Raw genomic sequence first — 56,843 nt, 5'->3', positions numbered from 1 at the left:
GCAGGAGCCGCCGCCGGAACCTGCCGCGGTGTCGCTGCCGCGCCACCCACCCGCGCACGAGGAACCGGCCCAGCAGGAGCAGGAGCACGCCCAGCGGCAGGGCCAGGCCCACGTAGCCGCGCGCCACTTCGAGACCTGCCGCATAGGCGAGGATCGCGACGGTGCCGAAGAGGTAGAGGGTGCCCTGCAGGACCCGCTTGTACTCCTCGCTGCCCACCCCCAGGATCCGGATGTCCCGGGAGCCTTGGATGGTCAGCGCGAGCACCCAGGCCGCGCTCAGCGCGAGGCTGATGATGCCGTAGTCGATGGCTTCGTTACCGGGGAGGGTGATGCGCCGCGATCCGCCGAAGCGGAGTTGGGCCGAGACGAAGGTGGCGAGCAGGACCGCGACCACGTCCACGATGAGGACGAGCAGCGGAAGGCCCTGCTCCCAGGGCCGACCCAGGACACGACCGTGGGCGGTCGAGCCCATGCGGTGCGTGGTCGACTCATCACCGGGACTCGCGATCACGCTCTGCTCCTCCGTCCTGACGCAGGGGATGGTCCACGTCATGTGGGTCGGGCATGGTGCTGTGCCCCGGCCCCCGATTATAGGGCGGAAACAGCATTCAGCTGTGTCACCTGCCACATTCTCCTGTGAGCGCCCGCCGGTCAGTCTCCTTCGGCGAGTTCAGCGGCCTGCAGCCACTCCTCCTCCAGGACGTCCAGCCGCGCGTCGAGGTCCTTCAGGTCGGCGGAGGCCGCGGTGAGGGCGTCGAAGTCCTGCGCCTGCCCCAGCTCGGCCATCCGCGCCTCGAGGCCGGACCTGCGGTCCCGGAGCCGGGTCATCTGCTTCTCGAGCCGGGCCATCTCCTTGCGGGCCAGCCGTCGCTCCGCCTCGGTGGGCCCGGTGTCCTCCTCCGGCCCGCCCATGCCCGCGCACGTCCCGACGACGTCGTTGCGGCCTCGGGCCGCGCCGGCTCCCCGGGCCGGGCCGCCGGCGTCGTCCATCGCGGCGCGCAGCGCGAGGTACTGGTCCACCCCGCCCGGCAGGCCGCGGACCTTGCCGTCCCCGAGCAGGGCGACCTGGTGGTCGGTGACGCGCTCGAGCAGGTAACGGTCGTGGGAGACCACCACCAGGGTCCCCGGCCACCCGTCCAGCACGTCCTCGACGGCGGCCAGGGTGTCCGTGTCCAGGTCGTTGGTCGGCTCGTCGAGCATGAGGACGTTGGGCTCGCCCACGAGCAGACGCAGCAGCTGCAGGCGCCGGCGCTCGCCGCCCGAGAGCTCGGAGACCTGAGTCCACTGCCGGGAGGTGCCGAAGCCGAGCATCTCGAGCAGCTGGCCGGAGGACATCTCGCGGTCACCGACCTGGAAGGACGAGCCCTCGCGGGCCATGACTTCGGCGACGCGCAGGTGGGCGACGTCGTCGAGCTCCTTCACGTCCTGGGTGAGGGTGGCCGAGACCACCGTCTTGCCGCGCTTCACCCGCCCCGAGTCCGGGGCGATGCGGCCGTCGAGCAGGCGCAGCAGGGTCGACTTGCCCGCACCGTTGACGCCGACCACGCCGAGCCGCTCGCCGGGCGCCAGGCGCAGGGTGACGTCGTCGAGGATCGGCTTCTCCCCCAGCGTCAGGCTCACGTGCTCGAGGTCGAGGACGTCCTTGCCGAGCCGGGCCGTGGCCATCTTCGCCAGGGACACCGAGTCGCGCGGGGCGGGGACGTCCTCGATGATGGCGTTGGCCGCCTCGATGCGGAACTTCGGCTTGGACGTGCGCGCCGGGGCGCCACGGCGCAGCCAGGCGAGCTCCTTCTTCACCAGCTGCTGACGCTTCTGCCCCGTCACCGCCGCCTGCCGAGAGCGCTCCGCGCGCGCGAGCATCCACGCGGCGTAGCCGCCGTCGAACGGGTCCACCGTGGCGTCGTGCACCTCCCACGTGCGCGTGCAGACCTCGTCGAGGAACCACCGGTCGTGGGTGACCACCACGAGGCCGCCGTCGGTGGGGCGCCAGCGCTGCTTCAGGTGGCGGGCGAGCCACGCGACGCCCTCCACGTCCAGGTGGTTGGTGGGCTCGTCGAGGAAGAGGACGTCGTCGTCCCCGGCGAGCAGACGGGCCAGGGCCACGCGACGGCGCTGGCCGCCGGAGAGGCCCCGCACGGACTGCTCGAGGTCGAAGCCGTCGAGGAGACCGCCCAGGACGTCCCGGACCTTGGGGTCCGAGGCCCACACGTGGTCGTCCACGTCCCCGACCACGGCCTGACGCACGGTGTGCTCCGGGTCGAGCCGGTCCTGCTGGTCCAGCACGCCCACGCGGACGCCGCCGCGGCGGGTGACGCGGCCCGTGTCGGGTTCCTGGAGGCCGGCGAGGATGCGCATGAGGGTGGACTTGCCGTCGCCGTTGCGGCCCACGAGTCCGATCCGGTCCCCCTCATCCACGCCGAGGGAGAGGCCCTCGAGGACGGTGCGAGTGCCGAAGGCGATGCCGATGTTCTCGGCGCCGAGCAGGTGGGCCATGGAGGAGGGAGTCCTTTCCGGACGGAGGAGGGGTGGTCGGGTGCGGCGGGGTGCGCCGCCGGGTGTCAGAGCACGTGGGCGCCGGGCACGGGGCCGTGGACGGGGAGGGCGCGCACGCCCGTGCGCTCCTCGATGGCCGAGGCCAGCCGCAGCGCGGAGTCTTCGTCCTGCGCCACGAAGAGCAGGGTGGGGCCGGAGCCGGAGACCATGCCGCGCAGCGCGCCCTCGTCCATACCGAGGTCGAGGACGTCCGAGAGCTCGGGGAAGAGGACGACGGCCGGGGTCTGCAGGTCATTGTCCATGGCGGTGGCGAGTTCGAGCGGATCGGCCGCGGTGAGGGCCCGCAACACGGCCTCGTTCATCTCCGGGCGCGTCGGCCCGTCGGACAGGTGGCCCTCCCGGCGCAGCTCGTCCAGGGTCTGGAACACCACGGGGGTGGACAGCCCGGCGTCCGCCGGGACGAGGACGAGGTGCACCGGGGTGCGGGCCGCGACGGGGGTCAGCTCCGCCCCGGTCCCGAGCCCGACGGCGGCGCCGCCCAGCACGCTGAAGGGCACGTCCGCGCCCAGCGGGGCGGCCAGCTCGGCGAGCTCGGCGCGGGTGTGCCCGGTCTCCCACAGGGCGCTGCACGCGAGCAGCGCGGCGGCCGCGTCGGCGGAGCCGCCGCCCATGCCACCCGCGACCGGGACCTGCTTGGCGACCTCGAGGTGGACGCCGTGGGTGTCAGGATCCAACGCGAGGGTCCGCCGTAGGTGTGCGGCGGCGCGGTGCGCGAGGTTGCGCTCGTCCCAGGGCACGTCCTGGGTGTCCACCAGACTGATGTGGCGGCCCGACGGGCCGACGGTGATCCTCCCGTCCGCGCGCGCGATCGCCGTGACGGTCTCCCGCAGGCTGACGGCCAGGTACACGGTGGCCACGGGGTGGTAGCCGTCCGCGCCGGGGGGTCCCACCCGCAGGGACAGGTTCACCTTACCGGGGGCGCTGACCGTGACGTGCCGGGCTGTGGGGTCGAGGCCGAGGTCCTCCGTCGTCATGCGCCCACCTCCTCCGCCGCACGCCGCGGGCCGTGCTCGGCGATCCGCGCGAAGGCCGCGATGTCCAGGGCCTCGCCGCGGGCGCGCGGGTCCACGCCGGCGGCCACCAGGGCGTCCTCCGCCGCCTGCGGCGACCCCGCCCAGGAGGCGAGCGCGGCGCGCAGGGTCTTGCGGCGCTGGGCGAAGGCGGCGTCCACCACGGCGAAGACCTCCCGGCGGGGCGCGCCGCCCGCCGGCGGCTCACGCCGGGTGAAGGCGACCAGCCCGGAGTGGATGCGCGGAGCCGGCCAGAACACCTGGGTGCCGATGGTGCCCGCCTTGCGCACGTCCGCGTACCACGCCGCCTTGGCGGACGGCACACCGTAGACCTTGGAGCCGGGCCCGGCCGCGAGACGGTCCGCGACCTCCTCCTGCACCATCACCAGGCCGTGCCGGAGCCCCGGCAGGACCGCGAGCGCGTGCAGCAGCACGGGCACGGCCACGTTGTAGGGCAGGTTCGCCACGAGCGCGGTGGGGCCGCTGGCGGCGGCAGCGGGCCGGACCTCGGCCAGGGCCTGCTCGCTCAGCGTCATGGCGTCCGCGTGCAGCACGGCGAGGGCGTCCTCGGCCCCGGGGCGGAACTCGGCGGCGGTGCGCGGCAGGCGGGCGGCGGTGACCGGGTCGATCTCGACGGCGGTGACGGCGGCGGCCGCGTCCAGCAGGCCGAGGGTGAGCGAGCCCAGACCGGGGCCGATCTCGAGCACGTGCTCGTCCGCGGTCACGTCCGCGGCCTGCACGATGCGCCGGATCGTGTTCGGGTCGATCACGAAGTTCTGGCCCCACTGCTTGGTGGGACGCAGGTCCAGCTCGGCGGCGATGCGCCGCACGTCCGCGGCGCTCAGCAGCGGGGCGGGGGCGGGGTGCGGGGAGGGCTGGACCATGCCCGCGAGTCTATCGGGGCGCCGGACAGGGTAACCGGGGCGCAGGGGCGCGGGCTCCGCTCAGGTGGAGAGGTCACCGAGCCGGACGAGTTCGCGGAACTCGGGGCTCGTCTCCTGCAGCCCGGCGAACGTGCCCTGGCCGATGATCCGCCCCTGGTCCATCAGCACGATCTGATCGCAGCGCTTGACCGTGGAGAGACGGTGGGCGACCACGATGACCGTGATCCGGCCACGCAGCGACTCGATCACCTCGGTGACCCGGCGTTCCGTGAGGTTGTCGAGGGCCGACGTCGCCTCATCGAGCACGAGGAGGCGGGGGCGCCGGAAGAGCGCGCGCGCGATGCCCAAGCGCTGGCGCTGGCCGCCGGAGACGCCCACGGCCCCTTCGCCGATCACGGTGTCCAGGCCGTCGGGGAGCTCGTCCAGCCACTGGCCCAGCTGGGCTTCGCGCAGCACGCGCTCCACCTCGGCCCGGTCCGCCGTCTGGGCGGCCTCGACGTCCAGGAGCACGTTGTGCAGCACCGTCCCGTTGACCACGGTGACGGACTGCGGGACGAACGCCACATTGTCCCACCAGCCGCGCGGGTTGGCCTCGAGCTCCACCCCGTCCACGTAGACCCCACCGCGCTGGGCGTGGTGGAAGCCGATGACCAGGTCCACCAGGGTGGTCTTGCCGGCACCGCTGCCGCCCACGAAGGCGTACGAGGATCCGAAGGGGATGCGCAGGTCGATGTCGCGCAGGACCGGCTCGGTCGTGCCGGGGTAGGTGAAGGACGCGTCCCGCACCTCGATGGACTCCTCGAACGTGACGCGCTCGTAGGGCCGGTCCGCCGCGTGCAGGACCGGCTGTGCGGCGGCGAGCTCCGCCGTCGTGCGCTCGAAGGCGGGCCAGGACGTGCGGATCTCGTTGGTGGTGGCCATGAGCGCGGCCATGGACGGCAGCACGCGGAAGCCGGCCATCGCGAGCAGGGCGAGCGAGCCGAACGCCTCCCCGCCGCGGCCCTGGATGAAGGCCACGGCCACGAGCGCTGCGATGGCCGCCACGAAGGCGACCTCGAGCACGTAGCGCGGCATCATCGTGAGGATCATCTTGAGCCGCGTGGCTTCGGCGCTCTCCATGCGGGCCGCGCGGTACTCCTCCATGAACGCCGAGTCGTTGCCGCGGATCTTCACGTCCTTGTAGTTCTCCAGGCCCTGCAGCGCCGCCGTGTTGGCCCGCTCCCCCGTGGTCACCAGGGTCCAGCCCAGGCGGGAGGCCGGGCGGCGGATCACGGTCTTGATCACCCAGGCGACGGCGAGGAAGTACAGGGCCATCCCGAGCCCCGTCAGCGGCATGGCGACGCCCACCACGACCGCCACCGCGACGAGCGTCACGGCCTCCGTGAGGAACGTGACGGACGCGTTCACCACGCCCGTGTAGGCCATGCTGGAGGTGCCGGTGACGTTGTTGACCAGGGTGCCGACCGTGCGCGTCAGGTGCAGGCCGTAGTCGGCCCGCAGGTAGTAGCGCAGCAGCGTGGCGGACGTGCGGATGAGGTTCTGGTTGGTGAACCCCATGGTCCACCAGCGGAACGCGAGCACCAGGATCGCCTTGAGCAGGAAGGCCAGCACGATCACGACGGCGAAGGCCACCGTCTGCTCCGGCACCGTCACGGCCCCGAACCGGGCCAACAGCCCTTCGAGCACCGGGGAGCCCAGCTCACCCGAGGTCAGCAGGCTGACCAGCGGGAGGATCGAGGCGAGCGCCACCATCTCGAGGCCGGCCACGAGGACGGACCCGAGGACCACGAACACGAGGCGGATCCGCATGGGGCGGTCCACCAGGTACTGCGTTCCCTCGGGCAGCCGGGCTTTGAGGAGTCGGGTCAGCACGTCGCCCATCCTAGGGGCCGCGTCTGGATCGGCTTAGAACGCCCCGTACACCCGGGCGGTGTTCTCACTCACCGCGCGGGCGAGGGCCGCCACGTCGTCTCCGCGCGTCTCCGCCATGCCCCGCAGGGTCAGCGGGACCAGGTAGGGCGCGTTGGGGCGGCCTCGATGCGGATGCGGCGTGAGGAAGGGCGCGTCCGTCTCCACGAGCAGCAGCTCGGCCGGGGCGATCCGCAGCGCCTCGCGCAGCCCGTCGTTGGCCTTGAAGGTCACGGGGCCGGCGAAGGACATGTGCCAGCCGTGCTCGGCGCACGTGCGGGCCAGATCGGGCCCGCCGGAGAAGCAGTGGAACACCACGTGCGGGGGCAGCCCGCCGTCGGCCGCCTCCTCGAGCAGGATCCGGACGACGTCGTCGTGCGCGTCCCGATCGTGGATCTGCAGGGCCGTGCCGAGTTCGCGGGCGAGTCGGATGTGCCGGCGGAAGGACTCCTGCTGCGCGGCGTGGCCGGCCTCGTCCTGCGTCCGGAAGTAGTCGAGGCCCGTCTCGCCGACGGCGCGCACGCGGGGGTGGCGGGCGAGCTCCGCGATCTGCGCGAACGCCTCCTCGAACTCGCCACGCTCGGCCAGGCGGGCCGCGTCGTTGGGGTGCAGCGCCACGGCCCCGAGCAGGCGGGGCTCGGCCTCGATCGCCGCGATCGTGAACTGGGCCGAGGCGACGTCGCAGCCCACCTGGACCGCCCCGGTCACGCCCACGGCCTCCGCCGCGTCCATCGCCTGGTGGACGTCCACGCGGACCAGGCCGTCGCGGAAGTCGAGGTGCGTGTGGTTGTCCACGACGGGCGCCGGCAGCGGCTCGGGTGCGGGCGGGTACTCGAGGCGCCGCCGACGTCCCGACTTCTCCTCGTGGGCGTCCCGGCGCGGGCCGCCGTCGTCGTCCGGCTGCGGGGCGGGGGCACGGTAGGCGAGGGGGGTCTCGGATGCGTGGGCCATGCACCCCACTCTAGGGAGCCGAGCCCGGCCCCCCCGACACGCCTCGGGGGCGGTATCGGGTGGTATCCACGTCGGATACCACCCGATACCGCCCCCGGAGGACACGGCTCGGCGCGAGGGTCAGGCCTTCGTGGCCGCCCACGGGTCGGCGATGCCGATGTACTGCACCGAGGTGTACTCCTCGATGCCCTCGGCGCCGCCCTCGCGGCCCAGGCCCGACTGCTTCACGCCGCCGAACGGCGCGGCCGGGTTGGAGATGACGCCCACGTTGTAGCCCATGAGGCCGAACTCGATGCTCTCGGCCACGCGGTACATCCGGGCCTGATCCTTGGTGAACACGTAGGAGGCGAGGCCGTACTCGGTGTCGTTGGCCATCTCGATGGCCTCCTCCTCGGAGGAGAAGGTCACGATCGGGGCCACCGGGCCGAAGATCTCCTGCTGGAGGATCGGGTTGCCCTTCTCCACCTTGATCGCGGTCGGCGCGTAGAAGTAGCCGTCGCCCTCGATCTTGTGGCCGCCGGTGAGCACCTCGCCGCCGGCCGCCACGGCGTCCTGGACGAGCTGGTCGATGTCGTCGCGCGCGCCCTCGTCCACGATGGGGCCGAGGGTGGACTCCGGGTCGGTGCCGCGCAGGGGCTTGAGCGCCTCGAGCTTGGCCACGAACTTCTGCGTGAACTCCTCGGCCACCTCCTCGTGCACGAGGAAGCGGTTGGCGGCGGTGCAGGCCTCGCCCATGTTGCGCATCTTCGCGGCGAAGGCGCCCTCGACGGCGGCGTCCAGGTCCGCGTCCTCGAAGACGATGAGCGGGGCGTTGCCGCCGAGCTCCATCGAGGTGCGCAGCACGTTGTCCGCGGCGTCCTTCATGAGGCGCACACCGACCGGCGTGGAGCCGGTGAAGGACACCTTGCGCAGGCGCCGGTCCTGCAGGATCGGACCGGAGATCGACGAGGCGGAGGAGCCCGCGACGACGTTGAGCACGCCCTTGGGCAGGCCGGCCTCCTGCATCACCTGCGCGAACAGCTGGGTGGTCAGCGGGGTCAGCTTGGCGGCCTTGAGGACCATGGTGCAGCCGGCGGCGACGGCGGGGCCCACCTTGCGGGTGGCCATGGCCAGCGGGAAGTTCCACGGGGTGATCAGCAGGCACGGGCCCACCGGGCGGTGGTGCACCTGCATGCGCAGCGTGCCCTCGGGCACGGTCAGGGTGCGGCCGTAGTGGCGGCCGGCCTCCTCCGAGAACCAGCGCAGGAAGCCGTTGCCGTACGTGACCTCGCCGCGGGCCTCGGCGAGCGGCTTGCCCATCTCGAGGGTCATCAGCAGCGCGAAGTCCTCGGCGCGCTCGTTGATCAGATCGTAGGCGCGGCGCAGGATGTCGGCGCGCTCCTTGGCCGGGGTGCGGGCCCAGTCGGCCTGCGCGGCGCAGGCGGCGTCGAAGGCGGCCATGGCGTCGTCGGAGTTCGCGTCCTGCAGGCTCGCGATGACCTTGCCGGTGGCCGGGTCCTTCACGTCGAAGGTCTTGCCGGAGGAGGCATCGCGCCACTCGCCGTCGATCAGCAGGCCGGTGGGGACGGACTCCAGCAGCGCCTTCTCGCGCTCAGCGGTCACGGTCATGATGCACCTCTTTCGGGGTCGGTGGTCGGAGGCGGCACGCCCCGCCTCCTGAAAGGAAACGGGTGGACGGCCACGGCTATTCCGACGCCGTCCGGCGGCGGTCGGCAGCGGCTCCACGGCCGATCCTAGCTGTACCCCGCCAGGACGCTGGTGAGCGTCGCGCGGTGACGATCGGGAGAACCTCCGTGGGGTGAAGCGCTCTGGGTTTCGTCCCGAGTCTCAGCAAGAAGAATCGAAAGGCCCGAGAAGTTCGGTCCCGGGGTGCGTGAGCGTGCTGTGCGCATGGTTCACGACCGTCGGGCACTCGACGGCGGTCCGAGATCGGAGTCGAGCCGTGCCGTCGCACCCCAAGTCGGCGTCGGCGTGCAGACACTGAGGGTCTGGTGCAACCGGTACGGGCCACCAGGGCCCTCCGCGATCGCCATCGAGGTCGCGATCCTGGACTGGGTCACCGGGTGGAACACCCGACGACTCCATCGAGCCCTCGGCTCGTGGCGGCTCCAGCAGGTGGGAGCAACGCCCATGAATGCAGCGAGGGGTGGCTGCAGAGGGCTGCAGCCACCCCTCGCTGACACGTGGGTTGAGAGAGACTCGAGTCAGTTCGTCGTCTTGGGGCCGATGATCTCGAGGCGATCGGCAGACCAGGTAACGTTCGACGCGGCCCCCGTGTCGAACGCGACGCGCTGCGTGCCGATATACGCGGTGAGGTGGACCTGGTTGACCATGGACGCCACGTCCTTGGCCCAGAAGTAGGGATTGAATGACGGCTGTGCGTAGTAATAGCAGCCGGTAATGGGTGCTGAATACGTCAGGGTGATGGAGGACCCGTCCGAGGCCAGCTTGGTGACTTCCCAGTATGCGGGGTTGGTGCCGGTCACGAAGCGGTCCCCGACCTTCAACGTGTAGAAGGTCTTGCTGTCGCCCACGCTGCCGTTCGTGTAGGTGTTGTAGGGGGTGCCGGCCTTCCGAGCGTTCAGGACCTTGCGGAAGTCGACGATGCCCGCAGGAGCCGTGTAGACGATCGAGATCTTCTTGTTCTGGACGGATTGGCAGGCCGTGGCATCGGGGATACCCACGCCCGGTGTGGCATTCAGATAGAGCGCGGTCGTACCGTTTTGCGCCTGGACGTACTTCGTCATGAGCGGGTTCGCGTACAGAGTTGCGCCGGCAACCACGCCAACGCTCGATACAGCAAAGGCCGGGGCTGCGGCGGTGGCAGCGATCGCCGGGACGGACCAGGTGACACCCTTAGTTACTTGTCGGCGCGAGATCGCTCGAGTTTCGTTGACCATGCCAAGCCTTTCGTGGTGCTTCTGGGGACCTGGGGCACCTCCACAGGCATGAGGCACTCTGACATAGTAGCGGTCCTGCCACAACCGACGAGTCGTGGAATCTGTGATTATTCACGCTTGAGAGGCCCGTTGTGAATCGACTGTTCACGCGGTAAGCGCTGCTGGCTGTGCAGCCGGGGACGTGTCAGCCCCGGGCCGCGAGCACCGCCTGGTAGAGCTCCCGGCTCCGCATCCCGTGGGCTCCGGCCACCGCCGCCACGGCCTCCTTCAACCGGGTGCCGGACTCCACCAGCACCGCCACCTCGGCGACGGCGTCCGCCTCGGACGCCTCGCCCTCGGCGCCGGGGGCGGCCGGCCCGATCACCAGCACGATCTCCCCGCGGATCCCCTCCCCCGCGTGCCGCTCCGCAGCCCAGGCATGCACTCCGGCCGCGGTGCCGCGCACCACCTCCTCGTGCAGCTTGGTGAGCTCGCGGGCCACGCACACCGGCCGCTCCGCACCGAGGACCTCCACGACGACGGCCAGCGCGTCCGCCAGACGCTGCGGCGACTCGAAGGCGACCACGGTGCGGGCCTCGGTCAGCAGGGAGGTGAGCCATCGCCGTCGTTCCCCGTCCTTGCGGGGGACGAAGCCGTCGAAGGCGAACCGGTCCGTCGGCAGGCCGGAGAGGGCGAGCGCGGTGGTCACGGCGGAGGGGCCGGGCGCACACGTCACGGGCAGCCCTGCGGACACCGCGGCCGCCACGAGCCGGTACCCCGGGTCCGAGACCGTGGGCATGCCCGCGTCCGAGACCACCGCCACCGTGGCACCGCCCCGCACCTGGTCCAGCAGCCCCTGAGCGGAGGCCGCCTCGTTGTGCTCGTGATGGGCCACCACCCTGCCCGCCGGGGTGACGCCCAGGCCGGCGCACAGGCGCCGCGCGGTCCGGGTGTCCTCGGCGGCGATCACGTCCGCCTCCGCCAGCAGATCGCGGAGGCGCGCGGACGCGTCCCCGAGGTTGCCGATGGGGGTGGCGGCCAGGACGATGCGGCCCTCGGGCATGGGACGACCTTTCGACGGACGGACGGCTGCCCCGAGCCTACGGCCCCGGTCACCGTGCACGTCTCGCCGTCCGGCCCGCCGCCTAGCATGGAGCCCGTGCCCGCCACCGCCCTCGCCCCCCGCCCCGCCGCCGTCGCGGCCGACGACGGCCCCTTCGGCGTCGCCGCCCTGCGCGCCCGCCTCGGGGTCAGTGCGGCACCCCTGACGCGGTGGCACTGGATCCTGCCGCTGCTGGTCACGGCGATCGCCGGCGTCCTGCGGTTCACGAACCTGGCCCACCCGGACCAGCTGATCTTCGACGAGACCTACTACCCCAAGGACGCCTACTCCCTCCTGGAGTCCGGCTACGAGCGGCGGTGGGACGAGGACGTCAACGACGCGTTCGCGCGCGGCGAGGCAGAGCCGCTCGAGGGAGCCGCCTACGTGGTGCACCCGCCGCTGGGCAAGTGGCTGATCGGCCTGGGCATGCTCGCGTTCGGCCCGGACAACGGGGTGGGCTGGCGGTTCAGCGCCGCGGTGGCCGGCACGCTGTCCGTCCTGCTGGTCGCCCTCGCCACGCAGCACCTGCTGCGCTCGGTGTCCCTGGGCGCGGTCGCCGGGCTGCTGCTGGCCGTGGAGGGCCACCACCTGGTGATGTCCCGCATCGGGCTGCTGGACATCTTCCTCTCGTTCTTCGTGCTCGCGGCCTTCGCCGCGCTGCTGGCCGACCGCGTCCACGGGCGGCGGCTGCTCGCGGAGCGGATCGCCCACGACGTCGCCCGGTTAGGACGCGACGCCCTGGCCAGCGGGCCGTGGCTCGGCTGGCGCCCGTGGCGACTGCTCGCAGGCGTGCTGCTGGGCGCCGGCTGCGCCGTGAAGCTCTCCGGGCTGGCGTTCATGGCGGCCTTCGGCCTGCTCACGGTCCTGTGGGACATGTCCGCGCGCCGGACCGCCGGGGTGCGGCACTGGGCGTGGGCCGGCGTCGAGAAGGACGGCCTGTACGCGTTCGTGGCCGTGGTGGGCGGCGGCCTGGTCGCCTACCTGGCCTCGTGGACCGGCTGGTTCGTCACGGAGGGCGGCTACTACCGGGACTGGCACCGGGACAACCCGCCGGAGGGCCTGCTCGCCGGGCTGGTCCCCGGTCCGCTGCGCTCCCTGTGGCACTACCACGTGGAGTCCACGACCTTCCACCAGGGCCTCACCAGCCCCCACGACTACGCCGCCAACCCGTGGACCTGGCCGTTCATGGGCCGGCCCGTGAGCTACTACTACGAGGGCGCAGAGCCCGGCGAGGGGATCTGCCCGGCGGACGCCGCGGGCGCGTGCTCGGCGGCCATCACGGACATCGCCAACCCGTTCGTGTGGTGGACGGGCCTGGCCGCCGTCCTCGTGTGCGTGTGGCTGCTGGTGCGCCACCGGGACTGGCGGGCCGGCGCCCTGCTCAGCGCCTACGTGGCCGGGCAGCTGGTGTGGTTCCTGTGGCCCGAGCGGACCATGTTCTTCTTCTACACGATCGCCTATGAGCCCTTCTTCGTGATGATGATCGCCCTGGCGCTCTCGCTGCTGCTGCGGCCGGGTCGCCGGCCCGGGCCCCGCTGGGGCTCGGCCCTGGTGCTGGCGTACGTGACGATCGCCGTCGCCGTGTCCCTGTTCTTCCTGCCCGTCTGGATCGGCGACGTCATCTCGTACGACCAGTGGCGCTGGCGGATGTGGTTCAGCAGCTGGATCTGACGGCCGCGTCCCGGGCGCGGGTGTGCCGACCGCGCGCCGCACGCCCGGAATGGATACGCTCGGACCGTGCAGAACCAGAGCCCCGTCCATGAGTCCGCCACCGAGCTCGTCGGCATGCCGCCGGCGGACTCCAACATCACGGACCTGATCGTCGCCTCCTGTGCCGACCGGCCGGACGCCCCCGTGTACGCCCTGCGCAACGGCGCGGGCGGCTGGGTGGACGTCCACTTCACCGCGTTCCTGACCCAGGTGCGCGCCGTGGCGGCCGGCCTCATCGCCCGCGGCGTCCAGCCCGGGGACCGGGTGGGCCTGTTCTCCCCCACCTCCTACGCGTGGGCCGTCCTCGACCAGGCCGTGTGGTTCGCCGGCGCCGTCTCCGTGCCGATCTACGAGACCTCCTCGGCCCACCAGGTGGAGCACATCGTCACGGACTCGGGCCTGCGGGTGGTCGCCGTCGGCAGCGAGGAGCTCGACGAGCGCGTCGCCGAGGCCGCCGGGCACGCGGGCGTGGACGTGGCGACGTTCCCGCTGACGGACGCCGGACTGGCGGAGCTGGCCGAGGCCGGCGCGTTCGTGTCGGACGACGCCGTCGAGCACGCCCGCTCCCTGGCGACCCTCGCCAGCCCCGCCTCGATCGTCTACACCTCCGGCACCACCGGACGGCCGAAGGGCGCCGTGATCACGCACGGCAACTTCGTGGGCGCGGCCATCAACGTGCTGCACTTCGCGCGCGAGGTGGTCCAGTGGTCCCCGGAGACGACAACGTCGCGCACCCTGCTCTTCCTCCCGCTGGCCCACGTGCTCGCCCACGCCGTCCAGGTCATCTGCCTGTACGCCCGCATCCAGGTGGCCCACTCCGGTTCCCCGGCCACGCTGCTCGGCGACCTCGCCTCCTTCCACCCCACGTGGCTGCTGGCCGTGCCGCGCGTGTTCGAGAAGGTCGAGGCCGGCATCGAGGCCAAGGCCCAGAAGGGCGGCACCGGGCGGATCTACGCGGCCGCCAAGCGCACCGCCATCGAGTGGTCCACGGCCGTGGACGAGGCCGAGTTCGGGGACGGCCCCGGGCCTTCGGCCCTGCTGCGCGCCCGGCGCGCGCTGTTCGACCGGCTGGTCTACCGCAAGATCCGGGAGGCCCTCGGCGGCGAGGTGATCTCGTGCGTGTCCGGCGCGTCCGCCCTCTCCCCGGAGCTGGTGCACTTCTTCCGCGGCGCCGGCATTCCGATCGTGGAGGGCTACGGCCTCACGGAGACCACCGCGCCGGCCACCGTGAACATCCCCGGCGCGCACCGCGTGGGCACCGTGGGCCTGCCCGTGGCCGGGGTGACGGTGAAGATCGCCGAGGACGGCGAGATCCTCATCCGCGGCCCCGTGGTGTTCGACGGCTACCACGGCATGCCGAAGGCGTCGGCGGAGGCGATGGAGGACGACTTCTTCCGCACCGGGGACATCGGTGCGCTGGACGAGCACGGCTTCCTGCGGATCACCGGCCGCAAGAAGGACGTGATCATCACCGCCGGCGGCAAGAACGTGTACCCCACGCCCATGGAGGAGGCGCTGCGCCAGCACCGGCTCATCGAGCACGTCGTGGTGGTCGGGGAGAACCGCCCGTTCGTGGGCGCCCTCATCACCCTGGACGCCGAGGCCCTCACCCAGTGGGCCCTGGACCGCGAGCTCAGCCTCACGCCGGCCGAGGCCGCGACGGACCCCACCGTGCTGGCCTCGATCCAGGAGGCGGTGGACCAGGTCAACGCGGGCGTCTCCCGCGCCGAGTCCATCCGCCGCTTCCGCATCCTGGACCACCCGTTCACCGAGGACTCCGGGCACGTCACCCAGTCCCAGAAGCTCAAGCGGGCCCAGGTGATCGAGGACCACGCCGAGGACGTCGAGGCCCTCTACCGTCGCTGACCCCGCGCCCCCGGACGACGACGGGCCGGGAGGACGCCTCGTCCTCCCGGCCCGTTCCCGTCCGGCGGCGGTCAGCGCACCACGGCGTCGTCCTCCCGGGCCCACCGCAGGCGGGTGCGCAGCAGCTGCTCGCGGCGGTCCGCGCTCAGCTCACGACGGCGGCGCGTGGGCCACGTGAGCACGAGCGTCACGAGGGACGCCAGCAGGGTCACCAGCCCGACCACCACGGCCGCATCCACCCAGAACTGCTCGGGGTAGAGGCGGATGAGGGCGTCCCGCACGGAGAACGTCCACGTGCCGTCCGCGAAGAACAGCGAGTGGAACCCGGCGAAGAACGTCTCCCAGCCCAGCACCGCCAGGACCGCCAGCGCGATCACCGCGAGCGGCAGCCACACGGCGCCGGCGAACAGGGCGCGGCGCACCCCGCCGGGGCTGGTGCGCAGCAGGGACGCGATGAGCAGGGCGCACACCACCAGGAGCACCACGAGCGCCGCGGCGGCGATCCACAGCACGGTCTTCACATCCGTCATGTGGTCGACCTCGACCTCGGTGAACAGCGGTGCGCCCTGGTGCGTGAGGCTGCTGAGATACCGCGGCCCGGCCAGGTTGGTCACGTAGTCCAGCCCGGCGGAGCCGTAGTGCATGCGGTCGGCGAGGGTGAAGCCGAACCGGTCCGCGGGGAACCCGGGCCGGTGGTACTCCAGCCACAGGAACACCGGGCTCGCCACGAGGCGGACGGCGGCCAGCACCAGGGCGAGCGGGGCGAGGATCGCCAGCAGCACCTGCGCCAGGCGCGGACCCGCCTTGGGCAGGCGCGCGCGCTCCTCCGGCGTGGGGCCCTGCAGGGCCGCCGCCTGGGCCACGGGGGCGGCCGTGCCGTCCTCGGGGTAGCGGTCGACCGGGGCGGCGGCGCTCGACCCCGCCGCGCGGGCCCCGACGGCGGCGCTCAGCGGGCCGAGCTCGTCGGCGCCGGGCAGCGGCCGCCGGCCGCCCTCGGGCACGGCCCGGGAGGCGACGATGTCGCGGTCGGCGTCCGCGGCCGGGCGGCCGGCGTCGCGTCGGTCCGCGGCCGCCGCGTCCCCGCCGCGCAGCGCGGCGAGGTCCTCGGGGCTGAGCGCCGAGGTGTGCTGGGCGCCGCCGTCGTCGTCCCGGCCCATGGCGGGCAGCGCCTGGGTGCGGTTCGGGTCGTCCGCGGCGTCGTCCTCCACGAACGCGCCGTAGTCCAGCCCGGAATCGAAGTCCTCCGCCCCGGCGCGCTCGTCGCGCCCGCGGCCGGCCTGATGGGAAGCCATGCTCGTGCCTCTCTCGAGTGGGTCCGTCCGCCCGCGGGCGCCGGGGATCAGTAGCGGTAGTGGTCGGCCTTGTAGGGGCCGGCCACGTCCACGCCGAGGTACTCGGCCTGGGCCTTGGTCAGCTCGGTCAGCCCGACGCCGAGGGCGTCCAGGTGCAGGCGGGCGACCTTCTCGTCCAGCACCTTGGGCAGCGTGTAGACGCGCTTCTCGTAGTGCTCGCCGGTCAGGGCGCCGGTGCCCGTGGAGCCGCCGAAGAGCTCGATCTGCGCCATCACCTGGTTGGTGAAGGACGCGCTCATCACGAACGAGGGGTGGCCGGTGGCGTTGCCGAGGTTCAGCAGGCGGCCCTCGGAGAGAACGATGATGCTGCGCTCGACCTCCGTGCCGCCGTCCAGGGTCCACTCGTGGACCTGCGGCTTGATCTCCGTCTTCACGACGCCGGGGATGCGGGCCAGGCCGGCCATGTCGATCTCGTTGTCGAAGTGGCCGACGTTGCCCACGATGGCCTTGTCCTTCATGGCGGCCATGTGCTCGGCCATGATGATGTCCTTGCCGCCGGTGGTGGTGACGAAGATGTCGCCCTCGCCCACCACGTCCTCGAGGCGGGCCACCTGGTAGCCGTCCATCGCGGCCTGCAGCGCGCAGATCGGGTCGATCTCCGTGACGATCACGCGGGCGCCCTGGCCGCGCAGGGCCTCGGCAGCGCCCTTGCCGACGTCGCCGTAGCCGCAGACCACAGCCACCTTGCCGCCGATCAGCACGTCCGTGGCGCGCATGATGCCGTCCGGGAGGGAGTGGCGGATGCCGTACTTGTTGTCGAACTTGGACTTGGTCACGGCGTCGTTCACGTTGATCGCCGGGAAGAGCAGGCGGCCCTCCTGCGCCAGCTGGTAGAGGCGCAGCACGCCCGTGGTGGTCTCCTCGGAGACGCCGCGCAGGGTGCCGGCGGTGCGGGTCCAGTGCTGCGGGTCGCGGGCCAGCGAGCGGCGCAGCGTCTCGAGGATGATCCGGTACTCCTCGGGATCGTCCTCGGTGGCGCTGGGCACGGCGCCCGCGGCCTCGAACTCGACGCCCTTGTGCACCAGCAGGGTGGCGTCGCCGCCGTCGTCCAGGATCATGTTGGGGCCGAGCTCCGGATCCTCGTCCGCGCCCGGCCAGGTGAGGATCTGCGAGGCGGTCCACCAGTAGTCCTCGAGGGACTCGTTCTTCCAGGCGAACACCGGCACGCCCTGCGGGTCCTCGGGGGTGCCCGAGCCCACGACGACGGCGGCGGCGGCCTCGTCCTGCGTGGAGAAGATGTTGCAGGAGGCCCACCGGACCTCGGCGCCGAGGGCGATGAGGGTCTCGATGAGCACGGCGGTCTGCACGGTCATGTGCAGGGAGCCGGCGATGCGGGCGCCCTTGAGCGGCTGGGCCTCCCCGTACTCCTCGCGCAGGGACATCAGCCCCGGCATCTCGTGCTCGGCCAGGCGGATCTGGTGGCGGCCCGCCTCGGCCAGGGACAGGTCCCGGACCGTGAAGTCGAACGAGGCACCGGGCACGGTGGTGCGGTTGGCGAAGGCCGGGTCGACGTCGGGGGTGCGGAACTCTGCGGAGGTCTCAGTCATGCCCTCCAGCCTAGCGAGGCCCCGGACGGCACGACACGTGCCGCGTCAGTCCCCGTCACGCACCACGCGCAGCCCGGGGCGGGCCGGCGGGACGGCCATGGGCCGGGTGGGGACCGTGCGCACGCCGCCGTCCGCGTCGACGGCCTCGTAGTGCTCGGGCAGCTCCAGCCGCAGCACCTCCCAGCCGCGCGGGGCCGTGGTGCGCCGAGCGTGCTCGCCGCAGAGGTCGTACGTGTGCGGCTCCGCCCGGCGCGACAGGGGCCCGATGACCACCTGCGAGTCCGCGTAGTTGTACGTCAGCGTGGCCAGGGCAGGGCTCTGGCATCCGGTCTTGCTGCAGCGTCGCATGGGTCCCACGCCCGCCACCCTACTCGGCGGACGGCCCGGAGCGGTGGCCTACCATGGCGCGCATGACCGCGTCCGCCTCCTCCGATCCCCTCGACCCCCTGCCGTTCCGGGCGGGCGACGCCGCGGGGGCCGAGCCGGGCGTCGAGGGCGGCCCGGCCGAGGCCGGCATCTCCTCCCCCGCGGGGCGCGGCGGTCGGGACCGCCGTGGCCGAGGGCTGCGGCATCCGCGCCCGTTCGGTGCACGCTCGGAGCGGGGCCGGGGCGAGGCGCTGCTGACCGCCGTCGAGAAGGCGGTGGACCGGCTGGGCTCCCTGGACGCGCCCGGGCTGCGGCACGTGACCGCGCGGGTGGAGCGCATCCCGGACCGGCTCGACGAGCGACTGCGCGAGCTGCACGCCGACCGGGAACGGGATGAGGAGGCGCTGTTCGCGCGGGCCGAGCGGCAGGGCCGGGACGGGGTGCTGATCACCCTGTTCGAGCGGCCGCTGCGGGACGCGGCCGACCCGGCCGACCTCGAGGGGGCCGTCTACGGGGTGGCGCTGAGCCGTTGCGCCGAGGCGCTGGGCGTGGACCCGCAGGTGCTCGACCCCAGCTGGGGCCGCGGCTGAGCCCGGACCGGGCGGTCCGCGCCGGGCACCGCGCCCGGTGGACGGGCGCCGCGCGTCAGGCGCGGGCGCGGCGCAGGCGGCGACGCTCGCGCTCGGAGAGCCCGCCCCAGATGCCGAAGCGCTCGTCGTTCGCCATGGCGTACTCCAGGCACGCGTCCTTGACGGTGCAGGCCTCGCACACACGCTTGGCGTCCCGCGTGGAGCCGCCCTTCTCCGGGAAGAACGCCTCGGGGTCCGTCTGCGCGCACAGGGCGTCCGCCTGCCAGGCCAGCTCGCCCTCGACGGGCTCGGTGGTCACGCCCGGGATGGCGGCCCAGTCGGCGGAGACGGGCACGGCCTCGACCGGACGCGCGTCGCCGGGGAAGAGGGCGGTGACGGTGGCGGCCGGGGTGCCGGTCTCGTCGTCGAGGTCGTGGGCGGTGAGGAAGGCGGTCGCCTGGTCCTCGAGGCTCGCTCCCGGGACGCCGGCCTGCGGGTCGGCGGGGTCGAGGAACCAGTCGCTGGGGACGCTCCGCGGACGAGGCGTCGGCGCCTGCGCGGGATCGGCGCGGTGCGCGTCCTCGACTCGCTGGGTCTGCTCCATGTGTGACGCCTCTTCCCGGGATCGACGTGGCGGTGTGGGCCGGGTGATCGTGCGGTCCGCGTGGGTGCCGGGCAAGCCGGCGGGCCCCTCCTGCCGGGACCGTTGGCCCGGGTTCATTACATCGGTGTGATTCATGCCGAGTCAAACCGGGCGGGTGCCACACTGGGCCCATGGTCTCCCTCTCCGCACCCCGGTCCACCGGCCCCCTCGTGCTCCGCCTCGCCTCCTCCCCGCGGCCCGCGCTCGTCCAGGAGCCGGGGGCCCCGGACGAGCCCGGCGCGGTGGACCAGCGCATCGAGCTCTCGGGTCGCGTGACCGTGAACTGGGCCGCCAAGTTCGCGGGCCTGCTCGGCGCCGAGGGCGTGGGCGCGGGCGACGCCGTCGCCCTGGACCTGCCCGTCCACTGGCTGTCCCACGCCCTCGCCCTCGGGGTGCTCTGCGCCGAGGCCGAGCCCGCCCTCGAGGGCGACTCCCCCGCCGCCGTCCTCACGGACCGGCCCGAGGCGTGGCCGGACCCGTCCGTGGCCGTGTTCGCCGTGGCCCTGCCGCGCGGCCTCGAGCCCGAGTTCGACGGCCCGGCCACCGACCCGGCCGTCGTGGACGTGGCCGCCGAGATCCGCGCCCAGCCGGACGCCCTGCCCGGCCCCGTGGACCACGTGCGGCCCGCGTCGATCCCGGCCGGGGCCGACGTCGCCCCGGACGACGACGGCCCGCGCCCCCGCCTGACGTGGGCAGGAGTGCGGGCCGCGCTGGAGGCGTGGGACGCGGGTCAAGCGGTGACCGTGCACCCCTGACGGGGCGGCGGGGTCAGGCCGGGACGCTCAGACCCCGGCGTCGGGGGCGCGGTGCCGGCCGTGCGGGTGCAGCTGCTCGTCGCGCAGCACGGGCATCTGGCCGGTGATGATCGCGATGTCGTTGGCGAAGCCGGGCTCCACGTCCAGCTCCTCCTTGAACACCCAGAACCGGTAGGCGAAGTAGCGGAACACGGTGCCGAAGAACAGGCCGATCACGTTGCCGGCGATGAACAGGCCGGTCGGGTCGGTCACGCCCATCAGGTACTGCGCGATCGCCACGCAGCCGGCCTGGATGCCCAGCCCGATCGCGTTCATGATCAGGAACATCACGAGCTCGCGCGTCTTGTTCGAGGAGCGCTTGTCCCGGAACGTCCAGTAGCGGTTGGCGACCCAGCTGAACAGGGTGGCGACGACGCCGCCCACGATCTTGGCCTTGACGTTGGACCCCTCGAGCGGGCCGGTCATCATCCACCAGAAGACGAGCGAGTCCACCACGAACGCGGCCGCACCGACGGTGCCGAACTTGGCCACCTCCCGCCACAGCAGGGAGGCCATCCCGGTCAGGCGGCCCCAGAGATCGGACAGCATGGGCGTGGACTCCTCGGTTCGGGACGGGGGTGTGCACGCGGGCCGGACCCGCGCAGGGCTGGGGAACACTGTAGCCGCGCCCCCGGCGCGCGACCTCCTCGGATCCGGCGTCGGCCGCCCCTCCGTGACGGAGTTCTCAGCCGGTCCGACTACCCTGTGCGGGTGACTTCCCCTCGACTCGGTGTGATCGGTGGCGGGCAGCTGGCCCGCATGATGGCGGGCGCGGCCGCGGAGCTCGGCGTGCCCTTCCGCGTGCTCGCGGAGGCCCCGGACGCGTCAGCGGCCCAGGTCGCCCCCCACGTGGTCGGCGACCACGCGGACCTGGCGGACCTGCGCGCGTTCGCGGCCACGGTGGACGTGGTCACCTTCGACCACGAGCACGTGCCCACCGAGCACCTGCGGGCCCTGCAGGAGGCCGGCGTCGCCGTGCGCCCCGGCCCCGAGGCGCTGCAGCACGCCCAGGACAAGCTGGTCATGCGCGCCGCCGTCGAGCGGCTGGGCCTGCCGAACCCGGCGTGGGCGCCGGTCGACGACCTCGAGGCCGTCCTCGCCTTCGGCGACGAGCACGGCTGGCCCATGATCCTCAAGACCGCCCGCGGCGGCTACGACGGCAAGGGCGTGCTCAAGCTCGACGACGCCGACGACGCCCGCACCTCCGCCGCGGACGGCACCCTGGCCGCGTGGCTCGGCGCCGGCATCGCCCCGCTGCTGGCCGAGGCCCTCGTCCCCTTCTCCCGTGAGCTCTCCGCGCAGGTGGCGCGCACCCCCTCCGGTGAGGTGGCCGTCTACCCCGTCGTCGACTCGGTCCAGGTGGCCGGCGTGTGCGACCTCGTGGTCGCCCCGGCCCAGGACCTCGACCCGGCCGTCGCCGCGGCCGCGACCGCCGCGGCCGTCCGCCTCGCCGAGGAGCTGGACGTCACCGGCATGCTCGCGGTCGAGCTGTTCGAGACGCCGGGGGTCGGCCCGGGCTTCCAGGTGAACGAGCTGGCCATGCGCCCCCACAACTCCGGCCACTGGTCCATGGACGGCGCCGTCACCGGCCAGTTCGAGCAGCACGTCCGCGCCGTGCTCGACCTGCCGCTGGGCGAGACGACCCCCCGCGGGGCCGGCGTCGTGATGAAGAACGTCCTCGGCGGCGCCCGCGAGGACCTGCACGCCGGCAGCGTCGTGGCCCTCGCCGCCCACCCGCAGGCCAAGGTCCACCTCTACGGCAAGGACGTGCGCCCGGGCCGCAAGGTCGGTCACGTCAACGTCGTCGCGGACCACGGCCTCAGCCTCGAGGAGGCCGTGCGGACCGCCGAGTCCGCCGCCGCACTCCTGCGCGACGACGCCCCCACCACCGGCACCGAGACGGAGGCCCGCCCATGACCGCCACGCCCCAGTCCCCCGCCCAGCCCCTGCAGGACGACGCCCCGGTCGTCTCCGTCGTGATGGGCTCCGACTCCGACTGGCCCGTGATGAGCGCGGCCGCCGAGGCCCTGCGCGAGCTCGACGTGCCCGTCGAGGTCGGCGTGGTCTCCGCGCACCGCATGCCCCACGAGATGGTGGAGTTCGGCGCCCGCGCGCACGAGCGCGGCATCCGCGTGATCGTGGCCGGCGCGGGCGGCGCGGCCCACCTGCCCGGGATGCTCGCCGCCGTCACCCCCCTGCCCGTGATCGGTGTGCCCGTGAAGCTCAAGAGCCTGGACGGGATGGACTCCCTGCTCTCGATCGTCCAGATGCCCGCCGGCGTGCCGGTGGCCACCGTCTCCATCGACGGCGCCCGCAACGCCGGCCTGCTGGCCGCCCGCATCCTCGCCTCGGCCGACACCGCGGAGGGCGACCGCCTGCGCGCCGCCCTCGCCGAGCACGCCGACGAGCTCAACGCCCAGGCCCAGGCCAAGGGGGCCCGCCTGCGCGAGCGGATGGCCGCCGACCGCTGATGTCGCCCGCCACCGGATCCGTGCCCGCCGGTCACGCGCAGCCCGACCCGCTCCGGGATCCACGCGTCGCCTCCCCCACCGAGCGCACCCGCCGGGCGCTGATCCTCACCGCCCTGACCCTGCTGGTCCCCGGCGGCGCCCAGCTCGTCGCCGGCAGCCGCCGGCTCGGCCGCGTGGCGCTGCGGGTCACCGTCACCGTGTGGGCCGTGCTGATCCTCGGGCTGCTGTGGTGGCTGGTCTCCCGCGCGAGCCTGATCTCGCTCATGGCCCGGGACGGCGTGCTGCTCGGGCTGGCGGTGGTCCTGGCGGCGCTGGCGGTGGGCTGGGCGGTGCTGTGGGTGGACACGTTCCGGCTGATCCGGCCGCACCTGCTCGCCCCCGGCGCGCGGAAGATCACGGCGGCGGTCACCGCGCTCGCGCTCGTGCTCACCAGCGGCGCCCTGCTCTACGGCGGCTGGGCGGCGAACACGAGCCGCGGGGCGCTCGGCGAGGTCTTCCAGGAGGGGCCGGCCGTCCCGGAGGCCGAGGGCCGCTACAACATCCTGGTCCTGGGCGCGGACGCCGGCGAGGGCCGCCAGGGGCTGCGCCCGGACTCCATGCACGTGGTCTCCGTGGACGCCCGCACCGGCGCCATCGTGATGTTCTCCCTGCCCCGCAACCTCCAGAACGCGCCGTTCGTCGAGGGCTCCCCGCTGTGGGACGTGTACCCGAACGGCTTCGACTGCGGCGACGAGTGCATCCTCAACGCCCTCTACACGGACGTGGAGGAGCATCACGCAGACCTCTACCCGGACGCCGAACACCCCGGCGCCGAGGCCATGAAGGACGCCGCCGGCGGCATCCTCGGCCTGGACGTCTCCGGCTACGCCCTCATGGACATGGGCGGCTTCGCCCAGCTGATCGACGCCATGGGCGGGGTGGACGTCGTCAGCGGCGGCTACGTGGTGCACCGCGGCGTCCGGCCCGACGGCGTCTGGGGCAACATCTGGTGGGAGCCGGGCACCCACCACTTCAACGGCGACGACGCGCTCGCCTTCGCCCGCTCCCGGCACTGGTCCACCGACTACGCCCGCATCCGCCGGCAGCAGTGCATGCAGGCGGCGATGCTGGAGCAGTTCAGCCCCGCCACCGTGCTCACCCGCTTCGAGGGGATCCTCGCGGCGGGCCAGCAGATCGTGACCACCGACCTGCCGCAGTCCCAGCTCGGCACGTTCGTCGACCTCGCCGAGCGCTCGCGCGGCCAGAAGATGCGGCGGCTGACCATCGGCCCGCCCGACTTCGGCGACACGGGCACCCACTTCACCACCTACCCCGACTACGACCTCGTCCACCGCCGCGTGGACGAGATGCTGGCCGATGAGTCCGTGACCGCCGGATCGGAGCCGACCGGGGTCTCGGCGACGCCGCTGCTCACCGTGCTGGCCGTCGTCGCGCAGGAGACGCAGACCCCCGACGTCGACGAGGACGACCCGGCCACGTGGCCGGCCCCGCCGACCCGCTCCGACGGCGAGCCCTTCACCGCCGAGGACCTGATGACGGCCGAGGACCTGGGCCAGGAGGACGTGCTGAACCACGCGTCCTCGACGAACGGGCTGTGCGTCCCCGCCCCGTGAGGCGCGACGCGCGGGCCGACGGGCTGACCTAGGCTGGGCGCATGCACGTCCTGAAGCCCGTGATCCGTGACTACGCCTGGGGCTCCCCCACGCTCCTCGCCGACCTGCAGGGACGCGAGCCCACCGGCCGCCCCGAGGCCGAGCTGTGGCTGGGCGACCATCCGGGCGCCCCGTGCGTCGCCGTCGTGGCGGACGGCGCCCACATCGGCCTGGACGAGGTGGTGGCCGCGGACCCCGAGCGCTGTCTCGGGCCCGCCGCGCCGGAGGGCCGTCTGCCCTTCCTCATGAAGCTGCTCGCCGCGGGCGCCCCGCTGTCCATCCAGGCGCACCCCACCCTGGAGCAGGCCCGCGCGGGCTTCGCCGCGGAGGAGGCCGCCGGCGTGCCGGTCGACGCCCCGGAGCGCAACTACAGGGACGCGAACCACAAGCCGGAGATGCTGCTCGCGCTGACCCCCTTCTCGGCGATGTGCGGCTTCCGCTCCCCCGAGGTCTCCTCGGACAGCTTCGAGGCCCTGGCCCGCGCCCTCACGGAGCGGGCGGACGGGGACACGTCCGCCGTCGCCGTCGCCGCCGCCCGGATCAGCCAGGCCCTCGCCGCCGGGGACCTCGAGGACGCGTTCACCTCGATCCTCGACCCCGATTCCGTGTGGGGCTCCCCCGGCGCCGTCGCGCAGGTCGTGGACGTGCTGCGGGCCGCGCCGGACCTGGCCGAGCGCGACCCCTCGCTGGCCACGGCCCTCGAGGTCGCCCAGCACCACCCGGACGACCCCGGCGTGGTGGTGGCCATCCTGCTCAACCGCGTGGACCTGGCCCCGGGTCAGGCCATCCATCTGCCCGCCGGCAACGTGCACGCGTACCTGCACGGGCTGGGCGTGGAGGTCATGGCGGCCTCGGACAACGTGCTGCGCGGCGGGCTCACCCCGAAGCACATGGACGTGCCCGAGCTGCGCCGCGTGGTCACCTTCGAGGCGCTGCCGGTGCCCTCCACCGAGCCCGAGCGCGTGGCCGACTCCGTGGTGGCCTTCCGCCCGCCGTTCGAGGAGTTCGAGCTGCTCCAGGCCACGCTCGAGGACGACGCCGTCCACGGGCTCGACGTGCACGGGCCCGGGATCGCGGTGGTCACCCGCGGCACGGCGAGCCTGGCCCTGGCAGGCCAGGAGATCGAGCTGGGCCCGGGCGAGGCCGTGTTCCTGCCCGCCGCGGAGACGGCGTCCGGCCCGCTGGCCGTCCGCGCCGCGGCCGGCGCCCCGGCGACGGTGCACGTGGCCGGCCTGCCGCGGGGCTGAGCCCGGCAGACCGGCCCGCGGGCTCAGCGGGCGTCGCGGTCCCCCAGCCACTTGGACCACTTCTTCACGTCGTGCTCGGCGTCCACGGTGCGGACCGTGCCGGACGACGAGCGCATCACGATGGACTGCGTGTGCACGCGGCCGTCGGCGAAGCGCACACCGCGCAGCAGGTCGCCGTCGGTGATGCCGGTGGCCGCGAAGTAGCAGTGGTCGGAGGTGACCAGCTCGTTCGTGGTCAGCACCGCGTCGAGGTCGAGGCCGGCGTCGAGGGCCTTCTGCTTCTCGGCGTCGTCGGTGGGGGCCAGGCGACCCTGGATGATGCCGCCGGTGGCCTTGATCGCGCACGCGGTGACGATGCCCTCGGGGGTGCCGCCGATGCCCATCATCATGTCCACGCCGGTGCCCGGGCGGGCGGCGGCGATGGCGCCGGCGACGTCGCCGTCCAGGATGAACTTCACCCGGGCGCCGGCCTGGCGGATCTCCTTGACCAGGCCCTCGTGGCGGGGGCGGTCCAGCACGCACACGGTCACCTGGGAGACGGGCTTGTCCAGGGCCTTGGCCACGAGGTTCACGTTCTGCTTCACCGGCAGGCGCATGTCCACGAAGTCGGCGGCCTCGGGGCCCACCACGAGCTTGTCCATGTAGAACACGGCCGACGGGTCGAACATGGTGCCGCGCTCGGCCACCGCGAAGACGGAGAGCGCGTTGTTGTAGCCCATGGCGGTCAGGCGGGTGCCGTCGATCGGGTCCACGGCCACGTCCACGGCGGCGCCGGAGCCGTCGCCGACCTGCTCGCCGTTGAACAGCATGGGGGCCTCGTCCTTCTCGCCCTCGCCGATCACCACGGTGCCGTCCATGGCCACGGTGTCCATGAACGCGCGCATCGCGTCCACCGCGGCGCCGTCCGCCTTGTTCTTGTCCCCGTAGCCCACCCAGGGGCTCGCGGCGATGGCCGCCGCCTCGGTCACCCGCACCAACTCCATGGCCAGGTTGCGGTCCGGGACGTGATTCTCGTAGCCGGTCTTCTCCGAGGACGCGCTGGTCATCGCTGCTCCGATCCTTGCTCGCGGCGCTCCGTCCGCACGGGACGGGGCGTGAGGGCGGCTCTGCCCCGGTCCTCATCCTACGGGGGTGGTCTCCCGCGGGTGGCACAATGCTGACCGTGAGCTCCGCCGACCCCCACTCCCCCGCCCCCCGCCCCGTCCTGACCGCCAAGCAGGCGCAGCGGGCCCGGCAGCCGTGGATGGCCATGGTGCTCTCCCTGGTGGCTCTGCTGGCGATCGTGGCCGTGGTCCTCCTGCTCAACCCGGAGCCGCCGCAGCGGCCCCGTGAGGACCGCGTCGACGTCGCCGCCGAGGCCGCCACGATCCCCCACGACGACGGCGACCTGCCGGCCCTGGCGCCCGAGGTGCCGGAGTCCTGGTACGCCAACTACGCCCGCCTGCAGAAGCTGGACGGCGTCTCCACGTGGGACGTCGGCTGGGTGGTCACGGACACGGTGTTCGCGGGCCTGCAGCAGGCCGAGGACGTCGACCCCACCTGGGTGAGCCTGCGGGTGGACCAGGTCCCGACGTCGGAGACGATCGAGATCGACGGGATCGCGTGGGACCTCCACGCCGATCCGAAGAAGCCGGAGCGACGGCTCGTGGCGGAGGTGGACGGCAGCACCGTGGTGCTGACCACCACCGGCGACCAGGCCGTCCTCGAAGACCTGGCGCACGGCGTCGCGAAGGAGACCCGATGACCCCCCACACCCGCCCCGAGACGACGCCGGCCCCCGACGTCGTCGTCCCCACCTCCGACCTGACCCCCGCCGAGGCGTGGGAGGTCCTCGCCGAGGGCAACCGCCGCTTCGTGGCGGGCGAGCCGAGCCACCCGAACCAGAACGCCGAGCGGCGCAGCGACCTGACCGCCGGTCAGGCCCCGGTCGCCGTGATCTTCGGCTGCGCCGACTCGCGCCTGGCGGCCGAGATCATCTTCGACCTCGGCCTCGGCGACGTGTTCGTGGTGCGCACGGCCGGCCACGTGATCGACGACGCCGTGCTGGGCTCCATCGAGTACGGCGTGGACGTGCTGGAGATCCCGCTCGTCATCGTCCTGGGCCACAACTCGTGCGGCGCCGTCACGGCGACGGTCGAGTCCTACATCTCCGGCACCATGCCGCGCGGGTTCGTGCGCCCCCTCGTGGAGCGCATCATCCCGTCCGTGCTGGCCGGGCGCCGCCGCGGACTGGAGGAGGTCGACGAGTTCGTGGCCGAGCACGTGGACCAGACCTGCGACCACCTCCTGGAGACCTCGCAGTCCGTCCGCGCGGCCGTCGAGTCGGGGCGCACCGCCGTCGTCGGGCTCACCTACTCGCTGTCCGAGGGCACCGCGCGACCGGGCCGCGTGCACGGCGACCTGGCGGTCTGACGACGTCGGGCGTCCGGTGCGGCACCGGGCGCCCACGCCGTCCTAGGATGTGACCATGACCGCAGAGAACACCGATCAGCAGTTCCGCATCGAGCACGACACCATGGGCGAGGTGAAGGTGCCGGTGAACGCGCTCTACCGTGCGCAGACCCAGCGCGCCGTGGAGAACTTCCCGATCTCCGGCAAGGGCCTCGAGCCCGCCCACATCCACGCCCTCGCGCAGGTCAAGAAGGCCGCGGCCAAGGCGAACGCCGAGCTGGGCATCCTCTCGCAGGAGCGCGCGGACGCCATCGTCGCCGCCGCGGACCAGGTCATCGCCGGCGACCACGACGACCAGTTCCCGATCGACGTGTTCCAGACCGGCTCCGGCACCTCCTCCAACATGAACACCAACGAGGTGCTCGCCACCCTCGCCACCCGCGCACTGAAGGAGGCCGGCTCCGAGGACGAGGTGCACCCCAACGACCACGTCAACGCCTCCCAGTCCTCGAACGACGTGTTCCCGACCTCCGTGCACGTGGCCGTCACCGCCGCCCTCGTGAACGACCTCGTCCCGGCGCTGGACCACCTGGCCGTCTCCCTCGAGAAGAAGGCGAAGGCCTTCGCCGGCGTCGTGAAGTCCGGCCGCACCCACCTCATGGACGCCACTCCGGTGACCCTGGGCCAGGAGTTCGGCGGCTACGCCGCGCAGGTCCGCTACGGCATCGAGCGCATCCAGTCCGCGCTGCCGCGCGTGGCCGAGGTCCCGCTCGGCGGCACCGCCGTGGGCACCGGCATCAACACCCCGAAGGGCTTCTCCGCCCGCGTGATCGAGCTGCTCGCCGAGGAGACCGGTCTGCCGCTGACCGAGGCCCGCAACCACTTCGAGGCCCAGGCCAACCGTGACGGCCTCGTGGAGGCCTCCGGCCAGCTGCGGAACATCGCGTTCTCGCTCATGAAGATCAACAACGACCTGCGCTGGATGGGCTCCGGCCCGAACACCGGCCTCGGCGAGATCGCCATCCCGGACCTGCAGCCGGGCTCCTCGATCATGCCGGGCAAGGTCAACCCCGTGATCTGCGAGGCCGCGATCATGGTGTGCGCCCAGGTGATCGGCAACGACACCACCGTCGCCCTGTCCTCCACCAACGGCGCGTTCGAGCTCAACGTGGGCATCCCCGTGATGGCCGCCAACCTGCTCGAGTCCATCCGCCTGCTGGCCAACACGACGCGCGTCATGGCGGACAAGATGATCGACGGCATCGAGGCCAACGAGGAGCGCTGCGCCTTCCTCGCCGGCGCCTCGCCGTCCATCGTGACCCCGCTGAACAAGGTGATCGGCTACGAGGCCGCCGCCAAGATCGCCAAGCACGCCGTCGCGAACAAGATGACCGTGCGCGAGGCCGTCGTGGACCTCGGCTACGTCGAGCGCGGCGAGATCACCGAGGAGCAGCTGGACAAGGCCCTGGACACCATGTCCATGACCCACCCGGAGTGATCCGGCGGATTCGGTGAGCGGCGCGACGCCGCCTCCCGGGCCACGACGCCGAGCGGCCGTCCTCCCGTGCGGAGGGCGGCCGCTCGACGTTCACGCCAGCACCAGCACTCCGGCGGCCGCCGCCACCATCGCCGGCCCGAACGGCAGCGCCGTTCGCCCCGTCGCCCGGCCCGCGAGGACCAGCAGCCCCGCCACGACGCCGCCGAGCAGGATCGCGCCCACCCCGGCGGCGAGCACCGCCGTCGGACCGAGCACCCCCGTGTACACGCCCAGCCCGCCGGCCAGCTTCACGTCGCCCATCCCGAGGCCGCCGCGGCTGAGCACGTGCAGCGCGAGCATCGCCACGGTGTAACCGAGACCGCCCAGCAGGCTGCAGAGGGTCAGGTCACCCCGGCCCGCCAGCAGCGCTCCCCCGGTCATCATCGTCAACCCGCCCAGCGCCAGCCGCAGCGTCCATCGGTTCGGCAGCCGATGTTCGCGCAGGTCCGTGCGCACGAGCACGCCCGTGCACACCGCGAACCACACCAGTCCCAGGGACCACAGCACCGCCGTCGCCGGCGCGCCGTGCGTCCACGCCCATCCCACCCCGCTCATGCGCCCAGCCTAGGTCGGGCGGCGCACCCGCCGGGCCGTCGTCCACAGGCGATCAGGCCACCTCGCGTTCACGGTCCGGCCACCCCGTGTTCTGCCCACAGCGCAACCGGAGCCGCCCATTGCGACGAGCCCTCGCGTGGGTCTACTGTGAAGTCACGAGCTTCCGGCCGTCTGATGGACGTACGGGGCTCACACAGACCCCATGGCCTCAATCCCGTTTCAAAGGGGCCATGGTGGCGGGCTTCCTCGGCCCCCCATCCCCCCTCCGCGGGGCCGAGCACCCCCGCCGGGGGCCGCTGCTTCGGCAGCGGCCCCTTTTTCATGCCCGGCTCAGGCTCGGCCCTCCTCCAGCAGGTCCGTGACCAGCGCGGCGATCGGCGAGCGCTCGGAACGGGTCAGCGTCACGTGTCCGAACAGCGGGTGGCCCTTGAGGCGCTCCACCACGGCCGCGATGCCGTCGTGCCGGCCCACGCGCAGGTTGTCCCGCTGGGCGACGTCGTGGGTCAGCACCACCTTCGAGTTGCGGCCCATCCGGCTCAGAACCGTGAGCAGCACGTTCCGCTCGAGCGACTGCGCCTCGTCCACGATCACCCACGCATCGTGCAGCGAGCGGCCGCGGATGTGCGTCAGCGGCAGGATCTCCAGCATCCCGCGGTCCACCACCTCGTCCACCACGGACGGGGAGACGAGCGCGCCCAGGGTGTCGAACACGGCCTGCGCCCACGGGCCCATCTTGTCGCCCTCGGAGCCGGGCAGGTAGCCCAGGTCCTGGCCGCCGACGGCGTACAGCGGGCGGAACACGACCACCCTGCGGTGCTCGCGGCGCTCCATCACGGCGTCGAGGCCCGCGCACAGCGCCAGCGCGGACTTGCCGGTGCCCGCGCGGCCGCCGAGGGAGACGATGCCCACGCTCGGATCCGTCAGCAGCTCGATGGCCAGCCGCTGCTCTGCGGAGCGGCCGTGCAGGCCGAACACGTCGCGGTCCCCGCGCACCAGGCAGGCTCGGCCGCCCTCGCCGACCCGGGCCAGAGCGGAGCCCCGGGGCGCGGTGAGCACCAGCCCCGTGTTGACCGGCAGGCGGTCCGCCTCGGCCGGGGCCTCCTCCGGCCCGGTCTCGACGCCCGTGCCGGTCAGGGTCCCCAGCGGGACGCCGGCCAGGTCGACCGCGCCGTCGTCGTAGAGGGCGTCCAGCCGCTCCTGCGCCACGCTGAGGGAGACGGTGCCGCGCCAGCCCGAGTCACGCACGAGCTCGTGGCGGTACTCGTCCGCGGCGAGGCCCATGGCCGCCGCCTTCACGCGCATCGGCAGGTCCTTGGACACGACCGTGACCGTGGCGCCCTCGTCCGCGAGCGCCTTCGCGACGGCGAGGATGCGGGAGTCGTTGTCCGTGCCGCGGATGCCCAGGGGCAGCACGTCCACGGACACGTGGTTCAGTTCGATCCGCAGCGTGCCGCCCTCGGGGGTGATCGGCACGGGCTGGTCCAGCGCGCCGTGGCGGCCGCGCAGATCGTCGAGCAGGCGCAGGGCCGTGCGCGCGTAGTAGCCGAGGTCGGGGTCGGCGCGCTTGGCCTCGAGCTCCGAGACCACCACGAGCGGCAGGACCACCTCGTGCTCGGCGAAGTGCAGCAGGGCGCGCGGGTCCGAGAGCAGCACGGACGTGTCCACCACGTAGGTCCGCAGGCCGGTCGCCTCCGCCGCCCCCGCCTCGGCACGCGCCTGGCCCGGCCGGCTCGACGGCTCCTGCCGGGTCTGCGCGTGCTCCACGAGCTCTGCCACCATGTCTGCCTCCTGTGCCGGTGAACCGTGCGGACGGGGGTCCGCCCACGGTCCACGCTAGGAAGCGGCGTCGTCCGCCGGGTCCCGGCACGGTGAACCCGGGATGAAGTCACGGTGACGGTCCGTCCGGGCTCCGCCACGGCCCCGGCGTCCCGCGCTCCCTACACTGGAGACGCGCCGCCGACGTCCCGACGGCCGCCCGCTCCCCGTCCACAGGAGGGCCCTTGAGCATGCACCGCCCGTCCCCCGGCCTGCCCGATCTGCCGGGCGGCCCGGCCCCCGCCCCGACCCTGGCCGAGCGCGCCGGCGGCCGCCTGCTGGGCGCCGTCGCGCCCACCGCCGTGCTGATCGCGGCCATGTGGGTCGCGCAGTTCGTGCTGATCTTCCTCGGCCGGGTGATCATCCCCGGCGTGGGCCTGATCCCCCGACGCCTCGACGGCCTCGACGGGGTCCTGTTCTCCCCCGTGCTGCATGCCGGCTGGGCCCACTTGATCGGCAACACGACGGCGCTGCTCGTCCTCGGTCCGCTGGCCGCCCTGGTCTCGCGCCGGCCGGTGGCCCTGCTCGTCTGCGCCTGGCTGGGCTCGGGCCTGCTGACCTGGGTGATCGGCACCCCGGGCGTGCACATCGGCGCCTCCGGGATCGTGTACGCGCTGATCGCGTTCCTGATCGTCTACGGGGTCGCGGTGCGGCGGATCGGGGCGGTCGTCGTCTCCGTGCTCGTTGCCCTCACGCACCTGGGCTCGAGCCTGATCGGCCTGCTGCCGGCCCCCGGCATCTCGTGGACCGGCCACCTGGCCGGGGCCGTCGTCGGGGTGCTGCTGGGCCTGTGGTGGGGCCGCGCCGACCGTCAGGTGCCGAACCGGCGCTGACGGCTGCCGTAGTCGCGCAGGGCACGCAGGAAGTCGACCTTGCGGAACGCGGGCCACATGGCCTCGCAGAAGTAGAACTCCGAGTACGCGGACTGCCAGAGCAGGAACCCGGAGAGCCGCTGCTCCCCGGACGTGCGGATGACCAGGTCCGGGTCCGGCTGGCCGCGCGTGTAGAGCCGGTCCGCGATCTGCTCGACGGTGACGGACTCGGCCACCTCCGCCGCGCTGTGGCCCAGGGCGTGCTCGTCCCGCAGCAGCTCGCGCACGGCGTCGAGGATCTCCTGGCGGCCCCCGTAGCCCACGGCGACGTTCACGTGCACGCCGTCGTGGTCCTTGGTCTGTTCGGCCACCTCGGCGAGCCGTCGCGCCATGGGCTCGGGGAGCAGGTCCACCGCGCCGACCGGCTGCACGCAGACGGGGGCGCGGCCCTCGGCCGGCTGGGCGAGGCGCTCCGCCGTCGTCTGGATGATCTCCAGGAGCGGGGCGAGCTCCTCCGCCGGACGCCGCAGGTTCTCGGTGGAGAGCATGTAGAGCGTGACCACGGGGATGCCGGCCTCGTCGCACCAGCCGATGAAGTCGAGGATGCGCTCGGCTCCGGCCTGGTGGCCCTGCTGCGTGGACGCCCCGAACGCGCGGGCCCAGCGACGGTTGCCGTCCACCAGCACGCCGATGTGCCGGGGCAGGCGCTCCGGGTCCAGGCCGCGCGTCAGCCGCCGCTCGTACAGGCGGTAGAAGGCCTCGGGTCGACCCACGGCGCGCTCCCCTCTCGGACGGTCCTGCGAGCCTCCAGGATACGCGCGCGGCACACAGCGACCATCCCGTGCGCCGGCCCCGGGCCGACCGACGACAATGGAGGCATGGACCCTGTGACACCCCTCCGCGAGACCGACGCCGCCCGTCGCCTGCGCTGGCGCATCGAGCGCATCCGCGACCCCGACCATCCGCTGTACAAGCCCCGACTGCGCGGCTGGATCCACGCGGTCATGGCGCCGCTGACGCTCGCGGCCGGCATCGTGCTCATCGCGCTCGCGCCGACCGGGACGCTGCGGTGGGCCAGCGCGGTCTACGCCGTGACGGGCCTGCTGCTGTTCGCGGTCTCGGCGACGTACCACCTGGTGCAGTGGAACGAGGTGGTCTCCCGTGTCCTCAAGCGGCTGGACCACACGAACATCATGCTGGTCATCGCCGGCACCTACACGCCGCTCTCCCTGGCCCTGCTGGCTCCGGACCGGGCGCGGGTGCTGCTCACCCTGGTGTGGGTGGGGGCCGTGGCCGGCGTCGCGTTCCGGGTGCTGTGGACGGACGCGCCGCGCTGGCTCTACACGCCGGTGTACGTGGTGCTCGGGCTGGCGGCGCTGCTGTACCTGGGCGACTTCTTCGCCGCGGATGCGGCGGCGGGGTGGCTGATCGTGGCCGGCGGCATCGCGTACATCACGGGCGCGGTCTGCTACGCGCTGCAGGCCCCCACGATCCACCGCGAGTGGTTCGGCTTCCACGAGCTGTTCCACGCCTTCACGGTGGCCGGCTTCGTGTGCCACGCCGTCGCCATCTACCGGGCGGTGCTCCTCGTCGCCTGAGCGCGGCAGGGACGGGGGTCTGCGCCCCGCCGGGCAGCGCCGAGGCCCGCAGACGCGCCGCTACGTCCATGCCGTAGCGGCGCGTCTGCGGGCCTCAAGGGTTCGGGCGTGGAGTCTCCGGCGCCGAATCTCGGGCGTGCACGGGCCCGACGACGGTCAGTCGCGTCCGGTGTCCGGGGCCTGGGGCTCCGGGGCCGGCTCCTGGAGGTAGCCGGGGTACTTCTCCTGCAGGCGGCGCAGCCGGTCCTCGGAGTCCGCGTCTAGGTGCTCGCCGCCCGCGCGGACCTCGTCCGGCAGGTGCTGCTGATGGCGCTCCACGAGCATGGCCTCGGCCTCCGGGGACCGCTGCTGGACGCGGCGCACCGAGCGGACCATGACGCGGAGGACGATGATCGCCATGACCACCATGAGCGCGGTGAACAGGAACCCCTCGATGCCGGGGGTGACCTCCGCCTCCTCGAGCCCGGGGCGCAGCGTCGGCTCCGGGACGGCGGGCACCGGCGCGGGGCTCGCGGCCGCGAGCGCGGTGAGGACGAGGGGAAGGCCAGACAGGGGTGTCACGCCGCCCCACTCTACCGGCCCCGGCTGCACGGCCCGAGCCGGGGCGGCTCAGCGCAGGCCGGCGAAGAGGTCGTGCTCCGGCAGCTCGGAGGGCACGCGCGAGTCAATCAGCGCGAAGTCCTCCCACGGCCAGGCGCGCCGCTGCAGGTCGTGGGGGGCGTCGAAGAACATGCCGTCGGGGTCGATCTGCGTGCGGTGCGCCCGCAGGGCGGCGTCGCGCTCGTCGAGGAAGCCGGTGACGTCCACCTGGGTGGTGACGTCGTGGTCCGCGGTGACCCACGGCGGGATGACCTCCGGGTCGGGCACGTCCTCCCCGGCTTCACGGCGGCGCAGCACCTCGCGCATCGCGTCCATCGCGTCGAACATCATCAGGCGTCGGGCGAACGGCACGTCCTCGCCGTCGGCCTCGGCCACCGCGGCCATCGTGCGGAACTTCCGCGGGTTGAACCCGCAGTCGTAGTAGACCTTCGAGACCTCCCACGCGGGCCCGGCCTCGGGGTACTCGTCCGCGAGGCCGGCGGCCCGGTAGGCCTCCATCGTCACGGCGTGGGCCTGCAGGTGGTCCGGGTGCGGGTAGCCGCCGACCTCGTCGTAGGAGATGAGCACGTGCGGGCGGAACCGGCGCACGAGCGAGATCAGCGGGGTCGCCGCATCCTGGAGCGGGACCTCGGCGAAGCAGTTCGCCGGGAGGGTGGGCAGCGGATCCCCCTCGGGCAGGCCCGAGTCGAGGAAGCCGAGCCAGGCGTGCCGGACGCCGAGGATGCGCGCGGCCTCGGCCATCTCCTCGCGGCGCACGGCCGCGATGTCCCGGTCCGCCCGGGTGGTGTCCCCGAACGACGGGTTGAGCAGGGTGCCGGCCTCGCCGCCGGTGCACGTGACGACCATGACCTCGGCCCCGGCCGCCGCGTAGGCGGCCATCGTGCCGGCCCCCTTCGAGGACTCGTCGTCCGGGTGGGCGTGCACCGCCATGAGACGCAGCCCGGTGGAGGGCGGCAGGGCGGTGCCTGCGGCGGGCTGGGCCTGGGGGGTCTGATCGGTCACGGGGATCGCACACTCCTGTCCGGATGGCAGGGCCGCCGCGGGGGCGGCGGCGTGAGGGGTCCAGGCCGACGTCGTCATCGGCCTCCGGCGGCGGGCAGCGGCTAGGGTGGAGGGGATGTCTCACCACGCCCCCGCGGTCCGCGCGCAGGACCCCACATTAGCCAACCGGTACGGCACGAACCACACGCGTCCGGGCCGTCGTCGGCTGTGGGCGGGCCTCGGCGGGCTCGGGCTGGTCGTGGCCGTGCTGCTGTCCGTGTGGATCGGCCTGAACATGTCCGTGGGCGCCATCGAGTACAAGGACGTCGGCTTCACCATCGAGGACGACGGCCACGCGACCGTCACCTTCCAGGCCTCCGTCCCGGAGGGCGTGCAGGCCGAGTGCGATGTGCTCGTCACCGACTCCCACGCCGCCCCCGTCGGCTTCCGCACCGTCCGCCTGGAGACCCTGCCGGCCGACCGGCGGGACTCCCCCTCGGACGCGCAGCAGCGCTACACCGTGGACGTGCGCACCGTGGTGCGGGGCGACTCCGGCATCGTCGAGACCTGCCGCAAGGTCTGAGCCCTCCCGGCCGCTCCGCCCTCGGCGTAGCGGCCGCCTTTGGTGTGACGCACGCCGCCCGGATAGACTCGTCGGAGCATTCCCGCCCCGCCGGTGAGTCAGGCAGGCGTCGCACGGAGCCCTCGGGTCACGCGCGTCCTCCTGGTCGGCGGGGTCTTTCGCATGCGGGCGCGTCCGCCGGACGCGGATCGCGCACCGGATACGGTGCGCCGCGCCCCGGACTCCGCATCACCCGAGACAGAAAGGCGGAACAGAGCATGACCACCAGCCAGTCCGACGCCCCGTGGCTGACCCAGGAGGCGTACGACCGCCTCTCCAAGGAGCTCGAGCACATCTCCGGCCCCGGTCGCCAGGAGATCATCGAGCGCATCGAGGCCGCGCGCGATGAGGGCGACCTCAAGGAGAACGGCGGCTACCACGCCGCCCGCGAGGAGCAGTCCAAGAACGAGGGCCGCATCGCCGAGCTGAAGCACCTGCTCGAGACCGCCCGCGTCGGCGAGGCCGCCGAGAACGACGGCGCCGTGCACCCGGGCACCGTGGTGACCGCCGTCGTCGCCGGCGACGAGATGACGTTCCTCTTCGGCAACCGCGAGATCGCCGCGGACGACGAGTCGCTCGAGGTCTACTCCGAGCGCTCCCCGCTCGGCGAGGCCATCAACGGCGCCAAGAAGGGCGACAAGGTCTCCTACACCGCCCCGAACGGCAAGGACATCAAGGTCGAGGTCAAGGACGTCCAGCCCTACTCCGGCTGACCGACCCCGACTCCGACGACGGCCGCGGTCCCCTCCAGGGGCCGCGGCCGTCGTCCGTCCCGGGTCCCACCGCGCCCCCGTTGCTACTCTGGCCCCATGCTGACCGTCGAGAAGGCACACCTGCTGCTCACCCGCGAGGACGGGTGCTCCGAGAGCCCCTCCCACCACCGCGTTGCCCTCGCGGCCGCCGCGCTGGCCGACCACCGGTCCGCCGGGATCGTGACCCTCGAGGACGTCCCCGTGGACCGGGCCCGCGTGCTCGTGACCGCGGCCGGCACCACCGGCGACCCCGTCCTGGACTCCTCCCTCGGACAGGTCGACGCCCTGGCCGGCCGACCGCTCGTGGCCACCGTGGCGGCCGGCAAGCCGGACCTGCGCAAGGCCGTCGTCGCCCATCTGACCGAGACCGGCCGCCTCACCGAGCGCAAGGCCTTCCTGGCCACCCGGCACGTCCCCCGCGGCACCGAGCGCGCCGAGCTGCTCGCGCACCTGACCGCCGTCGTCCTGGACGAGGCAGAGCCCTCCGACGAGGACGTGCTCCTGCTCGGCGTGCTGCAGCACCTCAACCTGGCCCGGCGCCTGCTGCCGGGCGCCCACGAGCGCTATGACCGTCGCGAGATGGTCCGTCGCATCGAGACGCTGACGCGCGAGGACCTCCTGGTCCAGGCCGTGCGCCGCGCGGTGGGCGGGACCTGCGGCACCGTCACCGCGGCCGCCGCCGGCTCCGTGGCCTGAGCCGGCCCGGTCAGGGCAGCGGGGCCGGGCTGTAGCCGGCCCCGCGCAGCGCCTCCAGGACCTGGGCGGAGTGCTCGGCGCCGCGGGTCTCCATGTCGATCGTGATGTGCACGCCGCCCATGGACAGCTCGGGGCCGACGCGGGTGTGGTCCACGCGCACCACGTTGGCGTCCGTGTCCGCGATGATCCGTGAGATCGTGGCCAGCTCGCCGGGGCGGTCCCGCAGCGGGATGCGCACGGTCATGTAGCGCCCGGCGGCCGACAGCCCGGCCTGGATGGACTTCAGCATGAGCATCGGGTCGATGTTCCCTCCGGAGAGGACCACGGCGGTGGTGCCGAGCTCGAAGCCCAGGTCCGCCGTGCGGCCCGCCAGCAGGGCGGCCACCCCGACGGCGCCCGCCGGCTCCACGACGAGCTTGGAGCGCTCGAGGAGGTGGACGAGGGCGGCGGCGATCTCGTCGTCCGTGACGGTCACGACGGCGTCCACCAGCTCGGCGGCGATCCGCAGCGGCAGGGCCCCGGGCCTGCCGACGGCGATGCCGTCCGCGATGGTGGACACGCTCTCCAGCACCTGGACGCGGCCCTCCTCGAGGGAGCCGGGGAAGGCCGCGGCGGTGGCCGCCTGCACGCCGATGACGCGCACCGTGCGCCCCCGACGCCGGGCGGCCTCCTTGAGGGCCACGGCCGTGCCGGCGATGAGCCCCCCGCCGCCGATGCCCATGATCACGGTGTCCACGTCCGGCAGCACGTCGAGGATCTCGAGGCCGACGGTGCCCTGGCCCACGATCACGGCCGGGTCGTCGAACGGCGGGATGAACACGGCACCGGTCTCCGTGGCCCACCGCTGCGCCTCGGCGAGGGACTCGTCCACGGTGGAGCCGTGCAGGACGACCTCGGCGCCGTGGTCCCGGGTGGCCTGCAGCTTGGGCAGGGCGACGCCGTGCGGCATGAAGATGCGGGCGCGGATGCCGAGCTTGGCGGCCGCGAGGGCGACGCCCTGGGCGTGGTTGCCGGCCGAGGCGGCCACGACGCCGCGGCCGCGCTCCTCCTCGCTCAGCTGCGCCATCCGCACGTAGGCGCCGCGGACCTTGAACGAGCCGGCCCGCTGCAGGTTCTCGCACTTCAGGTGCACGTCCGTGCCCACGGCCCGGGAGAGCGCCCGGGAGTGCTGCAGCGGGGAGAGCTCGGCGATCCCGCGCAGCGTCTCGCGCGCCCGCTCGATCTCCTCGAGGGTGACGGGCAGCGCCGTCGGGGCCGGCGGGCCGCCGGCGGGCCGCACCCACCGGGGCGACGGCGTCGGGACGGTCCGGTCCGGGGTGTCCGTGGCCTGCGCCGCGCCCATCAGGCGTCGTCCCCGTGCCGGGTGCCCGCGTCGGCCTCGGAGGCGAGGGCGGCGTCGTCGTGCGCCGAGGGGCGGTACCGGTGGGAGCCGGCCGTCTCGTCCTCCGCGCCGCCCGGTTCGAGGGCGTGGCCCGTCCGCTCCGTGAGCTCCTCGGGGGTGTCGGCGGTGAGGGCGCGGACGAAGCTGTTCACGAAGGCCAGCACCGGCACGGCGAACACGGCGCCCGCCAGACCGAGGACGGTGGAGCCGGCGGCGACGGCCAGGAACACGGCCAGCGGGTGCAGCGCGACGGCCTTGCCCATCACGAGCGGCTGCAGGACGTTCGACTCGATCTGCTGCACGAGCAGCACCACGCCCAGCATGAGCAGCGCGTTGACCAGGCCGTTGGACATCAGTGCCAGGAGCACCGCCATCGCGCCGGTCAGGGTGGCGCCGATCATCGGGATGAACGAGGCCAGGAAGACGAGCACGGCCAACGGGATGGCCAGCGGCACCCCCAGGATCAGGGCACCGATGCCGATGCCGACGGCGTCGATGAACGCCACGAAGATCTGGACCCGCACGTAGGAGCCGAGCGACTGCCAGCCCGAGCGGCCCGCGCGGCCCACGGTGGCCCGGTGCGCCTTCGGCACGAAGATCAGCAGGAAGCGCCAGATGCGGTCGCCGTCGTAGAGGAAGAAGATCAGGGAGAACAGGGCGATGAACAGGCCCGCACCGATGTTGACGGCCGTGGAGCCGAACGAGACGGCGCTGTTCATGAGCGTGGCGGAGTTGTCCCGCAGCGTCTGCCACAGGCCCTCCAGCCCGGCACCGGACCGGGGGATCTCCACGCCCACGCCGGCCAGCCAGGCGATCGCGTCGTCGACGGCCTGGCCCAGCTGGTCGCCCAGTTGGGCGAAGCCCTGGACGATCTGCTGACCGGCGAGCCCCATGAGGCCCACCACGACGACGACCAACAGCAGCACGCACAGCAGGGCGGCCGCGATGCCCGGCACCTTGATGCGCCGCATCGCCTGGAACACCGGGGCCAGCAGGGTGGCCAGCAGCGCGGCCACGAGGATCGGGATCACCACGAGGCTCACGGAGCCCAGCAGGTACACCACGACGCCGATGCCGATGACGACGGCCACCAGCCGCCAGGACCAGGCCGCGGCCACCGTCAGCCCGTAGGGCACGTCCTTGTCGATCTTGGTCTGGGCCGCCAGGGTCGAGCTCACGCGCGATCCTCCTCGTGTGGGTGGTCGGGGACATGGGGGGTCAGACCCCACTGGACGCTCCAGCGGGCGTGCGGGGCGAGCCGGTGCAGGCCCTCCCCCGAGTTCAGGGCGTCCGCGGGAGCGGTGAGCGGCTCCACCGCTAGTGCCGTGTCACGGCCGGGCAGCCGGTCCGTGACGAAGACGTGGGTGTAGGCGAACGCGTGGTCGGTCCACAGGGTCACGGCGCGGCCGTCCGCGGCGAGCAGGGTCTGGCGGTGCCGGCCGTCGGCGTCCGGGGTCAGGCCGGTGAGGCACACGTCCAGGGCGGCCTCGCCCACGGCCCGGCCGCGGCGGAAGTCCAGGTCGGTGCCGTCCACCGGCAGGGTCTCCACGGGGATGAGGTCCTCCCCCGTGCGGATCCAGGCGTCCGCGGGCACGCGCAGGCTCAGCTCCGCCGTCGGGACGTCCCCGATGCGCAGGAACGGGTGGGAGCCGACCGCCACGGGCACGGTGGCGTCCGTGTGGTTCTGCACCTCGGCGGTGACGGTGAGGCCGCCGTCCGCCTCGAGCTCGTACGTGACGCGGTGGGTGAGCCGGAACGGCCAGCCGTGCTGGGGGTGGATCTCACCGCGCAGGGTCACCGCGTGGGCGGAGAACGTCTCGGTGACGAAGTGGGTGTTGCGCAGCAGGCCGTGGCTGGCGTGGCCGCGCGCGGGTTCGGTGACGTCCAGGCGCTGCTCGACGCCGTCCAGGATCCAGCGGGCGCCGGCGACGCGGTTCGGCCAGGGGCTCATCTGGATGCCGTTGGCGGCGGGCGGGACCACGTCCTGGCCGTACGGCTCGGTGAGGTCCACGCCGGACACGCGGTACCTGCGCAGGGCACCGGCCAGGCCGACGACGACGGCCTCCGCGGACCCGCGGTGCAGGCGGTGCTGGGTGCCGGTGGCGTCCGGAGCCCCGAAGGCGGGCAGGTCGCTGGTCTCGGTCACGGGACCTCCTGAGTGGCGGCGAGGGACCCCCTCAATCTACGCCCTCGCGGACGCAGACCGCCCCGGCCCTGTGCAGGACCGGGGCGGCGGTGCGGGTCTCCGTGCGGGGACGGGGCGCCGGTCAGTCGTTGCCGCGCAGGATGGCGACGATGCGCAGGATCTCGATGTACAGCCAGATCAGGGTCACGGTCAGGCCGAAGGCCACGGACCAGGAGTACTTCTGCGGGGCGCCGTTCTTCACGCCCACGGCGGCCATCTCGAAGTCCATGGTCAGCGAGTACGCGGCGAGCAGCACGGCGATCGCGCCGATGATCAGGCCCAGGCCGCCCTCACGCATGTTGCCGATGCCGGTCCAGGTGAGGACCAGGTTGACGAGCATGAAGACGAGGTAGCCGATCATGGCGCCCATGACGATCTTCGTCATGCGCGGGGTCGGGCGGAACTTGCCCGAGGTGTAGAGCGCCAGCATCACCGCGAACACGGAGAAGGTGCCGAGCACGGCCTGCACCACGATGCCCGGGTAGGCGCCCTCGAAGAACGCCGAGATGCCGCCCAGGAACAGGCCCTGCGCCACGGCGTAGGCCATGATCAGCACGGGCGAGGGCTCGCGCTTGAACGCGTTGACCAGGCCCAGCACGAGGCCGGCGATCGCGCCGATGATCATCAGGCCCGGCGAGAACCAGCCCACGGCGCCCGCCACCACGACGAGCACGAGCATCAGGCCGGTCTTGCCGACGACGTCGTTGAAGGTCATCCGGCCGGTCTGCTCCGGGCCGGCGGAGGGCGCGCGGAAGGCGTCCTCCATGGACTGCTGGTGCGCGTACTGCTGGGCCGCCTGGCCGGCGCCGAACGCCTGGGCCTGGCCGTACGGGCTCTGCTGCTGGCCGTACGGGGACTGCGCGGACTGCTGCCCGCCCTGGTACCAACCGGGCTGCGCCTGTCCGCCGCCCTGCATCTGCTGCTGGAAGTTCTGAGAGTTCATGACCGGATTCGCCACGGCTCACTCCTTCGGGTCGAGTCGGCCCGGTCGCACGCCGCCGCAGTGAGCCGCGTTCGTGCCCCGGGGTTCAGCACGATCCTATCGGGAGGTCTGTGTCCGCGCGCGGGGTCGGAGCGTGGATCCGCGCCGGTTCACCGGCTGTTCACGGTGGGCGCAGAAGCGAGGCGCGCGGGGAGACGCGTGGTGCCCCCGGCGGGACTCGAACCCGCAACACGCCGATTTTAAGTCGGCCGCCTCTGCCAGTTGGGCCACGGGGGCGTGGCGGGCCCGTGGACGCGGGCCCGGGTGCGGACGACGCCGGCCCCGCCCGATGCGCTCGGACGGGGCCGGCGGCCCGCTGGCTGCGGGATCAGCCCTTCGAGGACTCGAGGGCCCGCTGCCGCTCGAAGCGGCCGGGCTCGAGCTCGACGCCCGCGGCGCGGCGGAACGGGTTGAACGGGGTGTCCAGGCCCGCCACCGAGGTGGAGTCACGGCCGAACAGGGTCTCGGCGACCCAGCCGGACAGGATGCGGAACTTCCGCTCCAGGGTGGGCATCGCGTAGCCGTGGTAGCCGCGGTGGGCCAGGAACGCCGGGATGCCGGCGATCTTGGTGCCCAGCGGGTTGCCCACGCCGCGGCCGAAGCCCAGCCCCGCCACGGTGCCCAGGGACTTGTGCACGTACTCCTGCACCTCGCCCTCGCCGTGGCGCACGGCCATGTAGTTGGCGGCCAGACGCTTGGCCTGACGGATGGCGTGCTGGGCGTTCGGGACGCAGAAGCCGCCCGGGCCGGCCCCGGTCAGGTCCGGCACGGCGGAGACGTCGCCGCAGGCCCACGCACCCTCGAGCGCGCCGGCCTCGCCGTCCTTGATCTGCAGGGTGGGGGTGGCCTCCACGCGGCCGCGGTCGTCCACCGGGAAGTCGGTGCTCTTGACCACGGAGTTGGCCACCACGCCGGCGCACCACACGAGGGTGTCCGCCGCGAAGGTCTCCGCCTCCTCCTTGGAGGGCATGGCCACGAGCTTCATGACGCCGTCCGTGGCGTCGCCCAGCGAGGTGTTGAGCAGGACCTCGATGCCGCGGTCCTTCAGGTGCTCCACCACGCCCTGGGCCTGCTCCTCGGAGACCTCGGGCATGATGCGGCCCATGGCCTCGACGAGGACGATCCGGATCTCCGACTGGGAGAGGCGCTCGTTGCGCTCCACGGCGTTGCGGATGAGGTTCTCCATCTCCGCGATGGCCTCGATCCCGGCGAAGCCGCCGCCCACCACCACGAAGGTCAGGGCACGCTTGCGCTCCTCGGCGTCCGTCATCAGGGAACCGGCGTCCAGGCGCTCCAGGATCTGGTTGCGCAGCTGGACGGCCTCCTCGACCGAGCGCAGACCGATGCCCTGCTCGCCCAGACCCGGGATGGGGAACACGCGGGTCACGGCGCCCGCGGTCATCACGATGTCCTGGTACGGGATCTCGAACTCGTCGCCGCCCTCGCCGCGCACCACGGCGGTGCGGCCGGCGTGGTCCACGGACACGACGGCGCCGCGGACGACCTCGGCGTCCTTGAGGTGCGTCTGCAGGTCCACGTTCACGTGGCGGCCCTCGATGTGGCCGCCCACGACCTCGGGCAGGAACGGGTAGTACGTCATGTACGGGCGGGGGTCGACGACGGTCACGACGCCGCCGCGCTCGGCGACCTTCTTCTGCAGCTCGCGGGCGACATGGAACCCGGCGTAGCCGCCGCCGACGATCAGCAGGCGCGGCTTGGGAGACAGTTCAGGGGTGAGAGACATACCGCCAGTCTACGCACGCACGGGCCCGGCCCCTCCACTCTCCGCCGTCGTGGTCAGGACCGCAGCGAGAGCACGATCCCGTCCAGGATGTCGTGCTCGCTCGCCCAGGCCTCGGTGACGCCCGCGACCTCGGCCACCCGCTCCAGGACGGTGCTCCACAGCAGCGCGCCCGCGCCGATCACGTCCACCCGTCCCGGGTGCATGAACCCCCGCTCGGCGCGTTCGGCCCGGGTCGCCGCCACGAGGCCCTCCGCCGCCGCGCGGAACTCGGCGATCGGCAGGCGCGCACCGTGGATGGCCTCGGGCTCGTACGTGCTGAGCCCGAGGGCCTCGGCGGTCACGGTGGTCACCGAGCCGGCCACGCCGACCACGCGCGCCACGCGTTCCAGCGGCAGGCGGGCGGCGGCGTCGTCGAGGAGGCGGCGGGCGTCCGCGCGGGCCGCGGCGACCTCGTCCGACGTCGGGGGGTCGGAGCGCAGATGACGCTCGGTGAACCGCACGCAGCCCATGTCCAGGCTGACCGCGCCCACGACCTCGCCCGCAGGCGTGCCGACGACCAGCTCGGTGGAGCCGCCGCCGAGGTCCACGACGAGCACGAGGTCCTCCGGGCCCAGGTCCGCGGTCTCGACGGCGGAGACGGCGCCCGCGAAGGACAGGGCGGCCTCCTCGGCGCCCGAGACGACCTCCGGCTCGACGCCGAGCCGCTCCCGGACGCCGTCGACGAACGCGGCCCGGTTGGAGACGTCCCGGCTGGCGGAGGTGGCCACGAACCGGACCCGGCCGGCGTGGTGGCGCTGGACCAGGCGGGCGTACTCGTCCACCGCCGCGAAGGTGCGCTCCAGCGCGGCGTCGGAGAACGCGCCGGTGGCGTCCACGCCCTCGCCCAGGCGCACCACGCGCATCTCGCGCACGACGTCGGCCAGCGGCGCCGTCGGGTCGGCCACGGCGCCGGTGGTCTCGTCCGTCCCGGCCGGCCGGGAGATCAGCAGGCGGATGGAGTTCGTGCCGCAGTCCACGCCGGCCACCGTGACCTCCTTGAGCGCGGCGACGCGTTCGAGGTGCCTCACGTGCCGGGACAGGTCCTTCGTGGGCACCGCCGCGGCCTCGTCCCACGCGCCCTCGCACGCGCAGACCTCGGGCGTCCACCACGGGGCCACCAGGGCGATCGCCTCGTCACCGAGCGGGTTCACCCCCGGCCCGGCCGCGAGCGCGTGGCCCACGAGGGCGTGCAGGCACTTCACGCGCTCGGGCATGCCGCCGGCCGAGACCCCGGCGATCTCCGGGACGGGCCCCGTGCCGGCCTCGGCCCCGACCCGGTCCCGCTCGGCGATGTAGGCCTCGTGCGCCGCGCGGTGCGCGGCCGCGAGCGCGGGGTCCTGGGCGAGGCGGTCGTTCATGCGCGCCATCTCCCCGTCCGCCTCCACGCGCGAGACCGCCGCCGTCAGCACGGGGTGCGTCAGGTAGAAGGTCGTGGGGAACGGGATGCCGTTGGAGAGCCGCGGCGCGGTGGTGGCCACGAGGGGGTTGCCGCACACGCAGCGGGCGCCGATCTCCACGACGTCCCGGACCGGGCGGCCGAGCTGGCGGGACAGGGTGTCCAGGTCCTGCTCGGTGACGGTGCGGTCCTGGGCGGGGCGGGGGCTGACGGTCATGGTGTCCTCGGGGGTGCGGGGGTGGTGCGGGCGGGGGCGGGACGCGGGGTTCACTCGAGCCCGGCGCGGACGGCCGAGTCCCACAGGCCCTCGGCCCACGGCAGGCGGGTGTTGACGACCTCGTCCGCGCCGGCGGCGGGCGTGTCCTCGGCCTCGGTGTCGGTCTCGGAGGGCCGCCCCGTCACGGAGTACAGGGTCTCCCCCGGCATGACCAGCTCGAGACGCTCACGCGCCTGCTGGGTCACGTAGGCGGGATCGTCCCACAGCTGGATCCGCCGTTCGTAGTCCTCGCGCTGGGCCTGCATGGTGGCGATCTCCTCGCGCGCGGCCGAGATCTCCAGCTGCTGGTTCAGGAACGCGCGCAGCGTGGGCGCCACCAGGACGGCGGCCACCAGCAGCACGGCGACGACGATGAGCGAGCGGCCCGTGATCTGCCGGGCCGGCACCGGCTCCGGCAGCGGGGCCCGACGGCGGGCGGCCGTGGCGGCGGCGGATGCGGCGCGGCGGGGGGCGGGCCGGGGCCGACGCCCGGCCGGGCGGGCCGGAGCCGTCCGGCGCGGGGGTGCCGACGGGGACGCGGGGGCGGCGGTGTCCCCGGCGGGGGCCGTGTCGGCCCGGTCCGCGTCCGGGTGCCCGTCCAGGTGTCCGGGGTGACCGGCCTGGCGGCGCTCCTGGACGCTCTGCAGGTCGATGACCTCGGCGTCCGTCGCCGCGGGCGCCGGCGTGGGGGCCGCAGGGGTCGGCGTGGGCGTGTCCGCCTCCGGGAAGGCCGTCGTCGGGGCCGCCGGGGCCGCGACGGCGGTCCGGCGCGGGGCGCCCGTCGTCGGGTCGACACGGGGCACGCGGGGGCGGCGCGGACTCATCGCGGACTCCTTCGGACGCACTGCGGGAACCCTCCCAGCCTACTGCCCGCCCCTGGCAGGATCCTGGTCGCGCCGGGACGGGCGCGGGCCCGCCCGGAGGGATCCGGGCGGGCCCGCGCGTCGTCGTCGGGGACGGTCAGCCGCGGAAGCGCGGGAAGGCGGAGCGGCCCGCGTAGACGGCGGCGTCGGCCAGGTCCTCCTCGATGCGCAGCAGCTGGTTGTACTTGGCCACGCGGTCCGAGCGGGCCGGGGCGCCGGTCTTGATCTGGCCGGCGTTGGTGGCCACCGCGAGGTCCGCGATGAACGTGTCCTCGGTCTCGCCCGAGCGGTGCGAGATCATGCAGTGGAACATGTGGCGCTGGGCCAGGGAGATCGCGTCGAAGGTCTCGGTCAGGGAGCCGATCTGGTTGACCTTCACGAGCAGGGCGTTGCCGGCCTTCTCGTCGATGCCGCGCTGCAGCCGCTCCACGTTGGTGACGAACAGGTCGTCGCCCACCAGCTGGACGCGATCGCCCAGCTGCGCGGTCAGGTGCTGCCAGCCGTCCCAATCGTCCTCGTCGAGCGGGTCCTCGATGGAGACGATCGGGTAGTTGTCCACCAGCTCGGTGTAGTAGGCGGCCATCTCCTCGGCGGAGCGCTGCTGGCCCTCGAAGGTGTAGGAGCCCTTGTCGAAGAACTCGGAGGAGGCGACGTCCAGCGCCAGCGCGATGTCCTCGCCCAGGCGGTAGCCGGCCTTCGTCACGGCCTCGGCGATGAGGTCCAGGGCGGCCCGGTTGGACTCCAGGGACGGGGCGAACCCGCCCTCGTCGCCCAGGCCGGTGGACAGGCCCTTCTCCTGCAGCACGGTCTTCAGGGCGTGGTAGACCTCGGTGCCCCAGCGCAGGGCCTCGCGGAAGGACGGGGCGCCGATCGGGGCGATCATGAACTCCTGGATGTCCACGTTGGAGTCCGCGTGGGCGCCGCCGTTGAGGATGTTCATCATCGGCACGGGCAACACGTGGGCGTTCGGGCCGCCCAGGTACTTGTAGAGCATGAGGTCGGAGGCCTGCGCGGCGGCCACGGCGACGGCCATGGACACGCCCAGGATCGCGTTCGCGCCCAGCGTGCCCTTGTTGGGGGTGCCGTCCAGGTCCCGCATCGCGCGGTCCACGGCGCGCTGGTCCGCGGCGAACTCGCCCTCGAGCTCCTCCGCGATGCCCTCGACCGCGGCGACGGCGTCCAGCACGCCCTTGCCGCCGTAGCGCTTCTTGTCCCCGTCACGGCGCTCGACCGCCTCGAACTCGCCGGTGGAGGCGCCCGAGGGCACGGCCGCGCGGCCCAGGGAGCCGTCGGTGAGCAGGACCTCCACCTCGACGGTGGGGTTGCCGCGCGAGTCGAGGATCTCGCGAGCGTGGATGGCGTCGATCAGGGCCATGGACGGGTCTCCTTCAATCGAAGTCGGAAGTCGTGCCCGCGGCGTGGACACGGCCTCAGCCTAGCGGGGACCTCCGGTTCCGGTCGGCCGCGCGCCGGCGACAAGACCGCCGTTCCCCCCTGCTGCGATGTCGCTGGGGCGCGGTCGGGGCTGCGGCCGGGCCGGAGCGGCGCCGCGTCAGCCGGACGGGCGCAGGGCCGACCAGTCCCCCGCACGCACCCGCGCCACCGTGGTGCGCAGGGCCCGTTCGGGGTCGAGCCCCGCCGCCCGGGCCCGGCGCACCAGCGCGAACAGCTCCGCCCCGAGCGCGGCCTCGTCGGGCCACCCCGCCGCCGGGCGCTCCCCCGCCTCGGCGGCCGGCGCCGGGACGTGCGCGGCGAGCGGGTCCGGCTCCTGCCGCGCCGCGCGGTCGACCACCTTCGCGGCGGCGGCCAGCGCCGGCAGCCGGGCCGGGATGTCGCCGACGTCGAGGCCCGGGCCGGTGCCGCCGTCGTCGTGGGCCGGGGCGGCGGACGAGAGCCCCGCGGCGGCCCGCTCCTGCGCCTTGACCCGCTCCCAGGCCAGCTCGACGGCCTCGGGCGTGACGGCGGCGAGCTCCTCGGCCGGGCGCAGGCCGCCCTCGGGGGTGAGCACGAGCGGGTTGCGCCGGATCATCTTGGCGGTGAGGGCGTCGGCGGCGTCGTCCAGGCGGAACCCGGCCGTCTCCGCCGGGGCGCCCGGCGCCCGGGAGACGGCGGCGTGCAGGACCACCTGGAACAGGACGTCCCCGAGCTCGGCGGCCAGGGCGGGATACGCGCCGTCGGCCCGACGCGCGGGCACGTCGGCCCATGCGGCGGCGTCGCGGGACTCGATCTCCGCCACCGCCTCGTACGCCTCCTCCACGAGGTACTCGGCGAGGTCGGCGTGGGTGAGCTCGGCCGTCCAGGGGCAGTGGTCGCGCAGGGCCTCGACCACCGCCACCAGACGGTCCACACTCGCGCTCACGGGCGGATCAGTCGTCCTCGTCCTCGTCGTCCAGCTCCTCGAGGACCGGGCCGACGGCGTCGCCGGAGATGACCTCGCCCCAGCCGGCCACGAGGATCTCGGCGAGGTCCTCGCGCTCGTCCACGGACAGGAAGGCGGCCTCGGCGGCGTTGAGCTGCAGGTCCAGCAGCTCGGAGAGCGAGTAGCCGAAGGTCTCGGCGAGCAGGTAGAGCTCGTCGGTCAGGGACACGTCCGAGACGAGCCGGTTGTCCGTGTTCACGGTGACGCGGAAGCCGAGCTGCACGAGCAGGTCGATGGGATGGCCCGCGATGCCCGCCGCGGCGTCCACCGCGCCGGTCTGCAGGTTCGAGGACGGGCAGACCTCCAGGGCGATCTGCCGGTCCCGCACCCACGCGGCGGTCTCGCCCAGGTCCACGATGCCGGTCAGCTCGTCCAGCTGCTCGCCATCCTCGTCCACGCCGCCGTACTCCACCGAGATGTCCTCGGCCAGGCGCACGCCGTGGCCCAGGCGCAGGGCGCGGCCGTCCACGAGGGCCGAGCGGACGGAGTCCAGGCCGTCGCCCTCGCCCGCGTGCACGGTGACGGGCAGGTGGTGGGCGGCCAGCCACGTGAAGGTGTCGGCGAAGCGGGAGGGCGGGAACCCGGCCTCGGCGCCCGCGATGTCGAAGCCCACGACGCCGGCCTCGCGGTGGCGCACGGCCAGCTCGGCGATCTCCTGGGCCCGGTCGGCGTGCCGCATCGCGGTGACCAGCTGGCCCACGCGGATCACGTGGCCCGCGGCGTCGGCGGCCTCGACCGCCTCGTCCAGGCCGGCCTGCACGGCCTCGACGGCCTCGTCCAGGCTCAGCCCGCCGGCCAGGTGCTGCTCGGGGGCCCAGCGGATCTCGCCGTAGACGACGCCGTCGGCGACCAGGTCCTCGACGAACTCGCGGGCCACGCGGCGCAGCTGCTCGCGGGTCTGCATCACGGCGGTGGTCAGGGCGAAGACCTGCAGGTACTTCTCGAGGGACTCGCCGTTGGCGTGCTCGGCGATCCACTCGGCCAGGCCCTCGACGGTGTCCGCGGGGACCTCGACGCCGGCCTCGCGGGCCAGGTCGAGGACGGTGCCCACGCGCAGGCCGCCGTCGAGGTGGTCGTGGAGGGAGACCTTGGGCAGGACGGCCAGGTCGACCTCGAGCGGGGAGGGGGATGCGGTGTCCGGAAGCTGCGTCGTCGTCACGGGCGTCACTCTACGGCAGGGCGCTCAGCGCAGGGCCTCCTGCTCGGCCAGGGTGAGGCCCTTCACCCCGGCGCCCAGCCGGCGGCGCAGCAGGGCCTTGAGCAGACGGTCCAGCAGCAGGCCCACGAGCGCGGCACCCGTCACGGAGACGGCGATCTGCAGCACCGGGTTCTCCAGCCAGCCCGCGGTCAGGCGCGCGATCATGATCGAGTACGCGGCCCAGCTGGCCGTGGAGAGCAGGTCCAGCGCCACGAACCGCACCGGCGGATAGCGGGTGGCGCCGGCCGTGAGGTTCAGGGCCACGCGGCCGCCGGGGATGAACCGGGCGGTGAACAGCAGCAGCGCGCCGTGGCTGTGCAGGTGGTGACGGGCGACCTCGACCGTGGCCCGCACCCGCCGCAGCCGCATCCACCGGAACCGCTCCACGCCCACGGCACGGCCAATCGCGTACGCGGCCACGTCCCCCAGGAACGCGCCCGCGAAGCCGACCCCCCACAGCGCCCACAGGGAGAACGGGTGCCCGTCGCGGACGATCGCGCCGAGGGCCACCAGCACCGACTCCGACGGGAAGATCGGCACGATGCCGTCGAACAGGCACAGCAGCAGCGTCAGCGGCAGGACCCACCACTGCGCGGAGGCGTGGAGGATCGCCTCCTCGAGCCACGCGAGCATCCGGTCAGCCGATCCGGTCCAGGATCACGGAGCGCTCCCGCAGGGTCCGGGCGGCGTCGTCGTCGAGCTCGCCGACGGCCCAGCCGCCGGCGAGCGCGGCCTTCGCCCGCTCGAAGCGCTCCGGCGTGTCCGTGTGCAGGGTCAGCACCTTCTGACCCCGGGCCACGCGCTCGCCGGGGCGCACGTGCACCTCGACGCCGGCCGCGGCCTGGACGGCCTGGCCCTGCCGCTCCCGCCCGGCGCCGAGGCGCCACGCGGCCAGGCCCACGGCCATCGCGTCCAGCTCGCTGAGGACGCCGTCCGTCTCCGCGACGACGTCCTCGGTGTGGGCCGCCGTCGGGAGGGCCGCGCGGGGGTCGCCGCCCTGGGCCTCGATCATCCGGTTCCACACGTCCATCGCCCGGCCGTTGGCCAGGTGCTCGGCCGGGTCCACGTCCGTGACCCCGGCGCCGGCGAGCATCGCGGCGGCGAGCGCCACGGTGAGCTCCACGACGTCGGCCGGGCCGCCGCCGGCGAGCACCTCCACCGACTCGCGGACCTCGAGGGCGTTGCCGGCCGTCCGGCCCAGGGGCACGGACATGTCCGTGAGCAGCGCCGAGGTGTCCACCCCGGCGTCGCGGCCGAGGTCCACCATGGTCCGGGCCAGTTCGCGGGCGGACGCCTCATCCTTCATGAAGGCGCCCGAGCCGCACTTGACGTCCAGCACGAGGGCACCGGTGCCCTCGGCGATCTTCTTGGACATGATCGAGGAGGCGATCAGCGGGATGGCCTCCACCGTGCCGGTGACGTCGCGCAGGGCGTACAGGCGCTTGTCCGCCGGGGCCAGGCCCGAGCCGGCGGCGCAGATCACGGCGCCCACCTCGGAGAGCTGGCGCAGCATCGCCTCGTTGCTGAGGTCGGCCCGCCACCCGGGGATCGCCTCGAGCTTGTCCAGGGTGCCGCCGGTGTGCCCGAGGCCGCGGCCGGACAGCTGCGGCACCGCCACCCCGAAGGAGGCCACGAGCGGGGCCAGCGGTAGGGTGATCTTGTCCCCCACGCCGCCGGTGGAGTGCTTGTCCGCGGTGGCCAGGGGGCGGCCGTCCGGGGTGGTGAGCCCGCCGAAGTCCATGCGCTCGCCCGAGGCGATCATCGCGTCCGTCCAGCGGGCGATCTCGGCGCGGTCCATGCCGTTGAGCAGGATCGCCATGGCCAGGGCGGACATCTGCTCGTCCGCCACCACGCCGCGGGTGTACGCGTCCACCACCCAGTCGATCTGCTCGGGCGACAGCGTCCCCCGGTCCCGCTTGGTGCGGATCACCTCGACGGCGTCGAAGGGCTCGGCCTGCGGCTGCGCGGTCATGGGGTTCTCCTCGGAGGACGGCTGCGACGGTCAGCCTCCGACTCTAGCGAGCGGGCCCGGGAGCGCGCCGCAGGTCAGGGACGGTCCGCCCGCTCCAGGTCGGCCGGGCCGAAGGCGTCCGGCAGCACCGCGTCGATCCCCCGCTCCCCCGCCGGGGTGAGCAGCACGAGCCCGGGGGCGCGGAACTCGTACAGCAGCTGGCGGCACCGCCCGCAGGGCATGGTGAGCACGCCCTCGCCGTCCACGCACACGAACGCGGCCAGTCGGCCGCCCCCGCCCATGCGCAGGTCGGCCAGCAGCGCGCACTCGGCGCACAGGGTCAGCCCGTAGGACGCGTTCTCGATGTTGCAGCCCGAGACGAGGCGGCCGTCGTCGGTGAGCGCGGCGGCGCCCACCCGGAACCCCGAGTAGGGCACGTAGGCGTGCTCCGTGGCGGCCAGGGCCGCGGCCCGCAGCCGGTCCCAGTCCACGCGCGGCGCCGTCGTCGTGTGCTGCCCGTCCGCCACGGCTACTCCTTCACGTACGGCACGCCCGAGGCGGCCGGGCCGCGCGAGCGGCCCACGAGGCCGGCCACGGCGAACACCGTGACGAGGTACGGGAGCATCGCCATGAACTGGCTCGGCACCGGGGTGCCGAGGATCGCCAGGACGTACTGCATGTTGGTGGCGAAGCCGAACAGCAGCGCCGCGAAGAACGCGCCGATCGGGTTCCAGCGGCCGAAGATCACGGCCGCGAGCGCGATGAAGCCCTGGCCCGCCGTCATCTCCTTGGTGAAGGACGACGCGGAGACGAGCGTGAAGAACGCCCCGCCCATGCCGGCCACCGCACCGCCCAGCAGGACGGCGGCGTACCGCGTGCGGTTCACGTCGATGCCCACGGTGTCCGCGGCCTTGGGGTGCTCGCCCACGGCGCGCACGCGCAGGCCCCAGCGGGTGCGGAACAGGGCGAACCACAGCGCGATGACGAGCAGGTACATCGCGTAGCCCAGGATCGTCTGGTCGAACAGGATGGGCCCGAGCACGGGGATGTCCGCCAGGCCCGGGATCCGCAGGTTCGGGAAGTGCGGCGGCGCGTTGAGCTCGGTGTCCCCGCCCGTGAGGACGGTGGAGTACAGGAAGCTCGTCAGGCCGGCCACGAGCACGTTGAGCACGACGCCGACGATCACCTGGTTGACCAGGTACTTGATCGAGAACACGGCGAGCAGCCAGGACACGAGGACGCCGGCCACGATCGCGGCGGCCAGGCCCGCCCAGGGCGAGCCGGTGGCGGTGCCGACGACGGCGGCCGTGAACGCGCCCGCCAGCAGCTGACCCTCGATCGCGATGTTCACCACGCCCGAGCGCTCGGCCAGGATGCCGGCCATCGAGCCGAAGATCAGCGGGACGGCCAGCGCGAACGAGCCGGCGATCAGGCCGGTGAGGAACACGGTGGTGTTGTCCGCCGAGCCGATCACCCAGATGAGGAACGCGGCCACGAAGGCGACGGCGAACAGGGCCGCGGCCCAGCCGGGGGTGCGCCCCGAGCGCAGGGTCGCCAGCCAGGCCACCGCGGTCAGCACCGCCATGAGCCCGACGAGCAGCCAGCCCCCCAGCACGGGGTCGGCGGTCAGGTCCGGGAGCACGACGGCGTCGGACGCGTTCGAGAGTCGGAAGGTCGCCGCCGCCTCGGGGGCGCCGAGGGCGAAGACGGCCAGGGCCAGCAGGGTCAGGATCGTCAGGGCGATCGGGGTGGTCCAGTGCCGGACCACGACCCGGGCGGGCTCGGCGGCCTCGGGGCGGACGACGTCGGCGTGGGGCCGGGCGGCGGTCGCGCTCATCGGGCGTCCCCCTTCTGCTCGTGCGGGCGGTGGGTCGGGGCCGTGTCCGTGGGCTGCGTGGTCGGAGCCTGCGGGTCCGCGACGGCGGCCGCCGCGGCCTCCTGGACGCCCGTGGACGGGGCGGCGGCGTGGCCGCCGGCGCCGGTCACCACGGCGCCAGCCACGGCGGGCTGGGTCACGGGGTCGGCGGCGCGGCGGGCGCGGGCGGCGCCCGGGGCGGGCAGCCGGAAGATGGCGCGCACCAGCGGCGGGGCCGCGATGAGCAGCACGATCACGGACTGCACCACGAGGACGATGTCGACCGGCACCCCGGTCTCGGTCTGCATGGTCACGCCGCCGGCGCGCAGGGCGCCGAAGAGCAGGCCCGCGAACAGCACGCCCACCGGGTGGGACCGGCCGAGCAGCGCCACCGTGATCGCGTCGAAGCCGAAGGACCCGGCCACGGAGGTGTTCAGCGTGCTCTCCGTGCCGGCCACGTGGGTGGCGCCGGCCAGGCCGGCGAGGCCGCCGGAGATCGCCATGGCGGCCAGGTAGGAGCCCTTGACGGAGATGCCGGCCGTGCGGGCGGCGTCCGGGTTGGCGCCCACGGCCCGCAGGCGGAAGCCGAGGGTGGAGCGCTGCATCAGCCACCACGTGAAGAGCACGGCCAGCAGCGCGACGAAGAAGCCCCAGTGCAGCCGGAAGTCGGTCCCCAGCAGCCGCGGGAACATGGCGGAGCGGTCCAGCGGCGCGGACACCGGGTTCGTGGTGCCGGGCGCCCGCAGGACGGGGGTGTTCAACAGGTAGGCGAGCAGGTTCACCGCCACGTAGTTGAGCATGATCGTGAGGATCACCTCGTGCGCGCCCGTCCAGGCCTTGAGCACGCCGACGACGGAGCCCCACAGCACGCCGCCGAGCACGCCCATCACGACGACGAGCAGCAGGTGCACGCCGGCCGGCAGGTGCAGGTGCACGCCGAACCACGTGGCGAACATGGCGCCGAAGATGAACTGACCCTGGCCGCCGATGTTGAACAGGCCCGCCCGGAAGGCGATGGCGATGCCCAGCGAGATGATGATCAGCGGGGTCGCCACGGTGAGGGTCTCGGTGAGCGGGTAGAGCATGCCCGTCGCGTCCGAGGCCCGGTAGTTGAAGACGGCGCCGCGGAACAGGGCCGCGAAGGCTCCGGCGAACGCGGCCCAGGCGGCGGAGAGCAGGTCGCCCGGGCGGGCGAAGAAGTAGCCGGCGGCGTCGCGGACGTCCTCGTCCACGGCGATGATCAGCAGGCCGGAGATCAGCAGGGACAGCAGGATCGCCAGGGCGGTGACCGTGCCGTTGCCCGAGAGGATCCGGCGCAGGGCGGAGTCGGCGGGGGCGGGCCGGGCGGCCGCGTCGGACGCGGGGGCCGGGCGCTGCGGGGCGGCGGTGCTCACGGGCGCTCTCCTTCCGTGGTGGGGTGGGCGGCGGGCGCCTCACCGGCGGTGCCGGGCGTGCCCGCGGCGACGTCTGCGCCGGAGGCGAGGGCCGCGTCGTCGGGGGTCTGGCCGGCCATCATGAGGCCGAGCGTCTCGCGCGAGGTGTCCCCCGGCACGATGCCGACGATCCGCCCGTGGTACATCACGGCGATCCGGTCCGCCAGCTCGAGGACCTCGTCCAGCTCGGTGGAGACGATCAGCACGGGGGTGCCGGCGTCGCGCTCGGCGATGATCCGGTCGTGCAGGAACTCGATCGAGCCGACGTCCACGCCGCGCGTGGGCTGCGAGGCGATGAACAGGCGCAGCCCGTCCACGAGTTCGCGGGCCATGACGACCTTCTGCTGGTTGCCTCCCGAGAGGGAGGAGACCGGCAGGTCCACGCCCTGGGTGCGGACGTCGAACTCGGCCACGCGGCGCTCGGCGAGCGCCCGCACCGCGGCGGGGCGCATCTGCACGGCGTTGCCGGCCGGGGCGACGTCGTACCGGTTGAGCACCATGTTCTCCGCCACGGAGAACGGGCCGACGAGCCCGTCCGTGGAGCGGTCCTCGGGCACGAAGCCGACGCCGGCGCGGATGATCTGGCGGGTGGACCGGCCGATCAGCTCCCGACCGTCCAGGGTGACGGAGCCGGTGGCCTTGACCAGGCCCATGATCGCCTCGGTCAGCTCGGTCTGCCCGTTGCCCTGCACACCGGCCACGGCGAGGACCTCGCCCTGGCGGACGGCGAAGGACACGGCGTCCAGCAGCACCTGGCCCGTGGGCGAGACGACGGAGAGGTCCTCGACGCGGAACGTCTCCTCCCCCAGGGTCGGGGCCGTCTTGCGCCGCTCGAGGACGACGTTCCGGCCCACCATGAGGGCGGCCAGCTCGGCGGCCTCGGCGGAGGGCTCCGCCGTGCCGACCACGCGGCCGCGGCGCAGCACGGTGATGTCGTCCGAGACGGCCTTGACCTCGCGCAGCTTGTGGGAGATGAACACGATCGCCGTGCCGTCCGCCCGCAGCTGCCGGATGATGCCGAGCAGCTCGTCGGTCTCCTGGGGGGTGAGCACGGCGGTCGGCTCGTCCAGGATGAGGATGCGCGCGTCGCGGACGAGGGCCTTGATGATCTCGACGCGCTGCTGCACGCCCACGGGCAGGTCCTCGACGACGGCGTCCGGGTCCACGTCGAAGCCGTACTGCGCGGAGATCTCCCGGATCCGCCGGCGGGTGGCCTCGAGGTCGAGCACGCCCAGGGCGCGGGTGTGCTCGTCGCCGAGGGCCACGTTCTCGGCCACC

At 73.6% G+C, this 56,843-nt stretch carries 52 protein-coding genes and 1 tRNA gene (2 of these 53 running past the window's edge); 16 read left to right on the top strand and 37 right to left on the bottom strand.

Features of this window, described 5'->3' with window-relative positions; genetic code table 11:
- From NR073_RS02660 to rsmI, 9 genes are all read right to left on the bottom strand, one after another.
- Positions 1-511: the start of a sugar transferase gene (locus NR073_RS02660; RefSeq protein WP_227449072.1), read on the bottom strand. 983 nt of this gene lie to the left of the window's left edge; only the first 511 of its 1,494 coding nucleotides appear in the window; its start codon is at positions 509-511; the stop codon falls past the left edge of the window.
- A gap of 140 nt (positions 512-651) precedes the next feature.
- Entirely contained in the window at positions 652-2,493 is a 1,842-nt protein-coding gene (locus NR073_RS02655; RefSeq protein ID WP_227449073.1) for an ABC-F family ATP-binding cassette domain-containing protein, read from the bottom strand.
- A gap of 65 nt (positions 2,494-2,558) precedes the next feature.
- Complete coding sequence (locus tag NR073_RS02650) at positions 2,559-3,527, bottom strand: 4-(cytidine 5'-diphospho)-2-C-methyl-D-erythritol kinase (protein ID WP_144824661.1); 969 nt, start codon at positions 3,525-3,527, stop codon at positions 2,559-2,561.
- Positions 3,524-4,447, bottom strand: coding sequence for a 16S rRNA (adenine(1518)-N(6)/adenine(1519)-N(6))-dimethyltransferase RsmA (gene rsmA, locus NR073_RS02645; RefSeq protein WP_256748587.1), 924 nt, complete (start codon positions 4,445-4,447; stop codon positions 3,524-3,526). Before rsmA ends, NR073_RS02650 begins: the two co-directional genes overlap by 4 nt.
- 60 nt (positions 4,448-4,507) lie before the next feature.
- On the bottom strand, positions 4,508-6,328 hold the full coding sequence (locus NR073_RS02640; protein WP_256748586.1) for an ABC transporter ATP-binding protein: 1,821 nt from the start codon (positions 6,326-6,328) through the stop codon (positions 4,508-4,510).
- A gap of 24 nt (positions 6,329-6,352) precedes the next feature.
- Entirely contained in the window at positions 6,353-7,306 is a 954-nt protein-coding gene (locus NR073_RS02635; protein WP_256748585.1) for a TatD family hydrolase, read from the bottom strand.
- A gap of 120 nt (positions 7,307-7,426) precedes the next feature.
- Entirely contained in the window at positions 7,427-8,914 is a 1,488-nt protein-coding gene (locus NR073_RS02630; protein WP_256748584.1) for an NAD-dependent succinate-semialdehyde dehydrogenase, read from the bottom strand.
- A 596-nt stretch (positions 8,915-9,510) separates the two neighbouring features.
- Positions 9,511-10,206, bottom strand: coding sequence for a hypothetical protein (locus NR073_RS02625; protein ID WP_138976778.1), 696 nt, complete (start codon positions 10,204-10,206; stop codon positions 9,511-9,513).
- 184 nt (positions 10,207-10,390) lie between these two features.
- Entirely contained in the window at positions 10,391-11,248 is an 858-nt protein-coding gene (gene rsmI, locus NR073_RS02620; protein WP_119217504.1) for a 16S rRNA (cytidine(1402)-2'-O)-methyltransferase, read from the bottom strand.
- Between the two features lie 96 nt (positions 11,249-11,344).
- Here rsmI and NR073_RS02615 point away from each other — a divergent pair, with 96 nt between their 5' ends.
- Together NR073_RS02615 and NR073_RS02610 are read left to right on the top strand one after the other, a co-directional pair.
- Positions 11,345-12,958 (top strand): phospholipid carrier-dependent glycosyltransferase, encoded by a 1,614-nt coding sequence (locus NR073_RS02615; protein ID WP_256748583.1) that lies wholly within the window; start codon positions 11,345-11,347, stop codon positions 12,956-12,958.
- Between the two features lie 66 nt (positions 12,959-13,024).
- The gene (locus NR073_RS02610) at positions 13,025-14,863 is read left to right on the top strand and encodes an AMP-dependent synthetase/ligase (protein WP_256748582.1); all 1,839 of its coding nucleotides are present in this window, start codon (positions 13,025-13,027) and stop codon (positions 14,861-14,863) included.
- Between the two features lie 71 nt (positions 14,864-14,934).
- Here NR073_RS02610 and NR073_RS02605 read toward each other — a convergent pair whose 3' ends face one another.
- The 3 genes from NR073_RS02605 to NR073_RS02595 are packed head-to-tail and all read right to left on the bottom strand — an operon-like array spanning position 14,935 to position 18,110.
- Positions 14,935-16,155, bottom strand: a complete 1,221-nt coding sequence (locus NR073_RS02605; protein WP_256748581.1) for a TIGR01906 family membrane protein — start codon at positions 16,153-16,155, stop codon at positions 14,935-14,937.
- A 47-nt stretch (positions 16,156-16,202) separates the two neighbouring features.
- Positions 16,203-17,762 (bottom strand): adenosylhomocysteinase, encoded by a 1,560-nt coding sequence (ahcY, locus tag NR073_RS02600; RefSeq protein WP_256748580.1) that lies wholly within the window; start codon positions 17,760-17,762, stop codon positions 16,203-16,205.
- A 45-nt stretch (positions 17,763-17,807) separates the two neighbouring features.
- The gene (locus NR073_RS02595) at positions 17,808-18,110 is read right to left on the bottom strand and encodes a DUF3499 family protein (RefSeq protein ID WP_020628239.1); all 303 of its coding nucleotides are present in this window, start codon (positions 18,108-18,110) and stop codon (positions 17,808-17,810) included.
- A gap of 62 nt (positions 18,111-18,172) precedes the next feature.
- On the opposite strand from NR073_RS02595, the gene NR073_RS02590 reads away from it, so the two are divergent.
- Positions 18,173-18,718 (top strand): hypothetical protein, encoded by a 546-nt coding sequence (locus NR073_RS02590; protein WP_256748579.1) that lies wholly within the window; start codon positions 18,173-18,175, stop codon positions 18,716-18,718.
- A 55-nt stretch (positions 18,719-18,773) separates the two neighbouring features.
- Here the strand turns inward: NR073_RS02590 and NR073_RS02585 are convergent, their stop codons facing one another.
- Positions 18,774-19,301, bottom strand: coding sequence for a WhiB family transcriptional regulator (locus NR073_RS02585; protein WP_170748155.1), 528 nt, complete (start codon positions 19,299-19,301; stop codon positions 18,774-18,776).
- Between the two features lie 170 nt (positions 19,302-19,471).
- Between NR073_RS02585 and NR073_RS02580 the strand changes: the two genes are divergently transcribed.
- A complete protein-coding gene (locus tag NR073_RS02580; RefSeq protein ID WP_256748578.1) occupies positions 19,472-20,095 on the top strand; it encodes a hypothetical protein in 624 nt (207 codons plus the stop codon).
- A 27-nt stretch (positions 20,096-20,122) separates the two neighbouring features.
- On the opposite strand, the gene NR073_RS02575 is transcribed toward NR073_RS02580, so the two are convergent.
- Positions 20,123-20,683: a GtrA family protein gene (locus tag NR073_RS02575; protein WP_159228324.1), complete on the bottom strand. Its 561-nt coding sequence runs from the start codon at positions 20,681-20,683 to the stop codon at positions 20,123-20,125.
- Positions 20,684-20,845: 162 nt separating this feature from the next.
- Between NR073_RS02575 and NR073_RS02570 the strand changes: the two genes are divergently transcribed.
- From NR073_RS02570 to manA, 4 genes are read left to right on the top strand one after another with little or no spacing between them, the layout of a single operon-like run.
- Positions 20,846-22,051, top strand: a complete 1,206-nt coding sequence (locus tag NR073_RS02570; protein WP_166437666.1) for a 5-(carboxyamino)imidazole ribonucleotide synthase — start codon at positions 20,846-20,848, stop codon at positions 22,049-22,051.
- Positions 22,048-22,605, top strand: coding sequence for a 5-(carboxyamino)imidazole ribonucleotide mutase (gene purE, locus NR073_RS02565; RefSeq protein ID WP_256748577.1), 558 nt, complete (start codon positions 22,048-22,050; stop codon positions 22,603-22,605). Before NR073_RS02570 ends, purE begins: the two co-directional genes overlap by 4 nt.
- A 20-nt stretch (positions 22,606-22,625) precedes the next feature.
- Complete coding sequence (locus NR073_RS02560) at positions 22,626-24,218, top strand: LCP family protein (RefSeq protein WP_256748576.1); 1,593 nt, start codon at positions 22,626-22,628, stop codon at positions 24,216-24,218.
- A gap of 41 nt (positions 24,219-24,259) precedes the next feature.
- Entirely contained in the window at positions 24,260-25,504 is a 1,245-nt protein-coding gene (gene manA / locus NR073_RS02555; protein WP_256748575.1) for a mannose-6-phosphate isomerase, class I, read from the top strand.
- Between the two features lie 23 nt (positions 25,505-25,527).
- Here the strand turns inward: manA and glpX are convergent, their stop codons facing one another.
- Positions 25,528-26,550, bottom strand: a complete 1,023-nt coding sequence (glpX, locus tag NR073_RS02550) for a class II fructose-bisphosphatase (RefSeq protein WP_010079310.1) — start codon at positions 26,548-26,550, stop codon at positions 25,528-25,530.
- A gap of 107 nt (positions 26,551-26,657) precedes the next feature.
- On the opposite strand from glpX, the gene NR073_RS02545 reads away from it, so the two are divergent.
- Genes NR073_RS02545 through NR073_RS02535 form a run of 3 tightly spaced genes read left to right on the top strand, consistent with a single transcriptional unit; the run spans position 26,658 to position 29,393 of the window.
- Entirely contained in the window at positions 26,658-27,248 is a 591-nt protein-coding gene (locus tag NR073_RS02545) for a DUF4245 domain-containing protein (protein WP_134416320.1), read from the top strand.
- Positions 27,245-27,916 carry a carbonic anhydrase gene (locus NR073_RS02540; RefSeq protein ID WP_002854504.1) on the top strand — a complete coding sequence of 224 codons (672 nt, stop codon included), beginning with the start codon at positions 27,245-27,247 and terminating at the stop codon, positions 27,914-27,916. The genes NR073_RS02545 and NR073_RS02540 overlap by 4 nt, the downstream gene beginning before the upstream one ends.
- 55 nt (positions 27,917-27,971) lie before the next feature.
- Positions 27,972-29,393 (top strand): class II fumarate hydratase, encoded by a 1,422-nt coding sequence (locus NR073_RS02535; protein ID WP_256748574.1) that lies wholly within the window; start codon positions 27,972-27,974, stop codon positions 29,391-29,393.
- Between the two features lie 90 nt (positions 29,394-29,483).
- Here the strand turns inward: NR073_RS02535 and NR073_RS02530 are convergent, their stop codons facing one another.
- Both NR073_RS02530 and NR073_RS02525 read right to left on the bottom strand, forming a co-directional pair.
- On the bottom strand, positions 29,484-29,987 hold the full coding sequence (locus tag NR073_RS02530) for an A24 family peptidase (protein WP_063189028.1): 504 nt from the start codon (positions 29,985-29,987) through the stop codon (positions 29,484-29,486).
- Between the two features lie 330 nt (positions 29,988-30,317).
- A complete protein-coding gene (locus tag NR073_RS02525) occupies positions 30,318-31,766 on the bottom strand; it encodes a PhoH family protein (protein WP_063189026.1) in 1,449 nt (482 codons plus the stop codon).
- A gap of 227 nt (positions 31,767-31,993) precedes the next feature.
- Between NR073_RS02525 and NR073_RS02520 the strand changes: the two genes are divergently transcribed.
- Positions 31,994-32,635 carry a rhomboid family intramembrane serine protease gene (locus NR073_RS02520; RefSeq protein WP_227717990.1) on the top strand — a complete coding sequence of 214 codons (642 nt, stop codon included), beginning with the start codon at positions 31,994-31,996 and terminating at the stop codon, positions 32,633-32,635.
- Here NR073_RS02520 and NR073_RS02515 read toward each other — a convergent pair.
- A complete protein-coding gene (locus NR073_RS02515) occupies positions 32,614-33,387 on the bottom strand; it encodes an isoprenyl transferase (RefSeq protein ID WP_036339992.1) in 774 nt (257 codons plus the stop codon). The genes NR073_RS02520 and NR073_RS02515 overlap by 22 nt on opposite strands.
- 105 nt (positions 33,388-33,492) lie before the next feature.
- Here NR073_RS02515 and NR073_RS02510 point away from each other — a divergent pair, with 105 nt between their 5' ends.
- Positions 33,493-34,212 carry a hemolysin III family protein gene (locus tag NR073_RS02510; protein ID WP_256748573.1) on the top strand — a complete coding sequence of 240 codons (720 nt, stop codon included), beginning with the start codon at positions 33,493-33,495 and terminating at the stop codon, positions 34,210-34,212.
- A 156-nt stretch (positions 34,213-34,368) separates the two neighbouring features.
- On the opposite strand, the gene NR073_RS02505 is transcribed toward NR073_RS02510, so the two are convergent.
- Positions 34,369-34,773: a hypothetical protein gene (locus NR073_RS02505; RefSeq protein WP_036384966.1), complete on the bottom strand. Its 405-nt coding sequence runs from the start codon at positions 34,771-34,773 to the stop codon at positions 34,369-34,371.
- A 48-nt stretch (positions 34,774-34,821) separates the two neighbouring features.
- Positions 34,822-35,814, bottom strand: a complete 993-nt coding sequence (mca, locus tag NR073_RS02500; protein ID WP_170748179.1) for a mycothiol conjugate amidase Mca — start codon at positions 35,812-35,814, stop codon at positions 34,822-34,824.
- A gap of 115 nt (positions 35,815-35,929) precedes the next feature.
- Between mca and NR073_RS02495 the strand changes: the two genes are divergently transcribed.
- The 3 genes from NR073_RS02495 to NR073_RS02485 all read left to right on the top strand — a co-directional run bounded on the left by NR073_RS02495 (position 35,930) and on the right by NR073_RS02485 (position 37,863).
- Positions 35,930-36,376: a DUF4307 domain-containing protein gene (locus tag NR073_RS02495; protein WP_036316331.1), complete on the top strand. Its 447-nt coding sequence runs from the start codon at positions 35,930-35,932 to the stop codon at positions 36,374-36,376.
- Between the two features lie 257 nt (positions 36,377-36,633).
- A complete protein-coding gene (greA, locus tag NR073_RS02490; protein ID WP_002856531.1) occupies positions 36,634-37,128 on the top strand; it encodes a transcription elongation factor GreA in 495 nt (164 codons plus the stop codon).
- A 96-nt stretch (positions 37,129-37,224) separates the two neighbouring features.
- Entirely contained in the window at positions 37,225-37,863 is a 639-nt protein-coding gene (locus NR073_RS02485; RefSeq protein WP_134377282.1) for a GPP34 family phosphoprotein, read from the top strand.
- 10 nt (positions 37,864-37,873) lie between these two features.
- Here the strand turns inward: NR073_RS02485 and ilvA are convergent, their stop codons facing one another.
- The 17 genes from ilvA to NR073_RS02395 all read right to left on the bottom strand — a co-directional run.
- Positions 37,874-39,205, bottom strand: coding sequence for a threonine ammonia-lyase (gene ilvA / locus NR073_RS02480; protein WP_256748572.1), 1,332 nt, complete (start codon positions 39,203-39,205; stop codon positions 37,874-37,876).
- The gene (locus tag NR073_RS02475; RefSeq protein ID WP_036384968.1) at positions 39,205-40,422 is read right to left on the bottom strand and encodes an AI-2E family transporter; all 1,218 of its coding nucleotides are present in this window, start codon (positions 40,420-40,422) and stop codon (positions 39,205-39,207) included. Before NR073_RS02475 ends, ilvA begins: the two co-directional genes overlap by 1 nt.
- Positions 40,419-41,390, bottom strand: a complete 972-nt coding sequence (locus NR073_RS02470; RefSeq protein ID WP_036384969.1) for an aldose 1-epimerase family protein — start codon at positions 41,388-41,390, stop codon at positions 40,419-40,421. The genes NR073_RS02475 and NR073_RS02470 overlap by 4 nt, the downstream gene beginning before the upstream one ends.
- 121 nt (positions 41,391-41,511) lie before the next feature.
- The gene (locus NR073_RS02465; RefSeq protein ID WP_036384970.1) at positions 41,512-42,387 is read right to left on the bottom strand and encodes a Bax inhibitor-1/YccA family protein; all 876 of its coding nucleotides are present in this window, start codon (positions 42,385-42,387) and stop codon (positions 41,512-41,514) included.
- A 184-nt stretch (positions 42,388-42,571) separates the two neighbouring features.
- Positions 42,572-42,648 (bottom strand) — tRNA-Leu (locus NR073_RS02460).
- 91 nt (positions 42,649-42,739) lie between these two features.
- The gene (locus NR073_RS02455) at positions 42,740-44,155 is read right to left on the bottom strand and encodes an NAD(P)/FAD-dependent oxidoreductase (RefSeq protein WP_036316342.1); all 1,416 of its coding nucleotides are present in this window, start codon (positions 44,153-44,155) and stop codon (positions 42,740-42,742) included.
- Between the two features lie 53 nt (positions 44,156-44,208).
- The gene (locus tag NR073_RS11150; protein ID WP_036316344.1) at positions 44,209-45,807 is read right to left on the bottom strand and encodes a DUF501 domain-containing protein; all 1,599 of its coding nucleotides are present in this window, start codon (positions 45,805-45,807) and stop codon (positions 44,209-44,211) included.
- 50 nt (positions 45,808-45,857) lie between these two features.
- The gene (locus NR073_RS02440; RefSeq protein WP_256748571.1) at positions 45,858-46,670 is read right to left on the bottom strand and encodes a septum formation initiator family protein; all 813 of its coding nucleotides are present in this window, start codon (positions 46,668-46,670) and stop codon (positions 45,858-45,860) included.
- A gap of 136 nt (positions 46,671-46,806) precedes the next feature.
- Entirely contained in the window at positions 46,807-48,084 is a 1,278-nt protein-coding gene (eno, locus tag NR073_RS02435; RefSeq protein ID WP_256748570.1) for a phosphopyruvate hydratase, read from the bottom strand.
- Positions 48,085-48,261: 177 nt separating this feature from the next.
- Positions 48,262-49,068, bottom strand: coding sequence for a MazG nucleotide pyrophosphohydrolase domain-containing protein (locus tag NR073_RS02430; protein ID WP_036384857.1), 807 nt, complete (start codon positions 49,066-49,068; stop codon positions 48,262-48,264).
- A 7-nt stretch (positions 49,069-49,075) separates the two neighbouring features.
- A complete protein-coding gene (locus tag NR073_RS02425; RefSeq protein WP_036384864.1) occupies positions 49,076-50,287 on the bottom strand; it encodes an adenosine deaminase in 1,212 nt (403 codons plus the stop codon).
- Positions 50,288-50,311: 24 nt separating this feature from the next.
- Positions 50,312-50,959, bottom strand: coding sequence for a DedA family protein (locus tag NR073_RS02420; protein ID WP_036384855.1), 648 nt, complete (start codon positions 50,957-50,959; stop codon positions 50,312-50,314).
- A gap of 4 nt (positions 50,960-50,963) precedes the next feature.
- Complete coding sequence (locus tag NR073_RS02415; protein WP_036384849.1) at positions 50,964-52,298, bottom strand: thymidine phosphorylase; 1,335 nt, start codon at positions 52,296-52,298, stop codon at positions 50,964-50,966.
- 74 nt (positions 52,299-52,372) lie between these two features.
- Positions 52,373-52,804, bottom strand: a complete 432-nt coding sequence (locus NR073_RS02410) for a cytidine deaminase (RefSeq protein WP_010079337.1) — start codon at positions 52,802-52,804, stop codon at positions 52,373-52,375.
- 2 nt (positions 52,805-52,806) lie between these two features.
- Entirely contained in the window at positions 52,807-54,114 is a 1,308-nt protein-coding gene (locus NR073_RS02405; protein WP_036384847.1) for an ABC transporter permease, read from the bottom strand.
- Entirely contained in the window at positions 54,111-55,526 is a 1,416-nt protein-coding gene (locus NR073_RS02400) for an ABC transporter permease (protein ID WP_256748569.1), read from the bottom strand. The genes NR073_RS02405 and NR073_RS02400 overlap by 4 nt, the downstream gene beginning before the upstream one ends.
- On the bottom strand, positions 55,523-56,843 hold the 3' portion of the coding sequence (locus tag NR073_RS02395) for an ABC transporter ATP-binding protein (protein WP_036313325.1). The gene runs 278 nt beyond the window's last position; only the last 1,321 of its 1,599 coding nucleotides appear in the window; the start codon falls outside the window, past its right edge — the gene reads right to left on this strand; its stop codon occupies positions 55,523-55,525. The genes NR073_RS02400 and NR073_RS02395 overlap by 4 nt, the downstream gene beginning before the upstream one ends.

It is taken from the genome of Micrococcus sp. Mcc28 (assembly GCF_024519775.1).
GTDB lineage: Bacteria > Actinomycetota > Actinomycetes > Actinomycetales > Micrococcaceae > Micrococcus > Micrococcus luteus.
Note: the sequence above shows the minus strand (reverse complement) of the source record. Positions and strands in the feature narration are given on the sequence as shown.

Coding starts and splice junctions, on each gene's coding strand:
- NR073_RS02655 (WP_227449073.1), bottom strand. CDS start 2,493: ATGGCCCACCTGCTCGGCGCCGAGAACATCGGCATCGCCTTCGGCACT.
- NR073_RS02650 (WP_144824661.1), bottom strand. CDS start 3,527: ATGACGACGGAGGACCTCGGCCTCGACCCCACAGCCCGGCACGTCACG.
- rsmA (WP_256748587.1), bottom strand. CDS start 4,447: ATGGTCCAGCCCTCCCCGCACCCCGCCCCCGCCCCGCTGCTGAGCGCC.
- NR073_RS02640 (WP_256748586.1), bottom strand. CDS start 6,328: ATGGGCGACGTGCTGACCCGACTCCTCAAAGCCCGGCTGCCCGAGGGA.
- NR073_RS02635 (WP_256748585.1), bottom strand. CDS start 7,306: ATGGCCCACGCATCCGAGACCCCCCTCGCCTACCGTGCCCCCGCCCCG.
- NR073_RS02630 (WP_256748584.1), bottom strand. CDS start 8,914: ATGACCGTGACCGCTGAGCGCGAGAAGGCGCTGCTGGAGTCCGTCCCC.
- NR073_RS02625 (WP_138976778.1), bottom strand. CDS start 10,206: ATGGTCAACGAAACTCGAGCGATCTCGCGCCGACAAGTAACTAAGGGT.
- rsmI (WP_119217504.1), bottom strand. CDS start 11,248: ATGCCCGAGGGCCGCATCGTCCTGGCCGCCACCCCCATCGGCAACCTC.
- NR073_RS02605 (WP_256748581.1), bottom strand. CDS start 16,155: ATGGCTTCCCATCAGGCCGGCCGCGGGCGCGACGAGCGCGCCGGGGCG.
- ahcY (WP_256748580.1), bottom strand. CDS start 17,762: ATGACTGAGACCTCCGCAGAGTTCCGCACCCCCGACGTCGACCCGGCC.
- NR073_RS02595 (WP_020628239.1), bottom strand. CDS start 18,110: ATGCGACGCTGCAGCAAGACCGGATGCCAGAGCCCTGCCCTGGCCACG.
- NR073_RS02590 (WP_256748579.1), top strand. CDS start 18,173: ATGACCGCGTCCGCCTCCTCCGATCCCCTCGACCCCCTGCCGTTCCGG.
- NR073_RS02585 (WP_170748155.1), bottom strand. CDS start 19,301: ATGGAGCAGACCCAGCGAGTCGAGGACGCGCACCGCGCCGATCCCGCG.
- NR073_RS02580 (WP_256748578.1), top strand. CDS start 19,472: ATGGTCTCCCTCTCCGCACCCCGGTCCACCGGCCCCCTCGTGCTCCGC.
- NR073_RS02575 (WP_159228324.1), bottom strand. CDS start 20,683: ATGCTGTCCGATCTCTGGGGCCGCCTGACCGGGATGGCCTCCCTGCTG.
- purE (WP_256748577.1), top strand. CDS start 22,048: ATGACCGCCACGCCCCAGTCCCCCGCCCAGCCCCTGCAGGACGACGCC.
- manA (WP_256748575.1), top strand. CDS start 24,260: ATGCACGTCCTGAAGCCCGTGATCCGTGACTACGCCTGGGGCTCCCCC.
- glpX (WP_010079310.1), bottom strand. CDS start 26,550: ATGACCAGCGCGTCCTCGGAGAAGACCGGCTACGAGAATCACGTCCCG.
- NR073_RS02545 (WP_134416320.1), top strand. CDS start 26,658: ATGCTGACCGTGAGCTCCGCCGACCCCCACTCCCCCGCCCCCCGCCCC.
- NR073_RS02540 (WP_002854504.1), top strand. CDS start 27,245: ATGACCCCCCACACCCGCCCCGAGACGACGCCGGCCCCCGACGTCGTC.
- NR073_RS02535 (WP_256748574.1), top strand. CDS start 27,972: ATGACCGCAGAGAACACCGATCAGCAGTTCCGCATCGAGCACGACACC.
- NR073_RS02530 (WP_063189028.1), bottom strand. CDS start 29,987: ATGAGCGGGGTGGGATGGGCGTGGACGCACGGCGCGCCGGCGACGGCG.
- NR073_RS02525 (WP_063189026.1), bottom strand. CDS start 31,766: ATGGTGGCAGAGCTCGTGGAGCACGCGCAGACCCGGCAGGAGCCGTCG.
- NR073_RS02520 (WP_227717990.1), top strand. CDS start 31,994: ATGCACCGCCCGTCCCCCGGCCTGCCCGATCTGCCGGGCGGCCCGGCC.
- NR073_RS02510 (WP_256748573.1), top strand. CDS start 33,493: ATGGACCCTGTGACACCCCTCCGCGAGACCGACGCCGCCCGTCGCCTG.
- NR073_RS02495 (WP_036316331.1), top strand. CDS start 35,930: ATGTCTCACCACGCCCCCGCGGTCCGCGCGCAGGACCCCACATTAGCC.
- greA (WP_002856531.1), top strand. CDS start 36,634: ATGACCACCAGCCAGTCCGACGCCCCGTGGCTGACCCAGGAGGCGTAC.
- NR073_RS02485 (WP_134377282.1), top strand. CDS start 37,225: ATGCTGACCGTCGAGAAGGCACACCTGCTGCTCACCCGCGAGGACGGG.
- ilvA (WP_256748572.1), bottom strand. CDS start 39,205: ATGGGCGCGGCGCAGGCCACGGACACCCCGGACCGGACCGTCCCGACG.
- NR073_RS02455 (WP_036316342.1), bottom strand. CDS start 44,155: ATGTCTCTCACCCCTGAACTGTCTCCCAAGCCGCGCCTGCTGATCGTC.
- NR073_RS11150 (WP_036316344.1), bottom strand. CDS start 45,807: ATGACCGTCAGCCCCCGCCCCGCCCAGGACCGCACCGTCACCGAGCAG.
- NR073_RS02440 (WP_256748571.1), bottom strand. CDS start 46,670: ATGAGTCCGCGCCGCCCCCGCGTGCCCCGTGTCGACCCGACGACGGGC.
- eno (WP_256748570.1), bottom strand. CDS start 48,084: ATGGCCCTGATCGACGCCATCCACGCTCGCGAGATCCTCGACTCGCGC.
- NR073_RS02420 (WP_036384855.1), bottom strand. CDS start 50,959: ATGCTCGCGTGGCTCGAGGAGGCGATCCTCCACGCCTCCGCGCAGTGG.
- NR073_RS02415 (WP_036384849.1), bottom strand. CDS start 52,298: ATGACCGCGCAGCCGCAGGCCGAGCCCTTCGACGCCGTCGAGGTGATC.
- NR073_RS02405 (WP_036384847.1), bottom strand. CDS start 54,114: ATGAGCGCGACCGCCGCCCGGCCCCACGCCGACGTCGTCCGCCCCGAG.